This window comes from Ruegeria sp. CDSC021, from assembly GCF_059610845.1.
Genome location: NZ_JBXWOK010000013.1, coordinates 1 through 57,671 on the forward strand (window position 1 = coordinate 1; position 57,671 = coordinate 57,671).

General features: G+C 56.8%; 51 protein-coding genes and 1 tRNA gene (1 of these 52 running past the window's edge). 28 read left to right on the top strand and 24 right to left on the bottom strand.

Features of this window, described 5'->3' with window-relative positions; all coding sequences use genetic code 11:
• Positions 1-214: 214 nt before the first annotated feature.
• Genes AC2FGB_RS16925 through AC2FGB_RS16945 form a run of 5 tightly spaced genes read right to left on the bottom strand, consistent with a single transcriptional unit; the run spans position 215 to position 3,821 of the window.
• A complete protein-coding gene (locus AC2FGB_RS16925) occupies positions 215-589 on the bottom strand; it encodes a nuclear transport factor 2 family protein (RefSeq protein WP_271952617.1) in 375 nt (124 codons plus the stop codon).
• Positions 586-1,482, bottom strand: coding sequence for an alpha/beta hydrolase (locus AC2FGB_RS16930; RefSeq protein WP_496694439.1), 897 nt, complete (start codon positions 1,480-1,482; stop codon positions 586-588). Before AC2FGB_RS16930 ends, AC2FGB_RS16925 begins: the two co-directional genes overlap by 4 nt.
• The gene (locus AC2FGB_RS16935) at positions 1,479-1,961 is read right to left on the bottom strand and encodes a flavin reductase family protein (protein ID WP_281973656.1); all 483 of its coding nucleotides are present in this window, start codon (positions 1,959-1,961) and stop codon (positions 1,479-1,481) included. The genes AC2FGB_RS16930 and AC2FGB_RS16935 overlap by 4 nt, the downstream gene beginning before the upstream one ends.
• A complete protein-coding gene (locus AC2FGB_RS16940) occupies positions 1,961-2,638 on the bottom strand; it encodes a glutathione S-transferase family protein (RefSeq protein WP_281996098.1) in 678 nt (225 codons plus the stop codon). The genes AC2FGB_RS16935 and AC2FGB_RS16940 overlap by 1 nt, the downstream gene beginning before the upstream one ends.
• Positions 2,631-3,821: an LLM class flavin-dependent oxidoreductase gene (locus AC2FGB_RS16945; protein WP_496694440.1), complete on the bottom strand. Its 1,191-nt coding sequence runs from the start codon at positions 3,819-3,821 to the stop codon at positions 2,631-2,633. Before AC2FGB_RS16945 ends, AC2FGB_RS16940 begins: the two co-directional genes overlap by 8 nt.
• A 101-nt stretch (positions 3,822-3,922) precedes the next feature.
• On the opposite strand from AC2FGB_RS16945, the gene AC2FGB_RS16950 reads away from it, so the two are divergent.
• Together AC2FGB_RS16950 and curA are read left to right on the top strand one after the other, a co-directional pair.
• On the top strand, positions 3,923-4,540 hold the full coding sequence (locus AC2FGB_RS16950) for a helix-turn-helix domain-containing protein (protein ID WP_142638879.1): 618 nt from the start codon (positions 3,923-3,925) through the stop codon (positions 4,538-4,540).
• A 658-nt stretch (positions 4,541-5,198) separates the two neighbouring features.
• Entirely contained in the window at positions 5,199-6,230 is a 1,032-nt protein-coding gene (gene curA, locus AC2FGB_RS16955) for an NADPH-dependent curcumin/dihydrocurcumin reductase (protein WP_281973653.1), read from the top strand.
• 259 nt (positions 6,231-6,489) lie between these two features.
• Here curA and AC2FGB_RS16960 read toward each other — a convergent pair whose 3' ends face one another.
• Positions 6,490-6,831, bottom strand: coding sequence for a UvrD-helicase domain-containing protein (locus tag AC2FGB_RS16960; RefSeq protein ID WP_271952627.1), 342 nt, complete (start codon positions 6,829-6,831; stop codon positions 6,490-6,492).
• A gap of 216 nt (positions 6,832-7,047) precedes the next feature.
• Between AC2FGB_RS16960 and AC2FGB_RS16965 the strand changes: the two genes are divergently transcribed.
• From AC2FGB_RS16965 to AC2FGB_RS16980, 4 genes are all read left to right on the top strand, one after another.
• Complete coding sequence (locus tag AC2FGB_RS16965) at positions 7,048-8,679, top strand: arylsulfatase (RefSeq protein ID WP_271952628.1); 1,632 nt, start codon at positions 7,048-7,050, stop codon at positions 8,677-8,679.
• A 97-nt stretch (positions 8,680-8,776) separates the two neighbouring features.
• Positions 8,777-9,754 carry an HAD family hydrolase gene (locus tag AC2FGB_RS16970; RefSeq protein ID WP_271952630.1) on the top strand — a complete coding sequence of 326 codons (978 nt, stop codon included), beginning with the start codon at positions 8,777-8,779 and terminating at the stop codon, positions 9,752-9,754.
• A gap of 56 nt (positions 9,755-9,810) precedes the next feature.
• Positions 9,811-11,754 carry a cytochrome c3 family protein gene (locus AC2FGB_RS16975; RefSeq protein ID WP_496694441.1) on the top strand — a complete coding sequence of 648 codons (1,944 nt, stop codon included), beginning with the start codon at positions 9,811-9,813 and terminating at the stop codon, positions 11,752-11,754.
• A 271-nt stretch (positions 11,755-12,025) separates the two neighbouring features.
• On the top strand, positions 12,026-12,313 hold the full coding sequence (locus AC2FGB_RS16980) for a hypothetical protein (protein WP_185956726.1): 288 nt from the start codon (positions 12,026-12,028) through the stop codon (positions 12,311-12,313).
• Positions 12,314-12,405: 92 nt separating this feature from the next.
• Here the strand turns inward: AC2FGB_RS16980 and AC2FGB_RS16985 are convergent, their stop codons facing one another.
• Together AC2FGB_RS16985 and AC2FGB_RS16990 are read right to left on the bottom strand one after the other, a co-directional pair.
• Complete coding sequence (locus tag AC2FGB_RS16985; protein ID WP_496694442.1) at positions 12,406-12,612, bottom strand: hypothetical protein; 207 nt, start codon at positions 12,610-12,612, stop codon at positions 12,406-12,408.
• A 359-nt stretch (positions 12,613-12,971) separates the two neighbouring features.
• Entirely contained in the window at positions 12,972-15,254 is a 2,283-nt protein-coding gene (locus tag AC2FGB_RS16990) for an adenosylcobalamin-dependent ribonucleoside-diphosphate reductase (protein WP_496694443.1), read from the bottom strand.
• A 128-nt stretch (positions 15,255-15,382) separates the two neighbouring features.
• Between AC2FGB_RS16990 and AC2FGB_RS16995 the strand changes: the two genes are divergently transcribed.
• Positions 15,383-15,814 carry a DUF1489 family protein gene (locus AC2FGB_RS16995; protein WP_281973647.1) on the top strand — a complete coding sequence of 144 codons (432 nt, stop codon included), beginning with the start codon at positions 15,383-15,385 and terminating at the stop codon, positions 15,812-15,814.
• On the opposite strand, the gene hisG is transcribed toward AC2FGB_RS16995, so the two are convergent.
• The 3 genes from hisG to hisS are packed head-to-tail and all read right to left on the bottom strand — an operon-like array spanning position 15,815 to position 19,080.
• On the bottom strand, positions 15,815-16,504 hold the full coding sequence (hisG, locus tag AC2FGB_RS17000; protein WP_271952535.1) for an ATP phosphoribosyltransferase: 690 nt from the start codon (positions 16,502-16,504) through the stop codon (positions 15,815-15,817).
• Positions 16,501-17,589 carry an ATP phosphoribosyltransferase regulatory subunit gene (locus AC2FGB_RS17005; RefSeq protein WP_142638892.1) on the bottom strand — a complete coding sequence of 363 codons (1,089 nt, stop codon included), beginning with the start codon at positions 17,587-17,589 and terminating at the stop codon, positions 16,501-16,503. Before AC2FGB_RS17005 ends, hisG begins: the two co-directional genes overlap by 4 nt.
• Positions 17,590-17,592: 3 nt before the next feature.
• Positions 17,593-19,080: a histidine--tRNA ligase gene (hisS, locus tag AC2FGB_RS17010; protein WP_496694444.1), complete on the bottom strand. Its 1,488-nt coding sequence runs from the start codon at positions 19,078-19,080 to the stop codon at positions 17,593-17,595.
• Positions 19,081-19,208: 128 nt separating this feature from the next.
• Between hisS and AC2FGB_RS17015 the strand changes: the two genes are divergently transcribed.
• Positions 19,209-19,403 (top strand): SlyX family protein, encoded by a 195-nt coding sequence (locus tag AC2FGB_RS17015; protein ID WP_142638896.1) that lies wholly within the window; start codon positions 19,209-19,211, stop codon positions 19,401-19,403.
• 4 nt (positions 19,404-19,407) lie between these two features.
• On the opposite strand, the gene AC2FGB_RS17020 is transcribed toward AC2FGB_RS17015, so the two are convergent.
• The 3 genes from AC2FGB_RS17020 to dnaE form a co-directional block, all read right to left on the bottom strand.
• The gene (locus AC2FGB_RS17020; RefSeq protein WP_496694445.1) at positions 19,408-19,761 is read right to left on the bottom strand and encodes a hypothetical protein; all 354 of its coding nucleotides are present in this window, start codon (positions 19,759-19,761) and stop codon (positions 19,408-19,410) included.
• Positions 19,762-19,781: 20 nt separating this feature from the next.
• Positions 19,782-19,994, bottom strand: coding sequence for a YMGG-like glycine zipper-containing protein (locus AC2FGB_RS17025; protein WP_142638901.1), 213 nt, complete (start codon positions 19,992-19,994; stop codon positions 19,782-19,784).
• 89 nt (positions 19,995-20,083) lie between these two features.
• Complete coding sequence (gene dnaE / locus AC2FGB_RS17030) at positions 20,084-23,584, bottom strand: DNA polymerase III subunit alpha (protein WP_496694446.1); 3,501 nt, start codon at positions 23,582-23,584, stop codon at positions 20,084-20,086.
• 343 nt (positions 23,585-23,927) lie between these two features.
• Between dnaE and xdhA the strand changes: the two genes are divergently transcribed.
• The 8 genes from xdhA (at position 23,928) to AC2FGB_RS17070 (ending at position 34,112) form a co-directional block, all read left to right on the top strand.
• Positions 23,928-25,289, top strand: a complete 1,362-nt coding sequence (gene xdhA, locus AC2FGB_RS17035) for a xanthine dehydrogenase small subunit (RefSeq protein WP_496694447.1) — start codon at positions 23,928-23,930, stop codon at positions 25,287-25,289.
• Complete coding sequence (gene xdhB, locus AC2FGB_RS17040; RefSeq protein WP_496694448.1) at positions 25,286-27,610, top strand: xanthine dehydrogenase molybdopterin binding subunit; 2,325 nt, start codon at positions 25,286-25,288, stop codon at positions 27,608-27,610. Before xdhA ends, xdhB begins: the two co-directional genes overlap by 4 nt.
• Positions 27,610-28,545 carry a xanthine dehydrogenase accessory protein XdhC gene (xdhC, locus tag AC2FGB_RS17045; RefSeq protein WP_271952550.1) on the top strand — a complete coding sequence of 312 codons (936 nt, stop codon included), beginning with the start codon at positions 27,610-27,612 and terminating at the stop codon, positions 28,543-28,545. The genes xdhB and xdhC overlap by 1 nt, the downstream gene beginning before the upstream one ends.
• On the top strand, positions 28,542-30,059 hold the full coding sequence (locus AC2FGB_RS17050; protein ID WP_496694449.1) for an ABC transporter ATP-binding protein: 1,518 nt from the start codon (positions 28,542-28,544) through the stop codon (positions 30,057-30,059). Before xdhC ends, AC2FGB_RS17050 begins: the two co-directional genes overlap by 4 nt.
• 35 nt (positions 30,060-30,094) lie before the next feature.
• Entirely contained in the window at positions 30,095-31,177 is a 1,083-nt protein-coding gene (locus AC2FGB_RS17055) for an ABC transporter permease (protein ID WP_142638948.1), read from the top strand.
• A gap of 2 nt (positions 31,178-31,179) precedes the next feature.
• Positions 31,180-32,100: an ABC transporter permease gene (locus tag AC2FGB_RS17060; protein WP_142638949.1), complete on the top strand. Its 921-nt coding sequence runs from the start codon at positions 31,180-31,182 to the stop codon at positions 32,098-32,100.
• Between the two features lie 34 nt (positions 32,101-32,134).
• Positions 32,135-33,208 (top strand): BMP family ABC transporter substrate-binding protein, encoded by a 1,074-nt coding sequence (locus AC2FGB_RS17065; RefSeq protein ID WP_281973637.1) that lies wholly within the window; start codon positions 32,135-32,137, stop codon positions 33,206-33,208.
• Positions 33,209-33,353: 145 nt separating this feature from the next.
• Positions 33,354-34,112 (top strand): nuclear transport factor 2 family protein, encoded by a 759-nt coding sequence (locus AC2FGB_RS17070; RefSeq protein ID WP_496694450.1) that lies wholly within the window; start codon positions 33,354-33,356, stop codon positions 34,110-34,112.
• Between the two features lie 15 nt (positions 34,113-34,127).
• Here the strand turns inward: AC2FGB_RS17070 and AC2FGB_RS17075 are convergent, their stop codons facing one another.
• Entirely contained in the window at positions 34,128-35,360 is a 1,233-nt protein-coding gene (locus AC2FGB_RS17075; protein ID WP_142638954.1) for an HlyD family secretion protein, read from the bottom strand.
• A gap of 3 nt (positions 35,361-35,363) precedes the next feature.
• Positions 35,364-35,768, bottom strand: a complete 405-nt coding sequence (locus AC2FGB_RS17080) for a hypothetical protein (protein WP_142638956.1) — start codon at positions 35,766-35,768, stop codon at positions 35,364-35,366.
• Between the two features lie 145 nt (positions 35,769-35,913).
• Between AC2FGB_RS17080 and AC2FGB_RS17085 the strand changes: the two genes are divergently transcribed.
• The 3 genes from AC2FGB_RS17085 to AC2FGB_RS17095 all read left to right on the top strand — a co-directional run bounded on the left by AC2FGB_RS17085 (position 35,914) and on the right by AC2FGB_RS17095 (position 38,035).
• The gene (locus tag AC2FGB_RS17085; RefSeq protein WP_496694451.1) at positions 35,914-36,981 is read left to right on the top strand and encodes an NAD(P)/FAD-dependent oxidoreductase; all 1,068 of its coding nucleotides are present in this window, start codon (positions 35,914-35,916) and stop codon (positions 36,979-36,981) included.
• A complete protein-coding gene (locus AC2FGB_RS17090) occupies positions 36,978-37,631 on the top strand; it encodes a DUF938 domain-containing protein (protein WP_496694452.1) in 654 nt (217 codons plus the stop codon). The genes AC2FGB_RS17085 and AC2FGB_RS17090 overlap by 4 nt, the downstream gene beginning before the upstream one ends.
• Positions 37,632-37,699: 68 nt before the next feature.
• On the top strand, positions 37,700-38,035 hold the full coding sequence (locus AC2FGB_RS17095; RefSeq protein ID WP_142638962.1) for a carboxymuconolactone decarboxylase family protein: 336 nt from the start codon (positions 37,700-37,702) through the stop codon (positions 38,033-38,035).
• 65 nt (positions 38,036-38,100) lie between these two features.
• Here the strand turns inward: AC2FGB_RS17095 and AC2FGB_RS17100 are convergent, their stop codons facing one another.
• The 5 genes from AC2FGB_RS17100 to AC2FGB_RS17120 all read right to left on the bottom strand — a co-directional run bounded on the left by AC2FGB_RS17100 (position 38,101) and on the right by AC2FGB_RS17120 (position 46,465).
• Positions 38,101-40,608 (bottom strand): GcvT family protein, encoded by a 2,508-nt coding sequence (locus AC2FGB_RS17100; RefSeq protein ID WP_496694453.1) that lies wholly within the window; start codon positions 40,606-40,608, stop codon positions 38,101-38,103.
• 141 nt (positions 40,609-40,749) lie between these two features.
• Positions 40,750-42,096: a hypothetical protein gene (locus AC2FGB_RS17105; RefSeq protein WP_496694454.1), complete on the bottom strand. Its 1,347-nt coding sequence runs from the start codon at positions 42,094-42,096 to the stop codon at positions 40,750-40,752.
• A gap of 97 nt (positions 42,097-42,193) precedes the next feature.
• Positions 42,194-43,606, bottom strand: a complete 1,413-nt coding sequence (locus AC2FGB_RS17110; protein ID WP_496694455.1) for an FAD-binding oxidoreductase — start codon at positions 43,604-43,606, stop codon at positions 42,194-42,196.
• 27 nt (positions 43,607-43,633) lie between these two features.
• Positions 43,634-45,427, bottom strand: coding sequence for a gamma-glutamyltransferase (ggt, locus tag AC2FGB_RS17115; protein WP_496694456.1), 1,794 nt, complete (start codon positions 45,425-45,427; stop codon positions 43,634-43,636).
• Between the two features lie 51 nt (positions 45,428-45,478).
• On the bottom strand, positions 45,479-46,465 hold the full coding sequence (locus AC2FGB_RS17120) for a 2-hydroxyacid dehydrogenase (protein ID WP_281973630.1): 987 nt from the start codon (positions 46,463-46,465) through the stop codon (positions 45,479-45,481).
• Positions 46,466-46,602: 137 nt separating this feature from the next.
• Between AC2FGB_RS17120 and AC2FGB_RS17125 the strand changes: the two genes are divergently transcribed.
• Entirely contained in the window at positions 46,603-47,124 is a 522-nt protein-coding gene (locus tag AC2FGB_RS17125; protein ID WP_142638974.1) for an SH3 domain-containing protein, read from the top strand.
• A gap of 438 nt (positions 47,125-47,562) precedes the next feature.
• A tRNA-Gln gene (locus AC2FGB_RS17130) sits at positions 47,563-47,637 on the top strand.
• 254 nt (positions 47,638-47,891) lie between these two features.
• Here AC2FGB_RS17130 and AC2FGB_RS17135 read toward each other — a convergent pair.
• Positions 47,892-48,443 (bottom strand): primase-helicase family protein, encoded by a 552-nt coding sequence (locus AC2FGB_RS17135; protein WP_496694457.1) that lies wholly within the window; start codon positions 48,441-48,443, stop codon positions 47,892-47,894.
• A gap of 247 nt (positions 48,444-48,690) precedes the next feature.
• Positions 48,691-49,446: a helix-turn-helix transcriptional regulator gene (locus AC2FGB_RS17140; protein ID WP_246097276.1), complete on the bottom strand. Its 756-nt coding sequence runs from the start codon at positions 49,444-49,446 to the stop codon at positions 48,691-48,693.
• Positions 49,447-49,611: 165 nt separating this feature from the next.
• Here AC2FGB_RS17140 and AC2FGB_RS17145 point away from each other — a divergent pair, with 165 nt between their 5' ends.
• From AC2FGB_RS17145 to AC2FGB_RS17175, 7 genes are all read left to right on the top strand, one after another.
• Positions 49,612-50,712, top strand: a complete 1,101-nt coding sequence (locus tag AC2FGB_RS17145; protein ID WP_246097278.1) for an ABC transporter ATP-binding protein — start codon at positions 49,612-49,614, stop codon at positions 50,710-50,712.
• A gap of 34 nt (positions 50,713-50,746) precedes the next feature.
• Positions 50,747-51,910 carry an ABC transporter substrate-binding protein gene (locus AC2FGB_RS17150; RefSeq protein WP_496694458.1) on the top strand — a complete coding sequence of 388 codons (1,164 nt, stop codon included), beginning with the start codon at positions 50,747-50,749 and terminating at the stop codon, positions 51,908-51,910.
• A 38-nt stretch (positions 51,911-51,948) separates the two neighbouring features.
• Positions 51,949-52,800 carry an ABC transporter permease gene (locus tag AC2FGB_RS17155; RefSeq protein ID WP_142638982.1) on the top strand — a complete coding sequence of 284 codons (852 nt, stop codon included), beginning with the start codon at positions 51,949-51,951 and terminating at the stop codon, positions 52,798-52,800.
• Positions 52,801-52,807: 7 nt separating this feature from the next.
• The gene (locus AC2FGB_RS17160) at positions 52,808-53,629 is read left to right on the top strand and encodes an ABC transporter permease (RefSeq protein WP_142638984.1); all 822 of its coding nucleotides are present in this window, start codon (positions 52,808-52,810) and stop codon (positions 53,627-53,629) included.
• Positions 53,630-53,647: 18 nt separating this feature from the next.
• A complete protein-coding gene (locus tag AC2FGB_RS17165) occupies positions 53,648-54,406 on the top strand; it encodes an SDR family NAD(P)-dependent oxidoreductase (protein ID WP_142638985.1) in 759 nt (252 codons plus the stop codon).
• Between the two features lie 278 nt (positions 54,407-54,684).
• Complete coding sequence (locus AC2FGB_RS17170; protein WP_496694459.1) at positions 54,685-55,443, top strand: alpha/beta fold hydrolase; 759 nt, start codon at positions 54,685-54,687, stop codon at positions 55,441-55,443.
• Between the two features lie 131 nt (positions 55,444-55,574).
• The gene (locus tag AC2FGB_RS17175; RefSeq protein WP_496694460.1) at positions 55,575-56,507 is read left to right on the top strand and encodes a DMT family transporter; all 933 of its coding nucleotides are present in this window, start codon (positions 55,575-55,577) and stop codon (positions 56,505-56,507) included.
• A 404-nt stretch (positions 56,508-56,911) separates the two neighbouring features.
• On the opposite strand, the gene AC2FGB_RS17180 is transcribed toward AC2FGB_RS17175, so the two are convergent.
• A protein-coding gene (locus tag AC2FGB_RS17180) for a hypothetical protein (protein ID WP_496694461.1) crosses the window boundary here: on the bottom strand, positions 56,912-57,671 show its 3' portion. 11 nt of this gene lie beyond the right edge of the window; the window shows 760 of its 771 coding nt (coding positions 12-771); the start codon falls outside the window, past its right edge; the stop codon is at positions 56,912-56,914.

Below are 57,671 nucleotides of genomic sequence, written 5' to 3' on the forward strand. Positions count from 1 at the left end.
GATCAGACATGTTCACCGCTCGTTTTTGAACCGTGAATCACGCCGCAAAACGGAAATCAATGGGTCCTGACCCTAGATGTTTTCGCATCTTTTCATTACGCAATAACGGATTGCGCGAAACGGAACTTGATTGCCGACGCAGCGGTTTGTCAAAGCGAGATAGGTTCCCTCTTACAAAACTGCTGCGTGCTTGGCTGCATCAAAGGCTGTCGGGTCAGCTTGTACGTTGCTTGTAATACGTGTCTTTATGGACAATCAGCCCGTCTCGGTAGGTCAGGATGTCAACGCTTAGAAACTCTTCTTTTGAACCATCCTTGTGCACGGCTGTACGGCGATATTCGCAATAAGCCTTGTTGCCGGAAATAGCGCAGTCGAGCGTTTCCCAATGCACGTTCGCGACCTTTTCGAACAGGGCTGCAAAAGCACCACGAATGGTTTCGGCTCCTTCCAGACGCACGCCATGTTCTTCGGGGCCAACAGCGTGATCAAATGTAGCGTCGGTTGCGAAGTGTCTCATTACGGCATCGATGTCATTGGCGTTAAACGCGTCACCGACAGAGTCGACTAGGTCTCGGGTCAAAGCGGTCATGATTTCGGTCCTTTTCCTTGAAGCATATCGCAAGTGTGTTTGAAGAAGGGGCTCGCCGGGTCGACCAGCACATTCAGTTCGTCAAAGTGATCCACATCGGGCACGAAATAGAGACCCATCTTGCGGTCTGCTGTTTCGTATTTTTCGACATACATTCGTGCCTGCCTGTGGAACTCGTCGGTTTCTGCGCCGCCGACGACGACCAGCTGAGGGGCATTGGTACCCGGTGGGTGCTTGGTCATCGGGCTTTCGGCCTGGGCTTCTGCCGGATCCATTTGGATGCCCGCATTCAAAGCCTCGGTCAGGCGGACCGGCTCAAGATAGCTGAGCGGTGAGACCGGAATGCCAGATTTAATCAGGTCTGCGGGCAAGTCATCGTCAAATGCCGGCCAATCGGTCGCCATCATCATCTGGGTAATATGGCCGCCAGCGGAATGGCCCATAACGCAGAGACGGTCTGGATTGATGCCCAATGCGCCCGCATTGCGCCAGACAAAGGACATGGCCTCACGCGCTTCTTCTGAAATTCTCGTGATGGTCACAGACGGGCAAAGATCGTATCCGATGACAACAACATTGAACCCCGCCTCAACAAACGGCGGCGCAATGAAGCTGTAGATCGATTTGTCGCCACGCTGCCAATAGCCGCCGTGGAAATAGACCAATGTCGGTGCGGCGGTGTCCGCGCAGCGGAAGACATCCAGCTTTTGTTTTTCACCTTCTCCATAGCGGATATCTAGGCTGCAATCGGATGTTGCACGCGCGTGGGCGCTGTCGCGGCTCCACCCGGGAATGACGGTCACTTCATAGTCCGGCCGCCCAGCCCGCAAATTGTACTGCGCGTCGAATTCGTCAGGGCTGAACCGGGTGTGGAAAGTCAGGTGATCACTCATGATACTGCCTCCGATTGGGGCGCGGAAAAGAACGCGCCGCGACAAAAGACCAGCGGAGGAACGGGTGCATGGGCATAGTTCACGACACGTCCCAAGAGGATTTCATGATCACCTGCATCAACCCGGTTGTGCACGGTGCATTCCAGATGCGCAGATGCACCGGGGACCAAAGGCGTCTTGGCCCCAGGAGTCCATTCCGTATCGGCAAACCGGTTTTCCACATTGCTGGCAAAATGCAACGCCAGAGCTTTCTGATCCGCGGACAGGATGTTGACCGCGAAATGATCAGACCTGGACAGCGTCGGGAACACGCGACCCGATTTTGCGACACAGACAGAGATCACAGGCGGTTCGAGTGAGACCGAGGTGAAGGAGTTGGCGGTCAGGCCCCAAGGCATGCCCTCGGGGTCATAAGTGGCCACGATTGTGACCCCTGTCGGAAAAGCGCCAAGCGCACGGCGAAAGTCACGCAAGTCCATCACAGAACTCCTTCACTGACACAGGCCTTTTCAAGGGCGGCCCACTCATCCGGGTTTGTGCCGAAATGACGCATGACGTGACCCCGGTATGCGGGGCGTTCCGCCAATCGTTCGTACCACGCTTCGACATTGGGCAACGGTGGGCGGTCGACCTCGACATTGAAATAGCGATACGCCACGCAACCCAGCGGAATATCCGCCATGGTAAAGCTGTCGCCACAGACATAGGCCTTATCCGCAAGGTGCTGATCCAGAATGGTCAGTGCTTCATGCGCCTCATCGCGAAGTTTGGCGATCTGTTCCGGGTCCCGTTGGTCGGATTGGGTGCGCACAGTTGCAAAAAACAGGTAAATCACCGGCCCGAAGGCACGGCTGGCGGACCACTCCATCCATTGATCCGCGATGGCGCGGGTCTGTAGGTCAGAGGGGCTAAACGTTCCCGCGCCGTACCGGTCGCAGAGATACCGCACAATGGCGAGGCTTTCCCAAAGCGCGAAATCCCCATCGCGGATCGCCGGGATCATTTTGTTGGGATTGATCTGCGCGTACATATCAGTGTCGAGCTTGCCAAAGCTGCCCCCGGCCAGTTGCAGCGTATAGTCCAATCCCAACTCATTGGCTGTCCAAATCACCGGAATAACGTTTGATGAATAGGGCCGCCCCCAAATTTCAAGCATGTTCCAACATCCTTTTCTGCGCGATGGATTGTGTCCCGAATTTTGGAACGACATGCTCAAACAGTCGATGCCAACTGGACAGGATTTTCTCATAGGGAACGCCAGTGTATTGCTGCATCAACATGAGGTGGTCGAGGCCGATGGTTTCCTGCCGCTCGGCAAAACGATCCGCTACATATTCGGCGTCACCAACCACAATGATCCCGCGTTTATTGAGGAAATCGAACCAATCCATCTCTTCGTCCTCAGAAGTCATCTCTTCGCCGACATCAAGATAGCCATGTTTTGTCCACTCGCCCTTGGGGCGCGACCCGCCGAGGAATTCGTAATAGGCATTGATCGGGCCACGAATGGTGTTCACAGCCTCCTCCATGCTTGCACCAACATAGAAGGCCGTGCAGACGCCAACGCCTTCCCCTGGTTTCACATTGCGCCCTTCACGTTTGGAAAGCGCCTCGCGGTAGGGTTCCCAGCAGGCCAGTGTCGCCTTGGGTCCAGCGGCCATCGAGATCACACCCCACCCTTTTTCACCAGCAAGCTTGAATGTAGGAGGCGCATTCGACATGAGCCAGACCGGTGGGTGCGGATCAGAATACGGGCGTGGATGCACGTATATCGCTTTGTACTCGCCATTCTCGTCGTGATAGCGCGGGTCCAGCGGTTCAAAAAAACGGTTGGTTTCTTTCCAGCCTGGAACTGGGAACTCATAGAACTCACCTTGATGGGTGAAGGCGTCGTTGGTCCACGCCTTCAGAATAATATCCAGGCTCTCTTGATAGAGGCGCATCACCTTGCCGTTGTCGCGCCGATCCGCGTCCGAATTGAACTGGATAGTCGAGCGCTCATTGATACCCTTGGCGACACCAAAATCGAACCGGCCCAGCGACATGTTATCCAGCATCGCCGCGTCTTCGGCCACGCGCAATGGGTGCCAGTCCGGCAAGATGATGGGCGCCGTTCCAACCCGCAGTTTTGTGCAGTGAGCAGCCACATGCGTACCCATCTGGATCGGGTTGGGCGGCGCGTTCATATAGCCGTTATGGGCAAAGTGATGTTCTGTGAACCAGGCGGTCGTGAATCCAGCCTGCTCTGCCAGCGAACATTGTTCGAGGATCATCTCCAATGTCCGGGTCCAGGGAATCGTCTCACCAGGACTGAAATTGGCAATCAAATCAAAGCGCATAGCGATCTCCCGGACAGATGTGGTAAGTTGAATTATTACCCAATTTTCAACTAAGTTGAATTTTACTCGAAAAATCAACAAAAATCTCTTATCCCGAATGCATGAATAGCAACGTTACTGATACTGACACTCAACGGCTTGGCAGCGAAATCCGCGAAGTGCGCAAGGCGCGTGGCCTGACGTTACAAGACCTTTCGGAAACGGTATCCTGCTCGACGGCGTATCTGAGCCGGATCGAGCTGGGATCAGCAAAAGCATCGGCGGAGCTTCTGCGAGAGATCAGCGAAGCGCTCTCGGTCGATCCCAACTGGTTCTTTCCCAAGCAATCGGGTGCCGGACCATTGGAGCGCAAACACGTCGTACGCAAAGAAAATCGCAGGGCGCTTTCCAACATGTACACGCGAACAACCCAGGAGTTGGGATTCGAAGACGAACTGCTATCCAGCACACTATCCGGACAATGCTATCTGATCCTGTCCCGGTTCCGCCCAGGGGCCGGTACACCGCCCGAACCCCAGGAAGGCTATTCCTTCGAGGGCGAGCAACATGCGATCGTCTTGAGTGGCGAAGTGGAGCTGCGCCTTGGTGAAGAAATCATAGTTCTTCGCAAAGGCGACAGCTTTTCCTACCCTTCAATGATCGCGCATCGGTTCCGCAACCGGACTGACAAAGAGGCCACAATGGTCTGGGCGATGTCGCCAATACGGATTACTTGGTGATTATTGGCCAGCCATCGCTATTGCGAGAATTGCTTTTGATACAAAGCAACGGATAATGGCATTCGGAAAAGCCCACAGGTCTGACCTAACTGCTTGGGCCAAAACCAGTCATTTGGTCAATAGAGACAACAGTTGGCTTTGTCCTGCGATCTGTAAATTCGACCACTAATCGCCGCTACGGTCTGCATGAATGGTTACCCCTTCCGCTGAACAGCAACACCAGATTCTCCTCTCGCACTGCATTTGAGACACTGCGTCCGCTCGCAGCTAACCATCGCGATCTCGCTCTCTTCGATATGGCCATCGACAGTAAATTGTGCGGCTATGGCTTGGTCACGATTGAAGTCTATGATGTCATGGCTTCTGGTCAGATCCATGAGCAAGCTTCAGACCTGCAAAGCAAGACTCAGAGACCCCTCCACTTCGAGATTCATGAAGGAACCAGAACCTCAGTCGAGAGGTGAATGGAAGACGAACCTAAGGTCGGGTTTGATTACTTTTTAGCAGGGCGTTTCCATGAGCGTTTGGGCATTTCAATGCGCAGATCGTGCGTGATTGGGCCACGTCTATAGGTTTTTCGAACTCGTCGGTGCTGTCGTGTTGCTCTGCAGCGGAATTTGGTCTCTGTTGCAAGAAAGCCGTCTTATGAGAGGTCACAATGCCCCAAGCATCCGCCACCAATCGTCGTATTGTTCTCGCCAATCGCCCAACCGGACAACCGGACGAGAATACATTGCGCCTGGAAACCACGAGCGTTCCTGAACCTGGACCAGACGAAATGCTGGTACGTACGGTGTACCTGTCGTTGGATCCTTACATGCGTGGCCGAATGAATGACGCTAAATCCTATGCCGAACCCGTTCCGATTGGCGGTGTTATGACGGCGCAGGTCGTCGGGCAGGTGGTCAAATCCAACATCGAAGGATACGAAGTCGGAGAGTATGTGCTCAATACAAGCGGGTGGCAGGATTTTGCTGTCTCAGACGGAACGCAGGTCGTTAAGTTGGGTAAATCTCCGGACAACCCGTCTTGGTCGCTCGGAATTCTCGGAATGCCAGGCTACACGGCTTATGCCGGGCTTCTGAAAATCGGGGAGCCAAAAGCCGGTGAAACAGTTGTTGTGGCTGCCGCAGCCGGCCCGGTAGGCGCAACAGTCGGTCAGATCGCAAAGCTAAAAGGATGTCGCGTAGTGGGCATCGCAGGCGGTTCTGAAAAATGTGCTCATGTAGTCGAAAACCTTGGATTTGACGCATGTTTGGACCATCGATCTGATGATCTGGCAGCGCAACTGCGCGAGGCTTGTCCAAGTGGAATTGACGTGTATTTCGAAAACGTTGGCGGCAAAGTTCTCTATGCCGTATTGCCGCTCTTGAACCCGTTTGCACGGGTGCCCGTCTGCGGGATTGTATCCTGGTACAACCTGCCCGGCCTACCGGACGGCCCGGATATGGGCCCTGCGATCATGGGCACGATCCTGCGGATGAAAGTCAGAATGCAGGGTTTCATAATCTTCGACAACTTTGGTGCCGACGTGTATCAGGAGTTTGTCCGCGATATGACGGCTTGGCTCAAAAACGGTTCAATAAGCTACAAGGAACATGTGGTTGAGGGGCTTGAAAATGCTCCGGAAGCATTCAATCAACTGCTGGCCGGCGGTAACTTTGGAAAGATGGTCGTAAAAGTTGGTTAGCCGGACACGCAGCCAGACATTGCATCGTTCTTTGGATGGTTCCATCGTCAAAGTAACGGCCCAAAGCTGCAGTTGAGCCAAAGGTTCGATCTTCTCGGCTGATCCCGAAATCTGCCATTCGGGCTACTGGAAGGATGCGCCACTTTCAGAAGTTTAGTCGCCCGTCACGGCATTCGGATGACGCTCGACAGGGATTTTGCGTGCGGGCACATTGCTTTGGGAGGCGTGTATGTCGCCAGCGGCGACGCAAATGCAGCCGTCAGATACTCGAGTTTTTCAACACAATCGGCTCATAGCGGCCATCGAAGCAAACGCAGCATTCGATGATATTGTAATACGTCAACGTCAGGTTGGCGCTGACGTCAGACATCTCCCATCCCTCTTCAGGCGGAATTTGTCCGGCACCTTGCATGTAAATTTTCTGCTCCGGATCGCCGAAGAAGCCGAGACAGAAGCCTAGTGAAACCGCCTGCGCCACTTCGCGGAGCGCATCCACAAAGGCCGGGTCTGTGTCCTGACCTTCATCGACAAAGATGACCGGAAAGCCTGCAGTGCGCGTGGGCCTCCGGCTCGTGCGCCAAGGACTCCGCTTGCAGGCCATGGCAGTTCCTGATGACGTGCCGGTCCGCAACGGCCTAGACACAATGGCCGACAACCGAAAGATTGCCCAAAAAAAGAAAGTGTTGCGCCATACATTCAACTTATGGATAGTTGATCCCACTCGAAATGTTCTACGGGCGGACAAAACCTCTCGCTTGGTGCTTGTCTGCGACCAACTCAAGTTTCACTGTTAGCGAATGTGAGGGAGTGACCGATTATGCCAGTTTCGTATTTGAACAGGGCCGTCGCGGCCGGGTTCCTGATTTTAAGCATTGGGATTGCGCCGGCGCTTGCCCAGGAAGGCAGCGCGGGCGGCAAGCCGAACGTTCTCGTCATTTGGGGCGACGACATCGGCCAATCCAATATCTCCGCATACACAATGGGGTTGATGGGTTATCAAACGCCGAATATCGACCGGGTTGCCAGAGAAGGTATGATCTTCACCGACTACTACGGTGAACAATCCTGCACGGCTGGCCGGTCATCCTTTATCATGGGCCAGTCGGTCTTCCGCACCGGCCTTTCCAAGGTCGGCCTGCCCGGTGCCAAGGAAGGTATGCAGATCGAAGATCCCACCATTGCCGGCCTCCTCAAAGCCGAAGGCTATGCCACCGGTCAATTCGGAAAGAACCATCTGGGAGACCGGGATGAACACCTTCCGACGAACCACGGTTTCGATGTGTTTTTCGGAAATCTCTACCATCTGAACGCCGAAGAAGAGCCGGAAAACGAGGACTACCCGAAGGATATGGTGTTGGCAGACGGCACGACGTTCCTTGAACGGTTCGGTCCGCGTGGTGTTTTGAACGTGACCGCGACCTACGGCGAAAATGAAATCACCCAGAATATCGAGGATACCGGGGCACTGACCCGGAAGCGGATGGAGATTGTGGACGACGAGACATCAGATGCTGCAATTGCCTGGATGGAGGAACAGACCAACGCCGGCACCCCGTGGTTCCTGTGGTGGAGCGGCACACGGATGCATTTCCGTACCCACGTTAGCGAAGAGAACCGCGCGCTCGCGGATGAGTTATACAATGGGGAAAAAGCTGATGAATACACTGCCGGCATGATCGAACACGACATGGATATCGGCAAGTTCCTCGAAAAGCTTGACGAGCTCGGCATCGCCGATAACACCATCGTGTTCTATTCCACTGATAACGGCGTCCATATGAACACATGGCCGGATGCCGGAATGACCCCGTTCTGGGGCGAGAAGAACACCCAGTGGGAAGGCGCCTGGCGGGTGCCTGCTATGGTCCGCTGGCCCAGTAATATCGCGCCCGGAACGATCTCGAACGAGATCGTGCATCACATGGATTGGCTGCCAACATTCCTGGCCGCTGCAGGCAATGAAACCATCAAGGAAGATTTGCTCGAAGGCATCACCGTTCCGGAAATGGCAGGCCGCGAGTATCGTGTCCATCTCGACGGCTACAACCTATTGCCAATGCTCAAGGGTGACACGGACAAGAGCCCGCGTAATGAGATCTTCTACTTCACTGACGACGGCGACCTCGCGGCGATCCGGCTCAACAACTGGAAGATCACCTTCCTCGAGCAGAAGGCCTGGGGAACTCTCCGGGCCTGGATGGAGCCGCTGACGCCGCTGCGCGTGCCGCTGATCTTCAACCTGCGCCGCGACCCTTATGAACGCGGTTACCGGACGTCGAACACCTATTACGACTGGCTGCTCGACCATGCCTTCATGCTGGTGCCGGCCCAGGCTTATGTTGGGCAGTTCCTGGCAACCTTCGAAGAATACCCACCGCGGCAGGAGGCGGCTTCGTTCAGCCTCGACAAGGTAATGGAGAAGCTGTCGCAGCCGGGCGGCTCGCAGTAGACTCATCCCACTTCGTCCCGACGGAGTATTCCGTCGGGGCGCCTAATTTTCCGGTTGCCTCGGCATCCCTTTCCCTGCACTTGCGGAGGTTGTCCCTATGCGTGCTCTGCTAATTTCAATTCCTTTGACAATTCTGTTTGCATCAGCTCCGCTCGCTGACCCTTTGCCGTCTTGGACGGATACGGCCACCAAGGATCGGATCATTGCGTTTGTCGAAGGCATAACGGACCCGGATTCACCTGATTATGTCACCCCGGCCGCGCGTATTGCGACCTTCGACAATGACGGCACGCTCTGGGCAGAACAGCCGGTCTACTTTCAACTGCTATTTGCCATCGACCGATTGAAAGAAATGGCCGCTGCTGATCCCGGGGTGCTCACGTCTGACGTGCTGCGGGCCGCAGTCGAAGGCGACATGGAGACAGTGGCCGCCTCGGGCACTGAGGGACTTTTGGAAATCGTCTCCACCACCCACTCCGGCCTGACGGTGGACGAGTTCCAGGCCGCCGTGCGCAGCTGGCTGGACACGGCCAGGCATTCCGGCACAGGCCTGGCCTATGACCAAATGGTCTATCAACCCATGCTGGAGCTCTTGACCTATCTGCGCGATGAAGGCTTCCGTACTTACATCGCCTCAGGCGGCGGCCTGCATTTCATCCGGGTGTTCTCTGAAAGCGCCTATAACATTCCGCCCGAGCAGGTCATCGGGTCCATCGGAAATGGCAGTTATTCCGCCGGGGACGGACCGCCGCGGGTGATGAAGGACCCCGGTTTATTCTTCATTGACGACAAGGCAGGTAAGCCCATTGCTATCGAGGCCCGCATCGGGCGACGGCCGGTGATCGCAGTGGGAAATTCCGATGGAGATTTCCAGATGCTTGAGTGGACTACTGCGGGCGAAGGTGCGCGGCTGGGCATCCTGCTGCACCATACTGACAGCGAACGCGAATACGCTTACGGCCGTGAAAGCCATATCGGGCAGCTTGCACGCGGACTTGATGAAGCAGCTAGCCGCGGTTGGCTGGTAATCGACATGGCCCGTGATTGGGAGCGGATCTGGCCGAGCCGCGAATGAAGCCCTGCACCATCCCTGTGCATGAACGACCCAGAAAACCGGATGGCCCTCTGAAAATGCAGATTGTAGTCTTGATCCTTCTCTTGCTGCTGGGTCTGCCAGCGATGGCCCAGAGCCTTGATGGCTACTTGGGGTCGGATCGTTGCACCGGTTGCCATAAGGACAGTGCCGCAGGCTGGGCAGGATCGCATCACGCTCAGGCCTGGACAACGCCGTCGCGGGAGACGGTCGCAGGTGACTTCGGCGGAACGGCCTTTCACCATGACGGTATGACTGCCCGGTTTCAGACAGGAGCGGAGGGCGAATACTACGTCGAGGTGATCGAAAAGGATGGATCGCAGGCGGAATACCAAGTGCATTCGGTTGCGGGGATCGAACCGCTGCAGCAATATCTTCTCGAGACCGAACCGGGGCAACTGCAGAGTTTTGACGTGGCCTGGGACACCGAAGAGGAGAAGTGGTTCCACCTTTATCCGGACCAGACCCTGCCTCCGTTGGATGGTCTGCATTGGACAGGTCCCTACAAGACCTGGAATGCGCGCTGTGCAGAGTGCCACGCCACCGGGTTCCGCAAAAACTACGACGCAAGCCGTTTAAGCTATGCATCAACCCAGGTCGAAATAGGCGTTGGCTGCGAGGCCTGCCACGGACCGGGAAAGGACCACGTTGATTGGGCTGATACATGGGAAACGACAAGGACACCGCCGCCCGCAAACCATGGATTTCCTGTGGATTTCGCCGATCCTCGGCAGGCAGTTGAACAATGTGCGACGTGCCATTCCAGACGCGAGGCCAACTTGGACGGCAACCCGGTGCCAGGCACGCGTTTTCATGATGCCTACACGCTCGCGCTTTTGCGCCCAGGACTTTACCACGCGGACGGGCAGATCCAGGACGAGGTCTATGTCTACGGCTCCTTTCTGCAATCTAAGATGCATGCTCGGGGCGTGACTTGCCTGAATTGCCACGGCGCGCACAGTCTGGAGCTGAAGGCAGAAGGCAACGGCCTTTGCACCCAATGCCACAGCGCGGCGGGCAATCCGGATTTCCCAACACTCACAGCAGCGGACTACGACAGCCCTGCACATCACTTCCACCCGGAAAACAGCGCCGGAGCGAAGTGCCAGTCCTGCCACATGCCAGAACGCGTCTACATGGGCAACGACTGGCGCGCCGATCACTCCTTCCGCATTCCCCGGCCGGATCTTTCGCCGGTGACGGGAGCACCGGATGCCTGCACCGCCTGCCACGGCGGCCAGGACGCAGCCTGGGCAGCTGCACAGATTTCCGCTTGGTATCCGGACGACAGAAATCGTGGCCGACATTACGGGGAGATGCTGGCGCGGGGACGTGCCGATGCGGCAGCGGCCGCCGGCGACTTGACAGCGCTTGCGCAGAATACCAGCCAGCCGGGCATCGTGCGGGCCACTGCGCTCTGGCTTCTGGAGCAGTCCAACGACCCGCTGTTCGCCGCTAGGCTGACGGACCTGCTGCGGGACCCGGATCCGCTTGTCCGCGCTGCCGCGGCCTCTCTGCAGCGCCTTGCACCGCTTCAGGAAAGGGGCAAGCGCCTGGCCGCTGTATTTGCCGACCCTGCCCGCAATGTGCGCATGGCCGCTGCCCGCGCGATGCTGGGTGATACGGAGAACCGCCTCCAGAACGGAACCGCCAGAGAGCTGCAAGCCGCCATGGCTGAATGGCAGGATGCCATGGCAAACCGGCTCGATTTTCCTGAAACCCACCTCCAACTGGGCGGTGTGGCACTGGCCATGCGCAACATGGGCATGGCCACATCCGCGTTCCGCGAGGTGGTGCGGCTGGATCCGCAACGGCTGGATGCATGGATGATGCTGGCCAGGATCACAGCGGCAACCCAAGGACGCGTTGCTGCCGCCGCGGTTGTGGCAGAAGCTCTGTCAGCCAATCCGGAACATCCCGCACTTCTGGCCGCACAGGCAGAGCTGGAAGGAAAACCTGTGCCGCAAGGAGATAGCGAGTGACTGCTCTTGCCAGAATCCGGAACCTCAGAGCGGACCGCTGAGCTGCTCAGCTTCTGCTATCCCTGAAGCCACCCTGCACACAATGAAACATTAGCTCAAAAGGCACTGCCTATGAAAACGATCTTGACCGCAATCGTGCCGGCAGTTGCCGGCATCCGGGCCCGCGTCTGCTCAGAATACTGACTGGAACTACGAGGCAACGATCTACCTGTTCGCGCCCGAGACCAAAACCGCAATCGATACACCCTCAGGGCAGATCAAGGGCGCACTCATGTTTGGCGACGCTCTTGAGAATCTGGACTTTGCCTTTATGGGAGCCTTTGCCGCCAGTAACGGGAAATGGAGCTTTCTCACCGACTATATGTACACGGACCTGTCCTTCGGCAACGAGATTGTATCTTTGATACTAGAGATGCGCCGCAACGCGTGCCAGCCCTCATTGGTGTCGGCAGACATCCACGGCATTTCTTCATGTAAAGAAGATACTGTCTCGTCCACCCAGTGCTCGTCTCTCGGCTCCACCAAGCGAACCTCATTCATTAGTGGGCGCAGTCGTTAGATTTCTTTCTCCGAAAGATGCCTAAGACCTGAGGCTTCAGCCCTGTGTTTTGGGATGCGCTGAACTAGATTTTTGATGCGCCGCTTGTCATCTCAAGTTAGCGCGACACCATCCGATAGTTCGCGAGCAACTTTATCGAAATCATCTCCGCCGAGATCGACCGAATGTTCATCGTCTCCGATGAATTCTCTGGCTAGCCGCGTTTTGCGCAATTTCTTCAAATATTCAGTGAACCGATGCATAAGAGCATCTTTTTTAAAATTGGGATCAGTGGCGAGTAGGAGTTTGATGGTCTTCATAGCAGTTCCCTCATCTATCCAGTGAGAAAAACCGACCGACAACGTGCGAAGAAGAGTAGAATTGAGAAGCAGCCAACGGTCGGCCCTAACAGGGGCAGATCAGAGAAATCGTATGAGAAAGATATGCTGTGATGTCGTCATAGAATGAAACAGCCCTATTGCCGGACGCACGTCAATACCTTCGTACTATTGATACTGGCTGAGAAAGCATCTGTTAAGAAAATCAAACGCTTTCCCGCCCCTATGATAACAAGGGGATTTTGATACTTGGCCGACAAAGACCTTGTCTTTGGGCGAAAAAATCGCTGATTTGGGTCTCAATTGCTTGGTGTACCAACAACAGAATCCACTACTTCAGCTCACCCGCATTTAGAGTGACCGCAGCTACGGCAGGTCATGCATCCTTCGATCATCACCATGTCGAACTGACCGCAGGACGGGCAGGCTTTGCCGCGGGGGCCGTCGAGGTTGACCACTTGCGCCTGAGGGTCGGATTTCAGCCCCATCCCTTCGCCCTCAAGGAAGCCGATATTGATCAAGTGCTGCTCGATCACTCCGCCAATCGCGGCCAGGATCGAGGGGATGTATTTGCCTTTCACCCAGGCCCCGCCGCGCGGGTCGAACACCGCCTTGAGTTCCTCGACCACAAAGGACACATCACCGCCCCGACGGAACACGGCCGAGATCATGCGGGTCAGCGCAAGCGTCCATGCGTAATGCTCCATGTTCTTGGAGTTGATGAAGACCTCGAACGGACGACGGCGGCCGCCAATGACGATGTCATTTATGGTCAGGTAAATCGCATGCTCGCTGTCGGGCCATTTCAACTTATATGTTGACCCCTCTAGCGATTGTGGGCGGTCCAGCGGTTCGGACATATAGATGACATCACCGCCATCAACCTCGTGCGGCGCATCCGCACTTTCTCCAGGAGCTTTGTCGGCACTCTCTGATACGGTCAGAACCGACCCAGTCACATCGTTGGGGCGATAGGTCGTGCACCCTTTGCAGCCCTGATCCCAGGCCTGCATGTAGACATCTTTGAAAGCGTCAAAGCTGATATCCTCGGGGCAGTTGATCGTCTTGGAAATCGAGCTGTCGATCCATTTCTGTGCCGCCGCCTGCATCTTGACATGATCAGACGGAGGCAGCGTCTGCGCGTTGACGAAATAGTCGGGCAGGTCCTTATCACCAAACTTGTCGCGCCACATCTGAACGGCGTAATCCACGACTTCTTCTTCGGTGCGTGAGCCATCTTTTTGCAGGACCTTGCGCGTATACGCATAGGCAAAGACCGGTTCGATCCCCGAAGAGACGTTGCCCGCGTACAGGGATATCGTCCCCGTCGGGGCAATCGACGTCAGCAGCGCGTTGCGGATGCCGTGTTCGCGGATCGCATTGCGTACGTCGTCATCCATCTGCAGCATTGTGCCGCTGGCCAGGTACTTCTCGGCTTCGAACAAGGGAAACGCCCCCTTTTCCTTTGCCAAATCGACCGACGCCAGATACGCGGCGCGGGCGATTGCGTGCAACCAGCGCTCGGTCTGACGCGCCGCCTCGTCAGAGCCATAGCGTAGACCCAGCATCAACAGTGCATCGGCCAGCCCGGTGACACCCAAACCAATGCGGCGTTTGTCTTGCGCCTCAGCCTCTTGTTCGGCCAGCGGAAATTTCGAGGCGTCGACCACATTGTCCATCATGCGAACGGCGGTGGCGACCAGCTCTTTCAGCGCGGCCTCATCCAGATGAGCGGCATCCTCGAACGGTCCGGTCACCAAACGCGCCAAGTTGATCGAGCCCAGCAGGCAGGCGCCATAAGGCGGCAGGGGCTGTTCGCCGCAGGGGTTCGTCGCCGCGATGGTCTCGACATAGCTGAGGTTGTTGGCGGCATTGATCCGATCGATGAAGATCACACCTGGCTCGGCATAGTCGTAAGTGGCCTGCATGATCTTGTTCCATAGATCGCGGGCCTGGATGGTGTGATAGACCTTGCCATCAAACACCAGTTCCCACGGGCCATCGGCCTTGACTGCCTCCATAAACGGATCTGTCACCAGAACCGACATGTTGAACATGCGCAGACGGGCCGGGTCGGATTTGGCGGTGATGAACTGTTCGATATCGGGATGATCGCAGCGCATGGTCGCCATCATCGCCCCGCGGCGCGACCCCGCAGACATGATCGTGCGGCACATCGCGTCCCACACATCCATAAAGCTCAGCGGCCCCGAGGCGTCCGCCGCCACCCCGTGTACATCCGCCCCACGCGGACGAATGGTTGAGAAATCATAGCCGATCCCCCCACCCTGCTGCATGGTCAGGGCGGCCTCTTTCAACATATCGAAAATACCGCCCATGCTGTCTGGTATGGTTCCCATGACAAAACAGTTGAACAGGGTCACCCGGCGTGCAGTGCCCGCACCGGCGGTGATGCGTCCGGCGGGCAGATATTTGAAATCCTCCAACGCCTCAAAGAACTTGTCTTCCCAATGAGCAGGGTCCTGTTCCACGCGGGCCAGATCGCGAGCGATACGGCGCCAGCTGTCTTCAACCGTTTGGTCGATGGGTGTTCCATCCGCCTGTTTAAAGCGGTATTTCATGTCCCAGATCTGCTCGGCGATGGGGGCGGCAAAGCGGCTCATTGGTGATTCCCTGTCTTGAAAGAGGTATCCAGATTAGCCCAATTCGCACCTTCACCACAACACCTTGATGAAGCGGTGCAGAAGGCTACAATATAAAGGTAGCCTTGGGACGACTCTGTGGGAAAGCTGTGGATAAGTACGTAAACCTCATAAAACTGTCCGTCGGATCAGAAAGCGTCGACACGCTGATCGCATGGCAGGAGAGTCGCATGCCTCTTTACGAGGACGGATTGCCGCGCCACGTGACACGCATGTGGCCCAAACGCGAGGCAGAGATTCTGAATGGCGGATCAATCTATTGGGTGATCAAAGGCGTTGTGCAATGCCGTCAGCGCATCCTACGAATGGACGAAGTGATCGGGGATGACGGCATTCGCCGCTGCGCCATTATTCTGGATCCTGAGGTTCATCGCACCCAGAACGCCCTGAAGCGCCCCTTTCAGGGGTGGCGTTATCTCAAGCCTGAGGACACCCCCGCCGATCTGCCAAAAACCCGCGCGCAGGACGATGCCCTGCCCGATGATCTAAACCGCGCGCTGGCGGATATCGGCGTGCTGTAATCAGGCCAGACGGTCGAGCACCTCAGTCAGAACATCCTTGTCTTCGTCCGTATACTTGGCCACCCGGCTGCGCCATAGGGTTGCTTGCGATTGCAGGATCAGCCCGTCTGTCAGGATTTTCAGATGGTTGGCGCGCAGGGTTTCCCCCGTTGACGTGATATCGGCAATCGCTTCGGCGGTTTCATTCATTACCGTGCCTTCGGTCGCCCCCTGGCTGTCGACCAGCGTATAATCGGCCACGCCCGCATCTGTCAGAAATTCACGCACCAACCGGTGGTATTTGGTGGCAATCCGCAGGCGGTGGCCGTGGGTCTTGCGAAAAGCCGCTGCCGCCGCGTCAAGGTCATCAAGCGTGTCCACGTCGACCCAGCAGGCTGGCGTAGCGATGATCAGATCGGCCTTGCCAAACCCAAGCGGAGATACTTCTTCGACCTGCTGTTCCCAGCGCGGCAGCTTTTCATGCACCAGATCAATTCCGGTGACGCCAAGATGAATGCGACCAGCAGCCAATTCACGCGGAATTTCCCCCGCCGATAACAGGATCAGCGAGACACCCTCGATCCCTTCCACCTTACCGGCATATTCGCGGTCCGACCCACTGCGAGACAGGGTGATGCCGCGCTTTTCGAACCACGAAAAGGTCTTTTCCATCAACCGGCCCTTTGAAGGCACGCCCAGTTTCAGGCTCATTGCGCGTCCTCCTCAATCTCCAGCATCAGGTCCGGGCGCAGCACGCCGCCAACTGCGGGGATTTCTGCCCCTTTGCCCAAGTGGCGGGTCAGTGCATCATAGCGCCCCCCAGTGGCAATGGGCGGCAAATCCGGCCGGCCCTCGGCGTAGAAACCAAAGACAAACCCATCATAATACTCCATCGAGGTCCGGCCATAAGACGCTTCGAAATCCAACCTGTCCACATCCACGCCGCGCGCTTGCAAGGCCGCGATCCGCGCCTCAAGCCGGTCCAGTGCCGGGGTGATCTGCGGCAAGTCCACCGCCACGTCGCGCAGCTGTTCAAGCGCAAAGGGCATGGTTTCGCGGACGTTCAGCAGGGTTTCCAACCCGGCCAGTTCGTTGTCGGAAATCGGTGGGGTATCACGATCCTCACGCAGGGCTTCGATCCGCGCCTGAATTTCAGAGGCGCGGCGCTTGCCGATCATAGGCGCGTCGGTTGCCAAAGGGTCAGCAGCCTCGAGTAAGGTCTTGCGTCCTTCAGGCCCCGGCTTGCGCCCAGCGAAACGGTCCAGCAAGACGCGAAAACGGCGGGGCCGCCACAGATGGCGCATCAGGGCCGCCTTGCGCCGGTCGGAAGTCCTCAGCCCCTGGACAGCAGCGGTCAGAATACCGATATCCCCGGTTGCCGCCCGCAGGGGCAACCCACGCAGTTGCAGCGCAAACAGCGAAAACACTTCGGCATCGGCACTGGCCGGATCGGTGCGATCAAACACCTCATACCCGACCTGGATATATTCATTCGCGCGATCCGGATCGTGTTCCTGCCTTCGAAACACCTCACCCGAGTAGGTATAGCGCGCCGGTTCGGCACCGTCGGACATGTGCATCTGCACCACCGGCAGCGTGAAATCCGGGCGCAGCATTTGTTCACCATGCAGCGCATCCGAGGTCACGTAAGCACGGGCGCGAATGTCTTCCCCATAGAGGTCCAGCAACGTTTCAGCCGGTTGCAACAGAGGCGGATCAACAACCCGGGCACCTGCGGTCTCGAAACGCACCCGCATCATCGCGGCGCGCGTCTGTATCTGAGTACGGTTGGCCATGGCTCAGTCCTGATTGTCCAGAATTTCGCGCACCTTGGCGACCAGATCACCGCGCGGAACCTCAAACTGACTTGGGCGTTCTTTCCATTCCTCAAGCGTGGCGCTTTCTGCAATCTTGGCGCCAAGGATCAGGTCCTTGATCTGCACGATCCCGTTCGCCTTTTCATCACCACCTTCGATGACCGCAATGGGTGAGTTCCGCTTGTCCGCATATTTCAGCTGATTGCCAAAGTTCTTGGGGTTCCCCAGATAGACCTCGGCCCGGATACCTGCATTGCGCAGCTCGGCCACCATGGCCTGATAATCCGCCATGCGGTCGCGATCCATGACGGTGACAACCACCGGCCCCTTGGCCTGTGCGCTGATCCGCCCCTTTTCGCGCAGGGCGGCCAGCAGACGGTCAACCCCGATCGAGACGCCGGTCGCGGGCACTTCCTGTCCAGTGAAACGCTTGACCAGATCGTCATAGCGCCCGCCGCCTGCGACAGAGCCGAACTGCCGCTTGCGGCCTTTCTCGTCAAAGATATCAAAGGTCAACTCGGCCTCATAGACCGGACCGGTGTAGTAGCCCAACCCACGCACGACCGATGGGTCAATCTCGATCCGATCCGCGCCATAGCCGCCGGCTTCCAGCAAGGTCCCGATCTGTTCCAGTTCGCCAATGCCATCCGCACCGATTTGGCTGTCACCCACGGCGGCACGCAGATTGGCCAGCGTTCCTGCGGTATCTGCAGCTTTAGAGGTCAGGAAGGCGATGACCGGTTCTGCCTGATCATCGCTTAGACCCACGCCGTCGATGAAGGCACCTGACGCGTCCAGACGACCCTTGGTCAGCAATTCGCGCACGCCTGCTTCGCCCACCTTATCGAACTTGTCGATGGTGCGCAGCACGCTGTCACGGGCGGCAGCGTCTTCGCCCAGACCCATCGCCTCGAGCACGCCGTTCAGAACCTTGCGATTATTCACCCGCACCAGATAGTCACCGCGCGGGATGCCCACGGTTTCCAGCGTATCCGACAACATGGCGCAAATCTCGGCATCCGCCGCCATTGATGCGGTACCCACAGTATCCGCATCACATTGATAAAACTGGCGATACCGCCCTGGACCTGGCTTTTCGTTGCGCCAGACCGGACCCATCGCATAGCGGCGATAAGGTGTCGGCAGATCGTTGCGGTGTTGCGCATAGACGCGGGCCAATGGCGCGGTCAGGTCATAGCGCAGGGCCATCCAATCGCCCTTGTCGTTCTCATCGAATTCCTGCCAGGCAAAGACGCCTTCGTTCGGACGATCCACGTCAGGCAGGAACTTGCCCAGCGCTTCGACCGTTTCGACCGCGCTGCTCTCCAAAGCATCAAAGCCATAGCGATGATAGACACCCGCGATAGTCCGCAGCATCTCGGTGCGCTGCGTGACTTCCTCGCCAAAATAGTCGCGAAACCCCTTCGGCGTTACGGCCTTGGGGCGGGGCTGTTTCTTGGGCTTGGCCATTTGGGGCGTCCTTGGGCGTTAAGTGTTCCGCGCGCGGTCTATCCCATGGCCCGTTTCGGGGCAAGGCGCGCTTTCGCTGGCCTTGCACAGCCGGTGCCGTTATGACCGGCGCGAGACAGGAGTTTCCAATGCAACATCTGGAAGAGCAGATCGCCCATCTGACCCGCACGGTCGAAGATCTGAACACAATCGTCACGCGCCAGCAGGATGAGATCGACAACTTGACCCGCCGGGTTGAGGTGCTGATGCGCCGCGAAGGTGAACGGGCACAAGAAGGATCAGGCGGCATCATCCTCGGAGACGAACGCCCGCCGCATTATTGAGCGATTACAAGCCGAGCGTCGTTTTCACCGCATTGTCGACAACCCCGCCCAACAGGGCATGCTGGTCCTCGGCGCAGCCCTCTCTCAATGCGGCTATGAAGGTCTCGCTCAGTTTCGCTTTGTCCTCGTCCGTGCTTGCGTGATCATTGATATCAATCTGGCGGTTATAGATCGACAGTGCTGTCATCTTCTCGACAACAGCAAAGATATAGGTCTCATCACCGTCCGACTCTTCAACCACCGTTGCACAGGTATGATACATGACGGGCAATGCGTCCTGAACCATTTGTTCAGCAGCTTCGTCTGCGATGGCCATGCCCGGAACGATCATCCACAGGCTTGCGAGAGCGGTTTCCATTTGGGTCAAACGCATCGCAGTCATTTCCAGTTATGTCCAATAAAGGCCCCGGCCACGCCGCCGATTGCCGCGCCCTTGCCATCACCAATCAAAGCACCGACGCCCGCCCCGATCAACGCGCCTTCGATGGTGTTCTTTTTCTTCTTGTCGTCCGCCACCGCCGACCCGGCGGTGACCAAGGCCATCGACGCGGCCAATATCAATGTTCGAAAACCGAAATGTGGGATCGTCATATGGTTGCCCTCCTGCGGCATCACCAGAAAATCTCATTCTGTCTTCAGACTATCCGGCGGGCGAATGTCAGGCAACTTTTCAGGGGCGGTCAGATTTCCTCGACCGACATCACGCCGTCCAGCGACTTGATCGCCCCTTTGATCTGCGGGTTGATCGGGAATTCCTGGCCAAGGTCCATCTCGACATCTCCCGGCAGGCCAGGATCAAGCAGGCACAGATGGATAGGCCCTTTCGCAGCCCCCTTGGCTGCGCCAGCGGCATCTTCCAGAACTTTGGCAACTGTGGGCAGAACCTGCGACTGATCAACAAAAATGCGCAGCCCGGTCGCCCCTGCCTCGGCCACGACCGCATCTACCCGCCCGACGGACCGGCCTAGCAGTTTGAGTTGATCGGCCTCCATCGTTGCTTCGGCGGTCAGCACCACCTGTGCACCGGTTTCCAGAAACTCACGGGATTTCTCCAGCGTTTCGGAAAACAGTGTGACCTCATAGGCACCTGTAGGGTCAGAAAGTTGGGCAAAGGCAAACCGGTTTCCGCGCGCAGATTTCCGTTCCTGCCGCCCAGCCACTACACCGGCCATCTTGGCGATCAGCGGACCCGAGCGTGCCTTTTCCATCACCTCATCCAGTGTCAGTACCTGCTTGCGTTTTAGGGCAGGCATATAATCATCCAGCGGGTGGCCGGACAGGTAAAATCCGATGGCCTTGAACTCTTCGCTCAAACGCTCGGCAGGCAACCAGTCCGGCGTCGGCGAAAGGCGTGGCTCGGGCAGGTCGTCGCCCGCCTCGCCGAACAGCGATACCTGGTTCGAGTTCTTCTGATCGTGGATCGCAGCTGAATATTGCACCAGCGGATCAAGGCTTTCGAAGACGCGGCGGCGGTTCTTGTCGAGTTCATCAAACGCGCCAGCACGCGCCAGCATTTCCAAGGGCCGCTTGCCGACCTTCTTCAGATCAACGCGGCGGGCAAAGTCGAAGAGGTTGACGAACGGTTTGCCTGCACGTCCTTCTACTACCAAATTCATCGCCTCAACGCCGACGTTTTTCAACGCGCCCAGCGCGTAAACCAGATGCTGATCCACCACGTCAAACGTGGATTGCGAGCGGTTCACACAGGGCGGTATGTAAGGCAGTTCCAACCCTTTGCGGACTTCCTCGAAGTAAACCGCCAGCTTGTCAGTCAGATGGATATCGCAGTTCATGACCCCGGCCATGAACTCGACCGGGTGGTTCGCCTTCAACCAGCCGGTCTGATAGCTGACCACGGCATAGGCGGCAGCGTGGGATTTGTTGAAGCCATAGTTGGCGAATTTATCCAACAGGTTCCAGACCTCGGTCGCCTTAGCCTCGTCCACGTCATTCTCAGCAGCGCCTTTGAGGAACTTAGGCCGCTCTGCGTCCATCGCCTCCTGAATTTTCTTACCCATCGCGCGGCGCAGCAAATCCGCTCCGCCAAGGCTATAGCCCGCCATTTCCTGAGCGATCTGCATAACCTGTTCCTGGTAGACGATAATGCCTTGGGTTTCGTCAAGGATATGGTCGATGGAAGGGTGCAGCGTGTCCCGTTCGCTCAGCTTGTTCTTGACCTCGCAGAACTTGGGGATGTTCTCCATCGGGCCCGGACGGTATAGCGCGACGAGGGCGATGATATCCTCGATACAATCCGGTTTCATCCGCTTGAGCGCATCCATCATGCCCGAGGATTCCACCTGGAACACCGCTACGGTCTTGGCCGCTGAGTAGAGTTTGTAAGTCGCTTCATCATCCAGCGGGATGGCGTTAATCTGGTTCGCCGCCCCCTCGGCGGCTTCGTACAGCTCGGTTCCGTCAGCAGCGATGTGCAGGTCGCGCCCGGATTTGAAGATCAGATCCATCGCATTCTGGATCACGGTCAGTGTCTTCAGACCCAGAAAGTCGAACTTGACCAGCCCGGCCTGTTCTACCCATTTCATGTTGAACTGGGTCGCAGGCATGTCGGAACGCGGATCCTGATACAGCGGCACCAGCGCATCCAGCGGACGGTCGCCAATCACCACACCAGCCGCGTGGGTCGACGCGTTTCGCAACAGCCCCTCGACCTGCTGGCCATAAGTCAGCAGACGGTCCACAACCTCTTCATTACGCGCCTCTTCACGCAGACGCGGTTCGTCTTTAAGCGCCTTTTCAATCGAGACGGGTTTCACCCCTTCGACCGGGATCATCTTGGACAGGCGATCCACCTGCCCGTATGGCATCTGCAAAACCCGCCCGATGTCACGCACGGCGGCCTTCGACAGCAGCGCGCCAAAAGTTATGATCTGCCCAACCTTGTCGCGCCCATATTTCTGCTGCACGTAGCGGATCACCTCTTCGCGGCGGTCCATGCAGAAGTCGATATCGAAGTCAGGCATCGATACCCGTTCAGGGTTCAGGAAACGTTCGAACAGCAGCGAATAACGCAACGGATCAAGGTCGGTGATCGTCAGCGCATAGGCCACCAGCGACCCCGCGCCCGAGCCCCGCCCCGGCCCAACCGGGATGTCCTGATCCTTTGACCATTGGATGAAATCGGCAACGATCAGGAAATAACCGGGAAACCCCATGCCCTCGATGATGTCCAGTTCGAAATCCAGCCGCTTCTGATACTCTTCAGGGGTTACCGCATGCGGGATCACGGCCAGACGTTTCTGCAGACCTTCATTGGCGATGCGGCGCAGCTCGGCCACCTCGTCATCGGCGAATTTCGGCAGGATCGGATCGCGGCGATAGGCCATGAACGCACAGCGCCTGGCGATCTCGACTGTGTTTTCGATTGCTTCGGGCAGATCGGCGAACAGGGTCGCCATTTCCTGCTGCGACTTGAAATAATGCTGTGCGGTCAGACGGCGGCGGCCATCCTGCTGATCGACATAAGCGCCCTCGGCAATACAGATCAACGCATCATGCGCTTCGTACATGTCCGTGGTCGGGAAGTAGACATCGTTGGTAGCCACCAGCGGAAGGTTCTTGGCATAGGCCATTTCAACATGGCCGCGCTCGGTCAGACGTTCGGCCTCGGGCTGACCACCCTCGCCTGGATGGCGCTGTAATTCGACATACAGACGATCCGGGAACATGGTTGCAAGGCGATCCACCAAGACCTCGGCCGCTGGGCGCTGCCCTTGCTGCAACAAGCGACCCACCGGTCCGTCGGGGCCGCCAGACAGGCAGATCAGACCATCCGAGCGCTCTGTCAGTTCATCCAATGTCACCTGCGGCAACTGCCCGCCCTTGTCCACATACAGGCAAGAGCTGAGCTTCATTAGGTTTTCATACCCGACCTCTGACTGCGCCAGCAGCACCAGCGGCGCGGGGGCTTTCGCTTTCTCGCCCGGTTGCGCCTGCAGGTAGGTCAGGTCGACCTGGCACCCCATGATCGGCTGAACACCCGCCCCGCTGGCGGTGACCGAAAACTCCAGCGCAGAGAACATGCTGTTGGTGTCCGTGACGGCGACGGCGGGCATCTCAAGCTTTTCACACAGACCAGGCAGCTTTTTCAGCCGCACGGCGCCTTCCAGCAGGGAATATTCGGTGTGAACGCGGAGGTGGATGAATCGTGGAGTGCTGCTCATGCCGCCCACGCTATCGCAGCCAGTGATGGTACAAAAGCCTGAACCTTAGGTTCGGATTGCCAAAAAAACAGGCGCTGATTGTTCGGGAAATCCATAAGGTGCTTCGGACTCTGAGGGTGAAACATGCTACAAAACCTTTTATTTTCAATGTGATGAACATCGAAACCACATGAAACACAAGGATCGGACCAATGAAATGATACATCAGAAGCGCGGTTTTTCTTGCCAGATTGGCTGCGCTGTTTCTAACATCTAGTGGCAAGCTATCCGCCCGCACTCTTTCTACGTCGCATCGAAGGAGAGCATTCAGAGGCGCAATTCGGTAACGCGACGGGTTTCACGAATGGATATCACGTTTCTTCTGAACGGAGAGACAGTGGAGTTGGCGAATGTCGATCCGACAGTCACCTTGTTGGATTGGCTGCGCGAGGATCGCTCTCTGACCGGCACCAAAGAAGGCTGCAACGAAGGTGATTGCGGTGCCTGCACTGTCATGGTGACGGATCAGGGAGGAGCCAAAGCTCTGAACTCCTGCATTCTGTTCCTGCCTCAGCTCCACGGCAAAGCGGTGCGCACCGTCGAAGGCGCCAGCAGCCCGGACGGGAAGGCCCACCCGGTACAGCAGGCAATGGTTGATCTGCACGGGTCGCAATGTGGCTTTTGCACCCCCGGCTTTGTAATGTCGATGGTGGCCGGGCATGCGAATGGTGCAACCGATCACGACACACAGCTGGCCGGGAACCTGTGCCGATGCACGGGCTATGCGCCGATTATCCGTGCCGCCAAAGCCGTCGAAAAGCACCCTGTTCCCGTCTGGGTCAAGGACAAGCCTGACGCAGCACCCGCCGCGTCTCCTATGCTGCCGCGGTCCTCGGACGAGCTTGCCGCCATTTATGCCGAACACCCAGAGGCCACCCTGGTCGCTGGCGCGACCGATGTAGGCCTTTGGGTCACCAAACAGTTGCGCAACCTGAAAACAGTAATCTTCATGAACGGTTGCGATGATCTGAAACAGATCACGGTTACTGACAATGAAATTCGCCTTGGTGCCATGGTCGATATGAACCGCATGGGCGAAGCGCTGGGGGATCTGCACCCCTCTTATGCTGAAATGATCCGCCGCTATGCCAGCGTACAGGTGCGGCACGCCGCAACCGTAGGCGGTAATATCGCCAATGGGTCACCAATCGGTGACAACCCGCCTGCACTGATTGCCCTGGGCGCCAGCCTGCACCTGCGCAAAGGCGACACAAGGCGAACGCTGCCCTTGGAAAAGTTCTTCATCGACTATGGAAAACAGGATCGCGTACCCGGAGAATTCGTCGAAGCCGTAAGCTTCCCGCGCCAGGCGGATCGGTTGAAATGCTACAAGCTCAGCAAACGGTTTGATCAGGATATTTCGGCCGTTTGTGGGTGTTTCAACATTACCGTTGCAGAAGGTACCGTCACTCAGGCGCGCATCGCATTTGGCGGCATGGCGGGCGTTCCGAAACGCGCCACTCAAGTCGAAGCTTCGTTGACCGGCAAGCCATGGACGGCTGCTACCGTTCAATCCGCTCTGACGATGTTTGCCGAGGATTACGCGCCAATGTCAGATATGCGCGCCTCGGCTCATTACCGCCTTGAGACGGCGAAAGCGATGCTGGAGCGTTATTTCCTTGAAGATCAGGGCCAGGCAACCAATGTGCTGGAGGTGTCGGCATGAGCGTGACAAAACCACTGCCTCATGACGCCGCGCCGCTGCATGTCTCCGGTTCGGCCCGCTATGTGGACGATATCCCAACACCAAAAGGCACGTTGCATCTGGCCTTTGGTCTCAGCCCCATCGCCAAGGGCACAATCGCCGCGATTGACCTGTCTGCAGTCAAGGCCGCCGACGGTGTCGTCATGGTGATGACCGCCGAAGACCTGCCCTTTGCGAATGATGTCTCACCGTCCATTCACGATGAACCTTTGTTGTCGGACGGCTCTGTCCACTATATCGGGCAGCCCGTATTTCTGGTTGTCGCCACCAGCCATCTGGCCGCGCGCAAAGCTGCACGACTGGGCAAGATCGACTATGCTGAAGAAACGCCAATTCTGACGATTGAAGAGGCGCTGGCCGCCGACAGTCGGTTCGAGGACGGCCCGCGCATCTACACCAAAGGTGATGCAGACGCCGCCATCGCAGGCGCGGCGCATGTGATCGAAGGCAGTTTTGAGCTTGGCGGGCAAGAGCATTTCTATCTGGAAGGTCAAGCCGCACTGGCGGTGCCGAATGAGGGTGCTGATATGCTGGTCCATAGCTCGACCCAGCACCCGACTGAGATTCAGCACAAAGTGGCAGAGGCTCTGGGTGTTCCCATGCATGCTGTGCGCGTTGAAACCCGGCGCATGGGCGGCGGGTTCGGGGGCAAGGAAAGCCAGGGCAACGCTCTGGCTGTTTCCTGCGCAGTGGCTGCGCGGGCAACCGGCACAGCCTGCAAGATGCGCTATGACCGCGATGACGACATGATCATCACCGGTAAGCGGCATGCCTTTCGCATTGGCTATAGGGCCGGGTTCGATCAGGACGGGCATATTCAGGGGGTATCCTTTCTGCACCACGCCATATGCGGATGGGCACAAGACCTGTCGCTGCCCGTCGCGGACCGGGCGATGCTGCATTCCGACAATGCGTATCTGCTGCCCAATGCGCGGATCGAAAGTCACCGGCTGAAAACCAACACCCAATCTGCCACCGCCTATCGGGGGTTTGGAGGCCCTCAGGGTATGGTTGGAATCGAACGCGTCATGGACCACGCCGCGCATGAGTTGGGTCTGGACCCGGTCGAGCTGCGCCGCAGGAACTATTACGCTGCCCCGGCGGGTACCGATGACCATGCCCCTGATCGCAGTGGCGGCGATACGCCAAACACCACCCCTTATGGCATGGAAGTCGAAGATTTCGAACTTCACGGCATGACCGAAGCCTTGTTGAATTCCAGCGACTATGCCGCGCGCAAGGCAGCAATTCAGAAATGGAATGCCGAGAACAGCGTGATCAAAAAGGGCATCGCCTTCTCTCCGGTCAAGTTCGGCATTTCCTTCACCCTGACCCATCTGAATCAGGCCGGCGCGCTGGTGCATGTGTATCAGGACGGGTCCGTGCACCTGAACCATGGCGGTACCGAGATGGGCCAGGGCCTGTTTCAAAAAGTGGCCCAGGTTGCCGCCTCACGCTTTGGTATTCCGCTAGAGATGGTGAAGATCACCGCCACAGACACGGCCAAAGTGCCGAACACCTCGGCAACGGCGGCATCCTCGGGAAGCGATCTCAACGGTATGGCGGTGAAAGCCGCCTGTGACACGATCCGCGACCGGATGGCAGAGTATCTGGCCGAGCGACATCAGGCCGACCCGTCGGCTGTCACCTTCGGGGATGGTCATGTATCGGTTGGTGAGGAACGCTATACCTTTGCCGAAGCGGCTGCGCTGACCTATCAGGGCCGCATCAGCCTTTCGGCCACCGGCTTCTATAAGACACCCAAGATCGAATGGGACCGGATCAAAGGCCAAGGTCGTCCGTTTTTCTACTTCGCCTATGGCGCCTCGATCACCGAAGTTGCCGTGGACACACTAACCGGTGAGAACCGCATCTTGCGCACGGATATCCTGCATGACGCGGGCGCGTCGCTGAACCCTGCGCTGGATATCGGTCAGGTCGAAGGTGGCTATGTGCAGGGCGCGGGTTGGTTGACGACCGAAGAACTCGTCTGGGATGGCACAGGCAATCTGCGCACCCATGCGCCATCGACCTACAAGATCCCGGCTTGTTCCGACCGCCCCGACATCTTCAACGTTGCGCTTTGGGAGGCTGAAAACCGTGAGGACACGATCTATCGCTCGAAAGCAGTAGGCGAACCTCCATTCATGCTTGGGATATCCGCCTGGCTGGCACTGTCGAATGCGGTGGCGGCCTGCGGAAACGGCTACCCCGCATTGGATGCCCCCGCCACGGCAGAAGAAGTCTGGCATGGTGTCCAAAGGATGAAGGGGGACGACTGATGGGATTTGACCTTGAGACTTTGAGGGAGGCGGTCAAAACCCATGGGCGCGTGATCCGGGTAGTCATCGCCGGGATCAAGGGCTCGTCCCCACGCGAGGTTGGTGCCGCAATGCTGGTCTGGCAGGACGGGCAATCCGGCACGATCGGTGGCGGCACACTTGAGTTTCAGGCAGCCGAAGCGGCGCGGATACAAACCGCCCAATCGCGCCTGACCCATCACGCGCTTGGCCCCGACATGGGCCAGTGCTGCGGTGGCGCTGTTTCCTTGCTAAGCGAGGTCTATGACCGCAACAACATCAACGATCTGGACGACAGCATCATCGCGCGCCCAACATCGAACCAGGACATGCCACTGTCGGTCAAACGCCTGTTGACCGAAGCCCGCGGACAGGGGATTGCACCAGAGGCACAGCTGATCGAAGGCTGGATGGTCGAGCCGGTCCACAAACCAGCGCGTGCACTGTGGGTCTGGGGCGCGGGTCACGTCGGTCGCGCCCTGGTGGATGTCCTGTCACCGCTGCCCGATCTCGCAATCACTTGGGTCGATACAGGATCCAAGCGGTTTCCAGAAACCGTACCGAACGGAGTCACCGCCGTCCCTGCCGCGAAACCAGCGGAACTGGTTCGGCATGCGCCGCGTGATGCTGAACATCTGGTGCTGACTTATTCACACAATCTGGACTTGGAATTGTGCAACCGTCTGCTTTCGCACGATTTCCGCTTTGCGGGGCTGATCGGCTCGGCTACGAAATGGGCGCGGTTCCGGTCTCGGCTGGCAGCGCTGGGGCACTCGCCCGAGCGGATCAGCCGGATCACCTGCCCGATTGGCGACCCGGGCCTGGGCAAGCACCCGCAGATGATTGCCGTGGGCGTCGCATCACAACTGCTGCGCCCGATCGGGCAAAACAATTTGAAGAAGGATCTGAGCGCGTGACCACTCCACTGCTAAGTTTGCAAGGACTGACCAAAGCCTATCCCGGCGTCGTGGCCAATGATCAGGTGTCCTTTGACATCGGTGAGGGCGAAGTTCATGCCCTGTTGGGCGAAAACGGCGCGGGAAAATCCACGCTGGTCAAAATGATCTATGGCTTGGTGAAGCCCGACAGCGGCACCATGCTGTTGCGTGGCCAACCCTTTGCTCCGCCCGAGCCGCGCGCCGCGCGTGCTGACGGAATCGCGATGGTATTTCAGCATTTTTCGCTGTTCGACGCGCTGAACGTGGCCGAGAACATCGCATTGGGGATGGAGAACCCGCCGCCAATGGGCGACCTGGCCTCGCGCATTCGGGAAGTTTCGGAAACCTACGGCCTACCGCTGGACCCCTTTCGTACAGTCGGCGACCTGTCTGCGGGGGAACGCCAACGGGTTGAGATCATTCGCTGCCTTCTGCAGGATCCAAAGCTTTTGATCATGGACGAACCAACCAGTGTTCTGACTCCGCAAGAAGTCGATATCCTTTTCGAAACGCTGAATAAATTGCGGTCTGAAGGCACATCGATCCTGTATATCTCGCACAAGCTTGAAGAAATCCGCACCCTATGCGACCACGCTACGATCTTGCGTTTGGGCAAGAATGTGGGCGAATGCGTTCCGTCTGAAACCTCGGCCCGGGAGATGGCCGAGTTGATGGTCGGTTCAACCCTGCAAACACCTGAGCGCGGAGGCCGCGAGTTCGGCGAGGTCGCGCTGGATGTCAGCGGGCTTTCCGTGCCCTCACCGTCTGAATTCGGCACCGCGCTGAAGAATGTCCACATGACAGTTCGCAAAGGCGAAGTGCTGGGAATTGGCGGTGTTGCCGGCAACGGACAGGACGAACTGCTGGGTGTCCTGTCTGGCGAAATCCAGACAGCTGCCGATGCGATCAAGTTCAATGGCCAGCCGATTGGCAAACTGGGCCCAACCGCACGGCGCAAGCTGGGCGTACTGACCGCCCCCGAAGAGCGGTTGGGACATGCAGCCGCCCCAGACATGAGCCTGACCGAAAACGCCCTGCTGACCGGATCGGTCCGCGAAGGGTTGGAAAGCAACGGGTTCTTGAAATGGGCAGATACCAAAAGCTTTGCTGAAAAGATCATCAGCGCCTTTGATGTGCGCACGCCAGGGCCCGAGAATGCGGCCCGGTCATTGTCAGGCGGCAACCTACAGAAATTCGTGATCGGACGCGAAGTGTTGCAGAACCCCGATGTACTGGTTGTGAACCAACCCACATGGGGGGTGGACGCCGCTGCCGCTGCGTCGATCCGACAGGCCATTCTGGACCTTGCCGCCAAGGGCACGGCGGTGGTCTGCATCAGCCAGGATCTGGACGAATTGATGGAAATCTCGGACAGCTTTGCCGCCCTGAACGAAGGCAGGCTCAGCGCGCCACGCACAACCACGGGTCTGACCGTGGATGAGATCGGCCTGATGATGGGCGGTGCACATGGCATGGAGGTAGCCCATGTCTGATGCAAAACAAAATATGACGACGGGGGTGTGAGCAGATGATTGTATTGGAGAAACGGCCACAGCCGTCCAAGGCGTGGTCTTATGCGACCCCGCTTGTGGCGGTACTGGCGACGATGCTGTTTGGCGGCATATTGTTTGCCGTCCTGGGTAAAAACCCGGTTCAGGCCATCGGCACCATTTTCTGGGAGCCTCTGTTCGGTGAATTCGCCTTTTATTACCGCCCGCAGCTGCTGGTGAAGGGCGCGCCGTTGGTGCTGATTGCGATTGGCCTGTCGTTAGGCTTCCGCGCCGGTATCTGGAACATCGGCGCCGAGGGTCAGTATATCATGGGCGCCATCTTTGGTGCGGGGGCCGGGCTGGCCTTTTACCCGCTGGATGCCTGGTATGTCTTTCCGATCATGGTGATGGCAGGTGCGCTTGGCGGTTGGCTCTGGGCCTCTATTCCGGCCTTTCTGAAGGTGCGCTTTGGCACCAATGAAATTCTGGTCTCGCTGATGCTGGTCTATGTGGCTGAACAGATGATGGCCTCGGTCTCGCTGGGACTACTGAAAAACCCCGAAGGGTTCGGTTTTCCGGGTTCACGCAATCTGCAATCCTATGAGAGTGCGCATAATGCCGAGCTGATCGCAGGATCGGGGATGCATTGGGGCGTTGTGACCGCACTGATAGCCGTGATCTTTTCCTATATCCTGCTGAACCGGCACATGCTGGGCTTTCACATCCGCCTGACGGGTGAGGCCCCGCGCGCAGCCAAATTCGCCGGGGTAAACCCAGCACGACTGATCCTGTTCTGTCTTGGCCTGTCAGGCGCACTGGCCGGGCTGGCGGGGATGTTCGAAGTCTCGGGCCCCTCGGGTGTTGTCAGCATCGACTTTAACGTCGGCTATGGCTTTACCGCGATCATCGTGGCCTTTCTGGGTCGACTGCATCCGGTGGGCATCCTGCTAGCCGGTGGTCTAATGGCGTTGACCTATATCGGTGGTGAAATTGCGCAGTCCCAAATGGGTCTTCCTGCCGCGGCTATTCAAGTATTCCAGGGGATGCTGCTGTTCTTCCTGCTGGCCTTCGACCTTTTGACCAACTACCGCATCCGTGCGGCCCGTAGCGAGGTGGCGTAATCATGGACCTAGGTGAGATTAATCCCGTACTTCTGGTCGCGTCACTGATGGTGGCTGCAACTCCCCTGCTTCTGGCCGCGATCGGTGAATTGGTCGTCGAAAAAGCAGGAGTTCTGAACCTTGGCGTAGAGGGCATGATGATCGTTGGCGCGATCAGCGGTTTTGCGATCTCGGTCGAGACTGGGTCGCCCTGGCTGGGCTTTGTCGCCGCGGCCATAGGCGGTGCAGTACTGTCCCTGCTGTTTGTGCTGCTGACGCAGGTGGCGCTGGCCAATCAGGTTGCCAGCGGCCTGGCGCTGACTCTGTTTGGTTTAGGGTTCAGCGCCCTGCTCGGTCAAAGCTATGTGGGGGTCAAACCCCCCAGCATGGGCGATATCCATATCCCGGTGATCAGCGATATTCCGGTGATTGGCCCGATCCTGTTTCAGCATGACCCGATCCTTTATGTCGGCATCGCTTTGACAGCGGCCGTCTGGGCTACGCTTAAATACACTCGCGTCGGACTGATCCTGCGCGCGGTAGGTGAAAACCACGATGCGGCACATGCGCTTGGCTATAAGGTGATCAAGATCCGCATCATGGCGATCCTGTTCGGCGGTGCCTGTGCCGGGCTGGGTGGGGCCTATATCAGCTTGATCCGGGTGCCACAGTGGACCGAGGGCATGACAGCCGGTGTCGGCTGGATCGCCCTGGCCTTGGTCGTCTTCGCCAGTTGGAAGCCATGGCGCGCCCTGCTGGGTGCCTATTTGTTCGGCGGTATCACCGTGTTGCAGCTGAATTTGCAGGCAGCGGGCGTTGCCATCCCGGTCGAGTATCTGGCAATGTCGCCCTACATCATCACGATCCTTGTGCTTGTGATCCTTTCCGCCGACAAAAGCAGCGCACCTGCCTCACTCGGCCGGATATTCCATGCCTCGCATTAGACGGGGACAACTGAACCAACTTGGGGAGTAACACATGAAAATTACTACATTTCTGGCAAGCGCCGCCATGGCGCTGGGTTTGGCAACTACTGCCATAGCTGAAGACAAAACCAAGGTCGGCTTTGTATTTGTCGGCCCGGTGGGCGACGGCGGCTGGACCTATGAACATAACAAGGGCCGTCTGGCGGTTGAGGAAGAGTTCGGCGACAAAGTCGAAACCGTGTTTGTTGAATCCGTGCCCGAAGGCCCGGATGCAGAGCGGGTGATGACCCAGATGGCGCTGGAAGGTGCAGACCTGATCTTTACCACCTCGTTCGGATACATGGATCCGACCATCAACGTGGCCAAGAAATTCCCGAACGTGAAGTTCGAACACGCGACCGGCTATAAAACAGCCGACAACGTTTCGGTTTATTCGGCACGTTTCTATGAAGGTCGTGCGGTACAGGGCCATATCGCGGGCAAGATGACCAAGTCGAACATTGTTGGCTATATCGGGTCCTATCCGATCCCCGAAGTGGTCCGCGGAATCAACTCGGCCTATATCCACGCCAAGAAGGTCAACCCGGATGTCGAGTTCAAGATCATCTGGGCCTACACTTGGTTCGATCCGGCGAAAGAAGCAGATGCCGCCACTGTTCTGATCGAACAGGGCGCGGACGTGATCCTGCAGCACACCGACTCGACCGCACCGCAAGCAGCTGCGCAAGAGGCGGGCAACGTCATCACTTTCGGCCAGGCCTCGGACATGAGCGAATACGCTCCGTACCCGCGCGTCTCGTCGATCATCGATGACTGGGCGCCCTACTATATTGCACGGACCCAGGCCGTCATGGATGGCACATGGGAAAGCGCCAATACATGGGATGGCATCCGCGAAGGCATGGTAGCAATCGGCGAAATCTCGGACGCGGTTCCCGCTGACGTCAAAGAAGAGGCACTGGCGCTGAAAGCGGCCATGGCCGCGGGTGAATACCACCCCTTCACCGGACCGCTGAAAAAGCAGGACGGTAGTGACTGGCTGGCCGAAGGCGAGACCGCAGACGACGGTACACTGGCCGGCATGAACTTCTATGTAGAAGGCTTGGAAGGTGAGATTCCGCAGTAAGGCGGCACAGGATAACGCAGAAAGGCCCGCCATGTGCGGGCCTTTTTTGATTTTGCCACCTGTTTTATGCCACTCTTGATCTTCGATAGCCCGAAACCAGCGCCAAGCACATTGATCCGCGGCTCTACCGATCAACGAGGACCAGATGAATTCAAAACGCGAATTGCTGCAGAAACTGTTGAAAGGTATCGAAACCGGGGATGCCGAGGCCGCAGCCGTCGTCAACGAAGAAAAATACATCCAGCACAATCCCCAGACCCATGAAGGCAGCGAGGGGCTGGCCACGTTGTTTGCCCGCCTGTCGAAAACAAATCCCAAGGTTAAATTTGTTCGCGTTTTTGAAGATGGCGAATTCGCTTTTGCCCATAACGAATATGATTTTGCCGAAGTTAAGGCCGCGTTCGAGGTCTTTCGGTTTGAAGACAGCAAAGCTGTTGAGCACTGGGATAACATTCAGCCCCTGCGCGGCCCAAACGCTTCGGGACGCGGCATGCTTGATGGGCCAACTGAAATCACGGATATTGACAGAACCGAACAGAACCGGGAATTGGTCGGCAACTTCTCGCAAACAGTCCTGATAGACCGGCAAACCGAGCGGATGAAGGCGTTTGTTGATGCGAACCTGATACAACACGATCCCGATGGTGTTGACGGCATCGACGCCTATCGCATGGTGCTTGAAGCTAGATCAGACGCGGAGTTGATCGTTCAGTATCACCGCGTCCATCGTGTGCTGGCAGAAGGGAATTTCGTCCTGTGCATGAGCGAAGGTGCCAGTCACGGAAAACATACCAGCTTTTATGATCTGTTTCGGGTCGCAGACGGAGTGATCGTCGAGCATTGGGGCACTATGGAAACCATAGCGCCCCGTAGCGAGTGGAAGAATGACAACGGCAAATTCTGATCTACGTAAGAGCCGTTAATGCCCAGTCAGAACCAGCGTGTTTACCGGCATCAGGATCAAACGCAGGCGCAGACCCGCCGCATGAACCACTCCGATCGTGTCAACCACATGCAGGAAAGCAGAGTGCCAAAAACCCAAATCTTCATGCTCCAGCCGCTCGTGGTTATCGGTGTAGACATTCGCCAGACAGTTGCTGCCGGGCGGGATATCATCCGCCATGCCCTTATAAAGCGGTTCAAAATAGACCAGGATCGAGCCCGGCACCTTGTTGGACTGCACGTCTCTAAGCTCGTCTGACGGGCGAATTTGTCCCGATGGGATCACATCCTGAACTTCGACCACCACAACCGGAATAACCGTGAACGGCTTGGTCATGCAGCCCAGCTCTCCGACCATGCCGGGTTTGATAACCTGCGCCGACATCTGATTGAACGCAGCCTGAAAGCGGTCATGCCCGGAATTTGACGGCACAAGAATACCTGCTGGACGCAGCAAAGGACTGACGTAATCGCCAACCTGAAGGCCGAACTGTTCAATCCTCCCCGTCACACCCGCGTTGATCACAGTCTTATCCAGCTCGGTCAAAGCAGCATCCAGGTTCGCATTGGCGCTGGCCAGTTGGGCCGGGATCAGCTCTTCGATTTGCTGTACGACGGCAGCGCGTTGCGATTCAGCCGCAACCAGCTTGGCCTCTCGTTCAGCGACAAGGTTTTCCAGCCGGTCAATCTCGGCCAGGCGGACGGCGCTTGACCCTTCGTCCCGCAGGGTCGTATTGCGTTGCAAGTCCTCCAGCGCCTGATCCAGCGCCGCTTTTGCGCCCGCGATCCCGGCGGCGGCCTCGGCCAGATCGGTCTCCGCGACTTTCAGTGACGCCTGAACTTGCGCGATCTGCGCATGCGCTGCCTCAACCATTGCAGTCTGAGTAAAGTCCTCGATCCGGAAGATTGGCTGCCCAGCAACGACCTGTTGGTTGTTGGAGACATAGACCTCGGACACTCGCCCACCCAGTTGCGGCAAGATCGTTACCGTGCGGAAATACGACGCCGCAGTTTTGCTGGCCGGGTGAAAATAGAACAGAGTGGTGATCACGGTCAGCGCCATAATGGCACAGGTTGTCAGACCCCAGCGCAACTCGTACCACATGGTGAATAATGTGATCTCGTGCCCGATACGTTTTCCCTGCACAAAGCGGCGGAACAGATAATCAGGCAGCACTGTAACCAGCGCGCACATCAGTGTTTCAAGCATGTCCTATTGCTCCTGCTGCGCGACGGGTTCGGGGGATGGAACGGGATCGGGATCAGCAGGCGGTTGCGGCGCCAAAGATCGGATCGCATCGGCAATGGCACGCAAGGGCGCACCTATGTCGGGAAACTGGAATCCGGCGACCAGAATGGCTGCAATCCAGAACAATCCGTTATGAGTGAACAAAGCCAGCAGCGCAAGAATTCCCACAAGCTGAAACTGCGGGTGGTTGGATTCATGCGCGAGCTTTTCGGGGATCGAATGCAGGGTGAAATAGCCAACGCCGATCAGGATGATTACCACAACCGTGAAAATGAACATGACCGTCAAAAGAAAATCGCTGCCATCCGCCTGGGTCACGTAAGACGGAATGTGCCCCGTGGCCAATGGGTGTAAATCTGCTGTGCTCACCCTGCCCTCCTCTAATTGCTTTCCACTTCTTTGGATGGGTTGATGCGCAAATTCAACCCTGCTTAAAGTCTCAATTAGAATTCTACGGTCGTGCACGACGCATTCGACGTCAGAAAATCACGACTGCGGCCAGCAAAGGGGCGACATGATAGATTTCCTGATTATCGGCGGCGGTATTGCCGGGCTTAGCGTGGGCGCGCGGTTGTCAGAGCGCGGCCAGGTCACCGTGCTCGAAGGCGAAGAGGCGCTGGGCTATCACGCATCAGGCCGGTCCGCGGCTATGTTTGCACCCGCCTATGGTCCGCCTGCTGTTATTGCCCTCAACCTTGCCAGCGCAGCGCATTTTGAGACGAATGACTATCTGTCGCCACGCGGCTGGGTTCTGATCGGCGGGAAAGACCAACACGATGTGTTTCACCGGGATGCCGATCAACTTGGCGGCCGACAGATTTCCTTTGACGCGGCACAATCCCTTATCCCGATCCTGAACCCCGAAACCGTCGGGTTCGCGGCGCACAGCGACAGTGAACAAGATATAGATACCGACCGCATGATGCAGGATTTCGCCCGGACGATCCGTGGGAATGGTGGATCCGTTCTGACCCGGCAAAGCGTCACGGCAATTCGCAAACATAGGCACTGGATCGTCGAGGCCACCGAGAGCTTTGAGGCACGACACATCGTCAATGCAGCCGGCGCCTGGGTTGACGAAATCGCGGCGATGGCCGGTATCGCGCCGATTGGTATCCAGCCGCGCCGCCGCTCAATGGCCCGTATCCCGGCCCCCGGCGGGCATGACTTGCGCGCCTGGCCCATGATGTTGGGTGCGGGCGAAAGCTGGTATGCTAAACCCGACGCGGGCAAATTGCTGGTCTCACCTGCCGATGCCGATCCGACCGCCGCCCATGATGCGTTTGCCGATGACATGGTTCTGGCCGAGGGCTTGGCCCGGTACGAGGCAATGGTCACCGAGCCTGTGACACGGGTCGAAACCAACTGGGCGGGCTTGCGCAGTTTCGCACCGGATGGCAGCCTGGTTTTGGGGCCCGATCCGACCGATCCTACGTTTATCTGGTCTGCCGGTCAGGGTGGTTACGGGTTTCAGACGGCCCCTGCTGCATCCCAACTGGTAGCGGATCTGACAGTCGGCAACCAATCAAGTCTGGACACGGCGACCATCGCCTCTCTGAGACCAGACAGGTTGCACAGATGAACAAGCGCCCGTTACCCTCCAACGCCAGCGTCGCGACTGTAGGAGAGAACGGTCAGTTGGTCGCTCCGGCAGCCAGCCGTAACGTCGGGGCTTTGTGTGATCTTCTGGACCAGTTCGCCCCTTTGACCGGACAAGCGCTGGAACTGGCAAGTGGCACCGGTCAGCACATCGCAGCCTTTGCCGAGTGCCGCCCCGGCATGCATTGGCAACCCAGTGAGGTTGAATCCGAACGGCGGGCCAGCATCAATGCCTACACCGCGGGCCTGCCGAATGTGTCTAAAGCAGAAGTTCTGGATGCAACCATCGAGGGTTGGCATCAGCCGTTTGGCGGCAGGGATCTGATCGTTCTGATCAATCTCTTGCACCTGATCAGCTGGGCCGAAGTGGAAACGCTTGTCGGTGAGGCAGCGCAAGCACTGAACGCGAATGGCCGGTTGATCCTTTATGGTCCTTTCATGCGCAACAATCGCCTGACCAGCGTGGGGGATCAACGATTTCATACGGCTCTGGTCCAGCAGGATGCTGAAATCGGATATAAAAACGACGGAGACGTTTCTGAGCTTTTGGCCAATCACGACCTGAAAATCCTGGAAGTCGCGGAGATGCCTGCAAATAACCTGGCCTTCATCGTGGAAAAATCTAACACCTGATCCAGATCAAAGCCCGACCGAAGCCAACTAAACATATTCCAAACACACGATGTTAAATGGAATGTAGCATGCCCTGGCAGGAAAAGATCAACGACACGCGAAAAGGTCTTCGCAATTTGAACGGCGCAATCCCTGATACCGCCCGCGCCTTCGGTGCGCTTGGCGCGGCGGTCAAGCAAGGCGGAACGCTAGACTACAAGACCAAAGAATTCATCGCTCTTGGCATATCCATAGCGGACCGATGCGAACCCTGTATCATGCTGCACACCGAAGCTTTGATCAAAGCCGGCGCGTCACGTGACGAGGTATCGGACGTTCTGTCCATGGCGGTTCAGATGGGGGGCGGGCCGTCGATGATGTACGCCTCTAAGGCGCTGGACTGTTTCGACGAGCTGAGTGCATGAAAAAAGCCCGCGTGCTGCGGGCATTTGAAGGCGGCACCAAAAAGGTGCCGCCGTTCTTATCCAGATCAGCCGTCCTTGCGGATGACCTCGTTTTTCGGATCATAGGGGCTGTCGCAGGTGACGACCGCATCCCACAATTTGTCCTGAAGCTTGACCTTCAGCTTGGTGCCTTCCACCGCCAGATCGGGCTTCACATAGCCCATGCCGATGGATTTCTCGTAGGCTACTGAATAGCCACCCGAAGTCAGACGACCGACGCGTTCACCTTCCGGCGTATACAACACTTCACGGCCCCACGGATCGGCATCCTCCGGTCCGTCGATCAGCAGGGTGCAGCATTTCACGCGCACGCCAGTCTCTTCCAGCTTGGCCTTGCCATAGAAATCCTTGGACAGGTCAACAAAGCGCGGCAGGTCGGCTTCCAGCGGGGTCGCGTCGCGGCCCAGCTCAGTGCCGAAGGCGCGATAGGATTTCTCCTGACGCAGCCAGTTCTGGGCGCGTGCGCCGACCAGCTTCATACCATGCTTCTCACCGGCTTTTTCCAGCAAGTCGAACAGGTAGTTCTGCATTTCGATCGGGTGGTGAAGTTCCCAACCCAGCTCACCAGTATAGGCCACGCGGATCGCGTTGACCGGGCACATGCCCAGTTCGATCTGACGGGCCGACAGCCATGGGAAGCGCTTGTTGGACAGTGCGGTTTCCGGATCGGCGTCTTTGATGACTTCTTTCAGAACGTCCCGCGATTTGGGTCCGGCGATGGCAAAAACGCCCCACTGAGTGGTCACATCCTGGATCTCGATGTAACCGAACTCCTCCATCTTGTCCTCGGCCGCCTTGCGCAGGTAATCGGCGTCGTACTCAGTCCAGGCACCGGCAGAGACGATGTAGTAGTTGTTCTCGCCGTTACGGACGATGGTGTATTCAGTGCGGGTGGTACCGTGCGAGGTCAGCGCGTAGGTCAGGTTGATACGACCGACCTTGGGCAGCTTGTTGCAGGTAAACCAATCCAGGAACTGGGTCGCACCGGGGCCTTTGACGACATGCTTTGTGAAGGCCGATGCGTCGATCAGACCAACGCCTTCGCGGATCGCCTTGGCTTCGTCAACGGCATGCTGCCACCAGCCACCGCGGCGGAACGAGCGGGCATCATGGTCGAAGTTTTCGGGTGCATCCAGCGGACCGAAGTAGTTCGGGCGCTCCCAGCCGTTAACCCAGCCAAACTGTGCGCCACGCGCTTTCTGACGATCATAAGCCGGAACAGTCCGCAGCGGGCGGCAGGCAGCGCGTTCTTCATCGGGGTGGTGCAGGATGTAGACGTGCTCATAGCACTCTTCATTCTTGCGGGCCGCAAACTCGGTGGTCATCCAGTTCGACGAGTAACGTTTGGGGTCCAGCGAAGCCATGTCGATCTCGGCTTCTCCATCGACCATCATCTGGGCCAGATAATAACCGGTGCCACCCGCAGCGGTGATACCAAAGCTGAAGCCCTCGGCCAGCCACATATTGCGCAGACCCGGAGCCGGACCAACCAGCGGATTGCCGTCGGGCGTGTAGCAGATCGGGCCGTTGAAATCGTCTTTCAGGCCGGATTCAGCACAGGACGGCACGCGCTCGGCCATTGCCATATACTGATCTGCAATCCGGTCGAGATCGAGCGGGAACAGATCAGCACGGAAGCTGTCCGGCACGCCATGTTCAAACTGCGCCGGCGCACCATGTTCATAGATCCCCAAAATCCAGCCGCCGCGTTCCTCGCGTGCGTAGGATTCGTTGTCGGCATCACGCACAACAGGGTGTTCCGGGTTGCCCGCTTCACGCCATTTGACCAGCTCAGGGTCTTTGTCCATGACGATGAAGGTGTGTTCGACCGGGATCGCGGGCATCTTGATGCCCAGCATTTTCGCGGTCCGCTGTGCGTGGTTGCCCGATGCGGTCACGACATGCTCGGCGGTGATAACCACCTGCTCATCCGACGGAATGAGGTTACCGCCCTTCTCGACCATCTTGGTGCAGGTGACTTCCCAATGAGTGCCATTCCAATGGAAGGCATCGGCCTGCAGCTTGCGAACGATCTCAACACCGCGTTGACGCGCACCCTTGGCCATCGCCTGTGTCACGTCTGCTGGGTTAATATAGCCGTCCTCGGTGTGATAGATCGCGCCCTTCAGGTCCGAGGTCTCGATCAGCGGCCAGCGTTCCTTAATCTGGTCCGGAGTCAACCATTCATAGGCAACGTCACAGGTTTCGGCGGTCGACGCGTACAGCATGTATTCGTCCATGCGCTCCTGGGTCTGCGCCATGCGCAGGTTACCAACCACGGCGAAACCCGCGTTCAGGCCGGTCTCATCCTCAAGCTGCTTGTAGAAATCGACCGAGTATTTGTGGATATGCGTGGTCGCATAGGACATGTTGAACAGCGGCAGCAAACCCGCCGCATGCCAGGTCGAACCTGACGTCAGTTCGTCCCGCTCGATTAGCATGACATCGTCCCAGCCTGCCTTGGCCAGATGATAGGCAATCGAAGTGCCGACGGCGCCGCCGCCAACGACCAGTGCTTTGACTTGGGTTTTCATAGCCGGGTGTCTCCCCTTGGAATCTGTTGCCACCATATGGCGCAATCAGCGCCCACCGCGCGACATTCATCCGACCAGTGATATAAAAAAAACGACCCTCAGACATCTGGGGGTCGTTTTTCCTACAAGTTTTGAACTTTCTCAGCCGCCAGACAGCGAGCAGGTCTTGCGCGCATCTTTGAAGGCGCATTTGCCCGAAGACCCTGCTCCACCCTTGTTCACACGAATCTCGGATGCTTCGTTCACACGTTTCCCAGAAGCATCGGCAGTTTCTGAACCTTTAAAAAACGACTTCAGGCCGCCGAACAAACCGCTCGAGCTTTTCGGTTCGACCTCTTTTTCTTCCGACCCACCCGTTAGCTTCCCGAAAAGTCGCCCAAAAACACTGCCGCCAGATCCATCCGCATCTGCGTTTTCAATTTCCAGGCCAGCCAACCCTTTGCGATACCCGATCTGGATCAAATCATCCGGGGATTGGATATTGTTTGCCGTCAGATCGAAAGCATCAGATGGCAACCCGTGTTGTGCCGCCATTGTATTGGCAAGCAAGGCCAACCCGTTGATGTTTTCGATCCGCAACTGAGCAATCTCGCTGCGCAGCCGGGTGAACTCGGCCCGGACTTCGGCCATTTGCAAGGCGCGCTTTATGCCGCCATCCGGGTCGGTAACCGCCTCGTTTCCTACACCAGGCACCGGCCGGCTAAGCAACGCGTTCATCCCATCATAGTCAAGCTGGCTGAGGAATATGCGCACATCCTGCTCCGGGGCATCTGTGTACATCTCAACACGTATTTCCTCACCCAGACCCAGGGTGCCCGTATAGATCTGGAACCCAACCGGCTGTGTCAGATCCGTCACTTTGGCAGTGATCATAGACCAGACTTTACGGACATCGAGATGGATCGGGCTGTACTCTGCTTCGACGAACTGAAAATAGGCAACGCCCCCGATCACACCGAACGGAGCATAATTGCTGGCGCCGAAATCCATCGAGTCGATCGATCTTGCGATATTGCCCGCAAGTGAATCCGCGGAAGCCTCCTGCCGCAGTTTGATCTCAATCCAGTAAGTGTGACCAGCCTTTTCATAAACCCAGCCTGCCTTATCCAGTTTTTTGGCCTGTATTTCAGCTTTTTGAACGGCCACCTTACTGGCAAGCGGGCGCGCGGCCTCACTGACTGATTTCAAGCCCCCCCCTTCACGCGCATCGAGCGTGAAGTCACTGTCCATTATTGCCCGACGCGAAAGCTCTGAATCCGGGACCGGCATATAGGGCTTGCCCCCTGCGCGCCAACGCTTCTGGCGGTCGCGTTCTGCCGCTTCGGCATCCAGTTCTTCATGATAAAGGGCGAACCGCGTTTTGAGCGTTTCCACATAGCCGTTTGCCGACAGCGTACCTTCGTGTTTCTTATCCTGCTGGTAGTAATCCAGCCCGGCAACAACCAATCCAACAATCAGCGCAAACCCGATCAGCCGCAACGCGTCCATCAAATTACCTCAATATTCATTCACTGCTTATTTCGCGCAGAATCTTTGAAAATTGAGGCATCCTTGTGGCCTAGATACGGAATAATCCGCGCGGTTTTTACCCGTCCCGAGCCGGAAATATTTTTCCAGGGTTCATGATATTGTCGGGATCAAGCGCCTTTTTCACCGCCTCCATAAAGGTCAGCGCTGCCCCTAGCTCCTTGGCCAGGTATGACCGCTTTCCTTGCCCGATCCCATGTTCCCCGGTACAGGTTCCCTCCATCTCGATCGCAAGGTTATTCAACCACCCAACAAACCCGTCCGCTTTGGCCACTTCGTCGGCGTTTTCCATGTCGATCAACAGCAAGGTGTGAAAATTACCGTCCCCTACATGCCCGACAATCGGCGCCAAAAGCCCAAGTTCCTTGGCCTTGTTTCGGGTCGCAGTCACGCATTCTGCCAGTCGCGAGATCGGTACGCAAACATCGGTTGATATGCCCCGCGCACCCGGGCGCAACTGCAAGCTGGCCCAATACATATCATGGCGTGCCTGCCAGAGTTTGTTGCGTTCTTCGGTTGTCGAAGTGGCCGCGAAATCTGTGCCGCCGAACTCTTCGGCGATCTGACCAAATGTCTCAGCCTGCTCGACCGCACCACCAGTCGATCCATGAAACTCCAATAGCAAAAGCGGGGTTTCCGGTAAGGCCAGTCCCGAATAGGCGTTTGCGGCCTTCACCGACACCTCGTCCAACAACTCGATCCGGGCCACGGGAACGCCGTACTGGATCGTCATCATTACAGCCTGACATGCCGCGTCGACAGAAGGAAACACACAACGCGCCGAGGTGATCGCTTCGGGGATGCCTTGCAGACGCAGAGTGAGTTCTGTGATGATGCCCAGCGTGCCCTCTGCGCCCACCATCAGGCGGGTCAAGTCATACCCGGCCGACGACTTTCTGGCCCGCTGCCCGGTTCGGATGATTTGCCCGTCCGGCATCACGGCCTCAAGGCTAAGGATATTGTCCTTCATCGTGCCATAGCGCACCGCATTGGTTCCCGAAGCACGGGTCGCCGCCATACCGCCCAGCGAGGCGTTCGCACCGGGATCAATCGGAAAGAACAGACCCTGATCACGCAGATGAGTATTCAGCTCCTCTCGCGTTACACCTGGTTGCACGACACAATCCAAATCATCGGAATGAACGGCCAGTACCTTGTTCATCTGAGACAGATCGACCGAAATGCCACCGGCTGGCGCGTTCACATGCCCTTCCAGCGAGGTTCCGGTGCCAAAGGCAATCACAGGGACCTTATGCGTGGCGCAGGCCTTGACGATTTCCGAGACTTCCTGGGTCGAATGCGGAAACACCACTGCATCAGGGGGCTGGTTTTCGATCCATGTGGTCGTATGCCCGTGCTGCTCGCGGATCGCCTGACCCGTTTGCAAACGGTCGCCGAATTGCTGTTTCAGAATGCCGACGACCGTTTCAATCCCCGCCTCGTTTCGCCGAAGCGACTTTGCTTGCACCATGCTTTCCCTTTCTGACTGGCCGCTAGACTATTCGCCCAGCGCAATGCCCTCACGTCGCGGATCGGCACCGCCTGTCAGCATGCCCCCGATCTCGATGGCATGAAGACCTGAAGTCAGATCACGTGCGTTGACCTCATAGCCAAGTTCGGTCAGCGCATCCGAAAGCCCTTCGGCCCCGGTGCCCTGTTCCACGTCGAACGTGCCGAAACGATTGACCAGATGCGGCAGTGCCAAGGCCTGTTGCACATCCATATCCCAATCTGCCCAGGCGATGATCGACTTGGCAACATAGCCGATAATCCGGCTTCCACCCGGCGATCCGATGGCCAGAACCGGTGCACCGTCCTGCATCACAATGGTCGGGCTCATGGATGAGCGCGGGCGTTTGCCCGGTTCCAGACGGTTGGCAATCGGAACGCCATCGCTGTGGGTTTTGAACGAGAAATCGGTCAGCTCATTGTTCAACAGGAACCCGTTGGTCATCAGCCGCGATCCAAAGCCGTTTTCGATCGTCGTGGTCATGGACAGCACATTGCCATACTGGTCCACGATCGAAATATGCGAGGTCGACGGAAGTTCCAGCGAGATATCATCCGCCCAGTTCGAGGCATGGTCAAATTCGGGATTCCCCGGAACGGCGTCGATCAATGCGGCCTCACCGCTCAGCAACGCGCCCCGTTCGGACAAATAGGCAGGATCGACCAGCCCCTGTGTCGGCATCGGGACAAAATCATGGTCAGCCATATAGCGCCCACGGTCGGCAAAAGCCAAACGCGAAGCATCCCCGATCAGCCGCCAGGATCTGATATCTTCGGGGCCTGACGCTGCCAGATCATAGCCGTTCAACATGCCCAGAATCTGCCCGACCGTCAGCGCCCCTGAGGATGGCGGGCCCATTCCGCAGACTTCATAAACGCGGTAGGTGGCGCAGACGGGGTCACGTTCGATGACCTGATAAAGCGCCAGATCTGTACCAGACAGCACGCCCGGATTCCCAGGCGCGTTGCGAACCGCGCTGACGATCCCGGCGGCAATCTCTCCTCCGTAGAATCCAGCTGATCCTTCCGCAGCCATGATGCGCAGCGTTTCCGCATAGGCCGGGTTCGTCAACCGCTGCCCCTGTGCAAGCGGCTGTCCATCCGGCAGGAAATACGCGGCTGTCTCGGGAAATCGCGACAGGCGTTCCGCGTCATTCTCAACAAGGCTGGCCAATCGAGGGGAAACCAAAAAACCCTCATCAGCCAAATTAATGCCGTCAGAAAACAGGCCGGGCCACGGGCTGCGGCCCCAGCGGCGATGCGCCTCTTCCAACAAAGCCGGGGTGCCGGGTGTGCCGACGGAAAGTCCTCCGACAACCGCATCAAAGAATTTCAGCGGTTCGCCATTCTCGTCCTGAAACAGACGATGGGTGGCCTCAAGCGGGGCGGATTCACGTCCGTCCAGTGTTGTCAGCTTGCCAGAGGCCGCATCATACCAGACCAGAAATGCACCACCACCAAGGCCTGAGGATTGCGGCTCGACCAAACCAAGTACAACCTGCACGGCAACCATCGCATCAGCCGCCGAACCGCCTGCCCGCAGCACCTTGGCCCCGGCCTCAACCGCCAGAGGGTTGGCCGCGGCCACCATCCAGTTCTGTGACGTCACGGGTTCACCGGCCAATTTCGCTTCGAGTGAGGCTATGACTTCTGCGGTCAGGCCTTGAACCTGCCCGTCAGTACCACCCTCCGGTGCAACTGCATCCGCAGCTTCCTGAGAGGCCAACGGCCCGGCAAAGGTCATGGTTGCCAAAAGCAATCCCGAAATCAGACTTCGTTTCATAGTATCCTCCTGAAAAATTGACTTTGTATCGTCAGGCCACCAAGCCGCGTACTATAACATGGACGGAACAACCTGGTCCGGTGGTCGGTGGCCGTCTTCGAATGTCTTGATATTTATGATAACTTTTTCGCCCATTTCGATCCGCCCCTCAAGCGTGGCAGATCCCATATGCGGCAACAGAACCACGTTCGGCAACTGCCGTAGGCGAGGGTTCACCTTCGTTCCGTGTTCATAAACGTCAAGACCTGCACCTGCGATATCGCCTGACCGGATTTGGCGGGTTAGCGCGTTTTCATCGACTACTTCGCCACGTGACGTATTGACTAGCACTGCACTCGGCTTCATCAGCTTTAGCCGCCGGGCATTCATCAGGTGGAAAGTCGAAGGCGTAGACGGGCAGTTGACCGAGATCACATCCATCCGTGCGACCATCTGATCAAGGCTTTCCCAATAGGTCGCCTCAAGCTCTTGCTCTGTCTCCGGTCTCAACCTACGACGGTTGTGGTAATGTATCTGCATTCCGAAGGCACTGGCACGACGGGCAACCGCCTGACCAATCCGGCCCATCCCCAAAATGCCAAGACGCCGCCCACCGATCCGCCCACCCAGCAACGCGTTGGGTGACCATCCTTGCCAGTCCCCTTTTTGCATGACGGACAGCCCCTCGGGGATGCGGCGGGTCACGGCCAATATCAGCGCCATAGTCATATCCGCAGTATCGTCGGTCAGCACACCGGGCGTATTCGACACAAGGATGCCGCGCTGACGGGCGGTTGCGACATCGATATTGTCAACCCCTGCCCCATAGTTGGCGATCAGTCGCAGCCTTTCACCCGCCCGCCCCAGCAATCCGCCATCAATCGAGTCTGTAACCGTTGGTACAAGTACATCCGCTTCTTGTACGGCCGCTACAAGCTCTTCTCGGGTCATGGGTGCGTCGTCCGCACGCAACCGGACATCGAACAGCTCGCTCAATCGGGTTTCAACAGCCTCGGGCAACCGTCGCGTAACGACAACACTCAGACGTTCTCTAGGCACCTGTGTACTCCCACTGCTTTGCAAACTTTCGCGCGTCATGGCATCGTGGCGCAGGATAAGGCGGGGCACAAGAACCCCTGGGCATTGATCCAACCTTTTTTCGAAGCAAAATTAACAGGCATAAGAGCAGACTGTCAGTGAGTGTTCTCCTACCAGTAAATCGCCGGATTCTGGCGCTTTTTTCAGTAATTTTGCTTGTGCTTGGTCCCTTTGTGGCCAGCGCACAGGATAAGCGCGGCCAGGTCACGAATCTGCCTTTGCCACGGTATGTTTCCATGAAAGCGGCCGAGGGAAACGTGCGCAGAGGACCATCCCTGTCGCATCGAATCGACTGGGTGTTCAAACGGCGCGGGATGCCTTTGCAGGTGACGGCGGAATATGGCAACTGGAGAAAGGTTCAGGACCGCGATGGCGCAGGGGGTTGGGTCCATTACGCCTTGTTGTCTGGCGTGCGCACAGTACTGATCGAATCCGACTTGCTGCCGGTCTATTCCAACCCGGACCCAAACTCGCAGGTCAGTGCGCGGTTTGAAACCGGCGTTGTCGCGCGGCTTGGAACCTGCACGATCGAGTGGTGTCGCATCTCTGCAGGTGGATATCGTGGCTGGGCCCTGAAATCCAACCTTTGGGGCGTCGATCCCTCAGAGATTCGCGAGTAGCGCTGATCTCAGAGCAACCGGCAATGAAGTTCCCGATCCGCCACTCTCGAACTTGCTTATTCTTGTTATCTGCTTCGGCATTGGGCGGCCCTACGTAAGCAGGAGGCGCAACAAAGGGGTGCAGCGCCAGAAAGACCACATTCGCGACTGCCACTCGCCCTCGTTAAACCAATCGAAAACCTGCTTCCTGTCCGCCTGCCAGACGAATCCTCGCCCGGCCCAGCCGTTCAACATCTGTCCGCAGAGTCATGCTTCTTTGGCGGAAGAGCCAATTCACAGCCGTTGCCGTCAAACCATGTTCAACACCTTCGGGCAGGAAGAGGTGCTGCTAACATGACCCGTGAAAGATGCTCTGAATCTTTTTTATAACTGGCCTAATTTTTTTGCCTGAAAGCTCTTGAACCCTACCAACAACAATCGTAGATAGCGCCTCACCGTTGGGGTGTAGCCAAGTGGTAAGGCAGCAGTTTTTGGTACTGTGTATCGTAGGTTCGAATCCTACCACCCCAGCCAGTTCATCAGATCATAGAACGACAACAGGCTCTTGGGGCTAAACCCTCCGAGAAATGCCCCCGTTTATGCCCCAGCCACCCGAACCACCCGTTAACAATCATAGCGGGTTCTGCGGGGGTGCCCCTCCCACGTTGCGGGAGGAACGGGTTAGCTGTTCCGAAGTCGAGGTTTCTGCATAGCCACAGGTCTATAGCATATCCCAATCGACCCCGTTCGCCTGCCGGTCACGCTCATCCTCAAGGTTATCACGGCGGTCATAACCAACCGAACCTCTCACCCGTCCACCAGCGACCTGAATCCGGCTTCAGTTGAAGTTCCTCTGATACCACAAGCTTACTGTCCAGAATCGGCTTGTTGAACTTCCCGGTCAGCTTGGCAACGCTGTTTTGCGTGATCGAGTTTTCTTCCCCGAACAGCTTGGTGATCAGGGTGCAGAGGGTGCATTTACCTGTCCCTTTATATCGGGAGTAAAAGAACAAAGCCCAAGCTAGTTTCTCAGCCTCATTCTGAAGACCCCACGGCACCCAATCCTTGACGACGCGGCGGTCAGCCTCGTGGCCGAAGATACGCTCAAGAAACCGATCGAACATAGTCGTGTCAGCGTCGGCCACTGCAAGGTCGCGATAGGCCGGTTCATTCCAAGCGTTGAGAGCAACTGTATCGCCCTCAGGTATGATCGGCTCTTTGATGTCGGGGCGGCACTTCGTAGTTCCGTTCCATATCCGAACATTCTGGCTAGGATCATCGTGGATTTCTTCGAAAGCCCGCTGAAACACCGCTCGCACATGGCCTGGAGTAAACTCCATCGTGGGGTAGTTGCTCCGCATCCTACCCAAGCAGATACGTTTGGCCTCCGCCTGCGACAGAGGATGTGAGGGACGTTCAGGTAGATAGAACTGATTTTTATAGCGGACAACCCACTTGCTGATCTGCCGAGCAAGTAATGCCACGTCCTTTTCGATATCAGTTGCCGCCTCAGGTAGAGTTGGGGCGTTCCGGATCACACGGTAGCAAGGTCGACAATACGGACAAAGTGGGTGTTCAAGGAACCTTTTAAAGTGCCTTTTCAATGAACTTTGAAAAAAGCTCACCCTGCGAATTGATCCTAAGTTTCGCGTAAATGTTGCGTCTGTGGATGCGGACTGTGCCTGGAGAGATGCCGAGAATTGTGCCGACAGCTTCTGCCGAATGGCCCTTCAATGTGAACTCAACAACTTCTCGTTCTCGTGGTGTCAGAACGCCATCGCCAAATGCCTGGAATGCTAGATCGACGCGACGACTAACGCCATTCGCTGCGGCGCCGCGGGCCATCGATGGAAAGTCACTCCAATGTTTGCAACAGGCTGCCCGAACGAGCGGCCATAGAGCGTGCAAATGGCGAATTTCCTTGGCGGAAAAAGGCTTCTCTGCTCGCATGAGCGAGACCACAACCATCCCAGCGCCTGGGATATCGATAAAGTAGCCAATCTCCTCTGCTAACCCAGTCCTTTTGTAATAGCTGCGATAGTATTCGCCCTGATAGAACCTGTCCGGTGCGATATCGCGCATGCGGTACAGACCCGGTGTTATCGGTTTTGTCGCGGCCAAAAAAAATGGATCAAGTACGTAGGGCCCGGCTTGGTAGTCCTCAACAAAAATACGCCGTTTGCTTTTGGGGAAATCGTCGTGAAGGTCTATTGGTGCTTCGGTTCCGACATGGCCAAACACTACAGTAAAATCGAATGGCGCGACCTGCCGTAAGCCATCTGCTAAAACACAGGGAAACTCTGGGGTTCCGATCTTCTCCACGACCCTGCCGGCCTCCTCCATCCAATCGTACACACGCAGCTCCAGATTTTCGAAAAGCACCCCTATACCCCAATTGTGGTATATACAGTTATTCCGAGTTATTGTTACTTTTTCCTTGTTTGAGTGGTATGCCAGTAAATGCCAAAAAATCAAGCAAAAGGAAAACGGCAGTATATGAGCTTTGACATGAGCGTCACCATGCAGACGATTGCGGAACTCCGAGGAGTGACCAAGACCTTCGGGAATGTGGTCGCTGCCAAAGACCTGAATCTTTCCATTGGGAAAGGAGAGTTCCTGTCATTCTTAGGCCCATCTGGTTGCGGCAAAACCACTGCACTTAGAATGCTGGCAGGTTTCGAGAAGCCAACCGAAGGTCAGGTGTTGCTCGATGGAGAAGTCGTCAACGACTTGGATGCGCACCATCGCCCAGTCAACATGGTGTTTCAGCACTACGCTCTTTTTCCTCACCTGAGTGTGTTCGACAACATCGCGTACGGCCTGCGCCAACAACGACCACGCGTAGACAAACAAACAATCGCGACAAAGGTTGAGCAAGCGCTGGAAACTGTTCGTCTTGGTGGATTTGGCCCACGTCGCATCTGGGAGATGTCTGGTGGTCAGCAGCAACGCGTCGCTTTGGCGCGTGCGATCGTAAACGAGCCCAAGCTTTTGCTGCTCGATGAACCAATGGCTGCTCTGGATCGAAAGCTTCGAAAAGAAATGCAGTTTGAACTGCAGAACCTGCAACGACAACTAGGAATAACTTTTGTCCTCGTCACGCACGACCAAGAAGAAGCGCTTTCAATGTCCGACCGAATTTGTGTGATGGAAGGCGGCAGTATTGTGCAGGTAGGCAGCCCACGTGAACTCTATGACATGCCCCGCAGCCGCTATGTGGCAGGATTTGTAGGCACCTCGAATTTCTTTGATGCAACCGTAACTGACGCAGCAGCCGAGCAAATCACTGTGCGTTTAGCGAGTGGCCAAAAGGTGCACGGAACTCCGGAGATCCCAATCGATGTAGGGCAGGTAGTGTGCGTCAGTATCCGTCCTGAACAGATCACGCTGACCCGCGCGCTACCCGCAGCTGAAATCGCTCTGCCAGTTACCATTCAAAATCGGATCTTCCTTGGGGAGCACACAGAATACCTTGCGCGCAACGAAGCACTGGGTGATTTCCACGTACTTGTGCCAAGGCAAGCGGAATTGAACGAGGGGACGTTCAATGCGGGAGAGCAGGCCTTTGTTTCATGGGGCGAAGGCGCACTGCTGATCCTGGAAAATTAACAAATCCCGCAATCCAACAACAGAGAGGTTCACAATGACCAAGGATAATGGGACTATTTCCAAGCAAAAGTTCATGGAAGAGCTTCGCCGGTACCAAAAGGGTTCCGTCACACGGCGACATTTTTTGGGCGTGACAGGTCTTGGGATGGCAACGGCCGTTCTGGGCACGGCTATGCCTGGGTTGCGTCCACGCCCGGCATTTGCTGCCGGAGACATTGGCGACCGAGTGATCCTCGCCACGTGGCCGAACTACCATGACGAGATGAACTTCGAAGCCTTCACGGAAGCCACTGGCGCTCATGTTCAGGTCAATGTTTTTGGCTCGAACGAAGAGATGTTGGCAAAACTGCAGGCAGGTGGGTCTGGTTGGGACGTTTTCGTACCGACGAACTACACGATCACTACGTATGTGGGCGAAGATCTGATCATCCCGCTCGATACGTCCAAACTGCCAAACTACGACGCAGGTTCATTCGAACAACGCTTTTCGGATGCCGGCTCTGTCGATGGCCAACTTTACGCGGTGCCGAAAAACTGGGGCACGACCGGCTTTGCAGTGAATACTAGCAAGCTTGACGGCGCTCCGACTCCAACCACATGGAAAGAGTTCTGGGACCTTACTATGGAAGGTTACTCAGGTCGGACAATGGTGCATGATTACCAACTCACCACCATCGGTAATGCCCTGAAATACTTCGGCTACTCCTTCAACTCGGTCGATGAGAAGGAACTGGCCGATGCCGAGAAATTGTTGCTGGATGCTAAACCGCATCTGTTTGCAATCTCGTCGGACTATCAGCCACCGATGCGTAACGGTGACGCCTGGATGACGATGTGCTGGACAGGTGACGGCAAGCAGATGAATGTCGACATGCCTGAAATCGCCTACGTTCTGGGAGCTGAGGGCGGTGAACTCTGGTCCGACTACTACGCTATTCCTAAGGGCGCACCCCATATGGATGCCGCTTATGCCTTGATCGACTTCCTGCTGAACCCGGAAGTTAATGCGAAAGAAGTCCTCGCTCATGGCTATCCATCGGCTGATGCTCGCACCAATGAGTTGCTGCCGAAGGAATTGCTGGAAGATCCGATCCTTTATCCGGCAGCTGACCTTCTGAGTGCGCTCGAGTTCGGCGCGGCGGCTACGCTAACCGATCCAAACCGTGCCGAGTTGCTCGCCCGCTTCAAGTCGGCCTAAGCGGCAAGGCCGCCAATATCGGAAAAGACGAGGACAATATGACCGAACGAGGCAGAAAAGCACTGTTGCTGGCACCGGCAGGAATATGGCTATTGGTAATGCTTGCCCTTCCTCTGCTGGTCGTCTTCGTCTTTTCCTTTGGCGAACGGGGTGCCGCCGGAGGCTATGTTCCAGCGTTCACGCTGGAACAATATGCCAACCTTCCTGCGCGATGGACGGCGTTTAAGAACACTTTGATCCTTGCACCTCTGGGGACTATCGCTGCGTTGGTAATTGCCTACCCGCTCGCCTACTTTCTTGCGGTGCGTTGTTCACCAAAGTGGAGAACTTCGCTGTTGATCCTGGTGATCGTGCCGTTCTGGACATCGATCCTGATCCGGTCATACGCATGGATTTTCATCCTTGGGGGGCGTGGCTTGCCCGCTTTACTGGAGTCGATCGGCATCGATGATGTCCGCCTGATAAATACGCCGTTCGCCGTGCTTGTGGGGATTGTCTATGGGTATCTACCTTTGATGGTTTTCCCAATTTTTGTAAGCTTGGACAAACTGGATAAACGCCTTCTGGAAGCCTCGGCTGATCTCGGCTCTACCCCATGGCGTACGTTCCGTCAGGTGACACTTCCTTTGTCGGTACCTGGTATCGCAACTGGCTGCATGCTGGTCTTCATCTTGCTGATGGGCGAGTTTCTGATCCCAGCGATCTTAGGTGGCGGAAAGGTCTTTTTCGTCGGAAATGCGCTGGTGGACCTGTTCCTGCAGTCTCGAAACTGGGCGTACGGATCGGCGGTCGCAATGACTCTGGTTGTCGTAATGCTTGTCACTGTCTCAATTTACATGAAATTCATCTCGCGTCTGGGTGGCCAGCGCGAAGATGTCTCGCTGATGTGAGGATCCGATGCGCTTATACGCGATTTGCGTCTACCTTTTTCTCTATATTCCCATCGGCATCATCGCGCTTTTCAGCTTCAATGCCGGACGACACGCAAGCCAGTTCATGGGTTTCTCGACCCAATGGTATGGCAAAGCGCTCAACAACCCATTTGTTATGGACGCGCTCGAGACCAGTCTGCTTGCAGCATTCATAACTGCTTGCCTCGCATCCACTCTCGGAACCATGGCTGCCATCGCTTTACAAGGGGTTAAGGGATGGCTCCGAACTTTGTTCGACGCGATGATTTATGTTGCGATAATGATACCCGGTATCGTCATCGGTATCGCGACGCTCATTGCCTTGGTTACCGTATTCGGCTGGCTTAACCCAGTTCTTGCCAGCCTATGGCCCGATGGAGCAAATCCCCCGCAACTTTCCATGGGGATGCCCACGCTTGTCGCTGCGCACACCATGTTCACAATGGCGCTGGTCATAATCATCGTACGTGCAAGGCTATCGGGTATGGACCGCGCGCTCATGGAAGCTTCGGCGGACCTCTTTGCGACGCCCTGGGGCACCTTTCGGCAGGTGACACTGCCGTTGATAGCCCCGGCAATTTTGGCGGGCTTCCTGCTCAGCTTCACTTTCTCATTTGATGATTTCATCATCGCGTTCTTCGTAGCTGGCTCAGAAACAACCCTGCCAATCTACATATTCTCATCCATCCGGCGCGGCGTAACGCCCGAGATCAATGCCATAGGCACTATGGTTATGGGCGCGTCGCTCTTGCTTCTCGTTACAGCGCAACTTCTTTTGCGCCGAGGCGCCTCAAAATCGAATAGTTAAATAAAGGAGCCAAGTGACATGCGGCTTGCAGGTAAAGTCGCGCTCGTGACGGGCGCGGGATCAGGAATTGGTCGGGCGGGTTCAATGGCAATGGCGCAAGAGGGTGCGCATGTCATGGTAACGGATCGCGATGCAACACTTGCTGACGCCACTGTGGCCGAGATCATTGCACAGGGAAATCAAGCATCTGCCTTACAGCTTGATGTAACCGATGACGATGCCCTTACCAAAACCATAGACGAAGCAGTTAAAAACTTCGGTCGGCTCGACGTGTTGCACTCTCATGCTGGGTTACAGATCGAAGGAACGCTGGAAGAAGTGGAACCGGTTGGAATGGATGCTTCTTGGGCATTGAACGTCCGCGCCCACTTCATTGCCGCGCGTGCAGCCGTCCCCCATATGAAATCACAAGGTGGAGGCAGCGTGATCGTCACTGCTTCCAATTCTGGCGTTCAATACGACCGGGGTATGATCGCCTATGCGACCACAAAGCACGCAGCTGTTGCGATGGTCCGGCAGATGGCAGCCGATTACGCTGTCCATGCAATCCGTTTCAATGCCCTTTGTCCAGGATTTGTGGACACCCCCTTCAATGCAGGCTTCGAGAAGCAGATGGGTGGCCGTGCCAAACTGGAAAGCTACATCGAGCAGGCGATCCCTATGAGCCGGTGGGCGACAGTTGAAGAGATTGGCCATGGGATCGTCTATCTAGCTTCAGATGAATCCGCTTTTATGACTGGGCAAGCCTTGGTTATCGATGGCGGTGAATGCATTTAGTGATGGGTTGGACCACTCAAGAGAATGTCTATCGCCGCACTTCATTTTTTGCGAGCACATTTCAGCCCGCTTTGGGCTCAGCTCGGCCCGATGCTCGCGCGGCAATACCGTTGTGATCGGCTGATCGAGACCGGCCATAGGAGGATCGGGTCAAGTCTTTGATCTTGTGTCATGTCGTTCAATGCACGGACGTTGGGAAATCAGGAGCCATAGTTCGCGCTTCAGGCGGCGAAACCAGGGAGTGAGCCCAAATTGTCGAATACTGCGGAGCCGTGTTAATGTCTGCAAACGATGCTCTGGAAGCCAAAATGACCAAACACCCCAGTCAAGTGAACGATGAAAGACCCGCCATTCTCTGTGTTGCAGGCTTTGGTGACAATGCGAGCATGTTTGAAGGTTTGGCTGACACCCACCTCGCCAACAGCTATCGTTTGCTACCCATCAATCTTCCGGGATTTGGCGCTCAGCCTCTGGCAAAGGCAACAACTCTTGAAGCACTTGCACAAACCGTCGCCGACAAAGCGATCAAGCACGGAGCTGAGATCATTGTCGCTCATTCGGTTGCTTCAATCATAGCCTCCCTGGCCGCCAAAAGGGCCGACTGTCCTTTGACAACCATTATTTCTCTAGAGGGTAATATCACCGCCGAGGATGCCTATTTTTCTGGAACTGCCGCGGACTACAGTGATCCGGTTGCGTTTCGTGCAGCGTTTCTTGAGCGGCTTGATGAAATGGCGAAAACGGCACCGATCATCCGACGGTATCATAATGAAGTATCGAAGGCCTATACTCTGGCGCTGTGGCAACTCGGCACCGACGCACGGCATTTTTCAACAGGCTGCGTGCCCGGCGAGCTTTTGCAAAGCGCGGCAAATGTGATTTATCTCTACAATCCTGACAACTGTCCGGACAGCACCGTCCGGTGGCTGGAAGAAAACAAGATGGATCGGATTATTCTCGAAAACGCCACTCACTGGGCGAGCGTAGATCAGCCCGAAAGGCTTGCAGAAATGATTGCTGAGGCACTCCACCGATAGGTGAACGCAGCCGTTCACAATTGGATAGATGAAAGTTGGCTTTGTATTGGATTTCCGCAAGAAACGGGTCGCGGTGTCGCGGTCACGTAAGCTAATCCGTTAGGTAATAGTTAGTGACGGAAGCAGAAGACATGACAAACCAACCCATGCCAGCAATGGATTTTACAGCCAGCGTCATGCTGCTTTTGCTCGCCGCGGTTTGGGGCGGGTCGTTCTTTTTTGGTGAGGTAGCCCTGTCAGAGGTGCCACCACTTACAATTACATTGCACAGGGTTTTTTGGGCGGTTCCTATTCTTGCGCTAATCGTCTTTTTCAAAGGACTGAGTGTTCCACGCACCCCTCGGGCATGGGGCGCTTACCTCGTAATGGGGGCGCTCAATAATGCCATTCCGTTCTCGCTGATCTTCTGGGGGCAAACGCAAATCGACAGCGGGCTGGCTTCAATCCTAAATGCTACGACAGCAATGTTTGCAGCGGTCGTGGCGGGTTTGCTTCTTAAGGACGAGCCCTTGACTCCGAAGAAGATAGCAGGTGCTGCACTGGGTATTTTGGGGGTGGCCTTCATTATGGGGCCAAGCGCATTGACCGAGTTCAATCCGAGCAATCTGGCACAGCTGGCTATTCTTGGGGCGACGCTCTCTTATGCATTTGCCGGTGTATGGGGCAGGACTGCTCTTTCGGGCCAACCACCGCTGGTGAATGCGCTTGGTATGCTGATCGGCAGCACAGTGCTTATGATCCCGATTGTTCTCGTGATGGATGGCCCCCCAAACTTGGCTCTGTCTTCTGGCGTATGGTCTGCGCTTCTTGGGATGGCCGCACTATCAACAGCACTGGCCTATGTTCTCTATTTCGCAATCCTTGCGCGCGCAGGTGCTGCCAACCTTCTTTTGGTAACCTTACTGATTCCACCGTTCGCTATCGGCCTTGGCGTTTCATTCCTGGGTGAAAAGATGGAGCCAGAGGCTTGGGTCGGGTTCGCCATCATTGCCCTTGGCTTTGCTGTAACCGACGGCCGGCTTTTCTCCCGCTTTGTCAGGCGCAAGCCCCAACAAGCAAAATGAGGCGCTTTCTAGAATACTATTGACCACCACATTACGGAGTGACGATCCTCGCCGTCACCAACTGACCCGGCCAAGCGTCGGCTCTATTTTTGAGTAGCGGACACCCCCAACCCGCCAGCACCAGCGACCCCCGTCAGCCCCCGGAACGAGACTCGCCAGCGGTCGTCTCAGCACCAGTGGGCGGGTCTCTAGTGGTCTCGCAGCGGCCTCTCTAGCGGTCAGAAACCCATTTATAATAATCGACTTCGACAATACTGCCTCACGGGCCCGCAAACCCGGGCGGAAGTTGCGAAACATCAGCCGCGACAGCTGGTGAGGTCCAAACAAGGCCCGAAGCAAGTACAATCGCGGAAACCAAACCTTTCGACTGGCGCACTATTTGGGAAGCTGGTTGGAGGGTGGCATCAATTGCACTGATCATACCTGTAGTCCCCGTACTCCAGCCAGTTTACCGAGCCTTCGCTAAAAATCAGAAATTCGGACCTGTCTTCCCCAAGCAAGGCGACGACAAATCCGGCCGGTGGCTCGGAGTTTCCGAAGTAACTGTAGGCCGTCATGGCTCTGATTAACTCGCCGTTGACCGTTACTCGTGCGTCCCACTCCCCCTCCGGGTTTTCCAAAATCATGGGTTCGATCACGCGTTCTATCGCTCCGCCTCCACAATAGACGATGCCTTCGGGTGCTTCGTAGGAGGCTCCCTGGCTGGCATCCGAAGCACATTCAGAACGAAGGGACCGAATTGCCGCGCTGGAACCTTTTAAGTCGAAGATTCCATAGCTGACATCTTGATCAATCATCGACAAATTAACCGATGCATTGGCCGCAAGCTGGTCCAATACAAAACCATAGTCCTGCTGACTATTGAAACTGATCTCGACGGGATAATTGTCAACGATCTGCAACACAGCGTTTTCAGCGCCAACCTGAAATGCCCCAACCTCGGTGGTGCCGTTCTTCAAAAAACGAATGGAAAGCCCTTGCTTCTCCGCAATGTCCTTGCTGTCCTCATATCCAGCTGGAGCAAAGCGAATACGGTTACACTGAAGCTCCAGCGTCATGTTTCCGGTCTGAATAAATGCATTGGGATTAGGCCCGGAACTGAACGACCACTCCGCCGATGCTGTGGTCGCCATTGCCATCATTAGCGTTCCAATGGAAATCGGT

Bases quoted from the DNA above. Each gene is read 5' to 3' on its own strand.
- AC2FGB_RS17075 (WP_142638954.1), bottom strand. From the start codon at position 35,360: ATGCTTGAAACACTGATGTGCGCGCTGGTTACAGTGCTGCCTGATTAT.
- AC2FGB_RS16930 (WP_496694439.1), bottom strand. From the start codon at position 1,482: ATGAGTGATCACCTGACTTTCCACACCCGGTTCAGCCCTGACGAATTC.
- xdhC (WP_271952550.1), top strand. From the start codon at position 27,610: ATGGGATTTGACCTTGAGACTTTGAGGGAGGCGGTCAAAACCCATGGG.
- AC2FGB_RS17160 (WP_142638984.1), top strand. From the start codon at position 52,808: ATGCGCTTATACGCGATTTGCGTCTACCTTTTTCTCTATATTCCCATC.
- AC2FGB_RS17070 (WP_496694450.1), top strand. From the start codon at position 33,354: ATGAATTCAAAACGCGAATTGCTGCAGAAACTGTTGAAAGGTATCGAA.
- AC2FGB_RS16940 (WP_281996098.1), bottom strand. From the start codon at position 2,638: ATGCTTGAAATTTGGGGGCGGCCCTATTCATCAAACGTTATTCCGGTG.
- AC2FGB_RS16975 (WP_496694441.1), top strand. From the start codon at position 9,811: ATGCAGATTGTAGTCTTGATCCTTCTCTTGCTGCTGGGTCTGCCAGCG.
- AC2FGB_RS17110 (WP_496694455.1), bottom strand. From the start codon at position 43,606: ATGGTGCAAGCAAAGTCGCTTCGGCGAAACGAGGCGGGGATTGAAACG.
- AC2FGB_RS17155 (WP_142638982.1), top strand. From the start codon at position 51,949: ATGACCGAACGAGGCAGAAAAGCACTGTTGCTGGCACCGGCAGGAATA.
- AC2FGB_RS16965 (WP_271952628.1), top strand. From the start codon at position 7,048: ATGCCAGTTTCGTATTTGAACAGGGCCGTCGCGGCCGGGTTCCTGATT.
- AC2FGB_RS17170 (WP_496694459.1), top strand. From the start codon at position 54,685: ATGTCTGCAAACGATGCTCTGGAAGCCAAAATGACCAAACACCCCAGT.
- AC2FGB_RS17085 (WP_496694451.1), top strand. From the start codon at position 35,914: ATGATAGATTTCCTGATTATCGGCGGCGGTATTGCCGGGCTTAGCGTG.
- AC2FGB_RS17005 (WP_142638892.1), bottom strand. From the start codon at position 17,589: ATGGCCAACCGTACTCAGATACAGACGCGCGCCGCGATGATGCGGGTG.
- curA (WP_281973653.1), top strand. From the start codon at position 5,199: ATGCCCCAAGCATCCGCCACCAATCGTCGTATTGTTCTCGCCAATCGC.
- AC2FGB_RS17015 (WP_142638896.1), top strand. From the start codon at position 19,209: ATGCAACATCTGGAAGAGCAGATCGCCCATCTGACCCGCACGGTCGAA.
- hisG (WP_271952535.1), bottom strand. From the start codon at position 16,504: ATGAGCCTGAAACTGGGCGTGCCTTCAAAGGGCCGGTTGATGGAAAAG.
- dnaE (WP_496694446.1), bottom strand. From the start codon at position 23,584: ATGAGCAGCACTCCACGATTCATCCACCTCCGCGTTCACACCGAATAT.
- AC2FGB_RS17140 (WP_246097276.1), bottom strand. From the start codon at position 49,446: ATGGAGGAGGCCGGCAGGGTCGTGGAGAAGATCGGAACCCCAGAGTTT.
- AC2FGB_RS17090 (WP_496694452.1), top strand. From the start codon at position 36,978: ATGAACAAGCGCCCGTTACCCTCCAACGCCAGCGTCGCGACTGTAGGA.
- AC2FGB_RS16925 (WP_271952617.1), bottom strand. From the start codon at position 589: ATGACCGCTTTGACCCGAGACCTAGTCGACTCTGTCGGTGACGCGTTT.
- AC2FGB_RS17025 (WP_142638901.1), bottom strand. From the start codon at position 19,994: ATGACGATCCCACATTTCGGTTTTCGAACATTGATATTGGCCGCGTCG.
- AC2FGB_RS16970 (WP_271952630.1), top strand. From the start codon at position 8,777: ATGCGTGCTCTGCTAATTTCAATTCCTTTGACAATTCTGTTTGCATCA.
- AC2FGB_RS17165 (WP_142638985.1), top strand. From the start codon at position 53,648: ATGCGGCTTGCAGGTAAAGTCGCGCTCGTGACGGGCGCGGGATCAGGA.
- xdhA (WP_496694447.1), top strand. From the start codon at position 23,928: ATGGATATCACGTTTCTTCTGAACGGAGAGACAGTGGAGTTGGCGAAT.
- AC2FGB_RS16935 (WP_281973656.1), bottom strand. From the start codon at position 1,961: ATGGACTTGCGTGACTTTCGCCGTGCGCTTGGCGCTTTTCCGACAGGG.
- AC2FGB_RS17020 (WP_496694445.1), bottom strand. From the start codon at position 19,761: ATGGAAACCGCTCTCGCAAGCCTGTGGATGATCGTTCCGGGCATGGCC.
- AC2FGB_RS17060 (WP_142638949.1), top strand. From the start codon at position 31,180: ATGGACCTAGGTGAGATTAATCCCGTACTTCTGGTCGCGTCACTGATG.
- AC2FGB_RS17100 (WP_496694453.1), bottom strand. From the start codon at position 40,608: ATGAAAACCCAAGTCAAAGCACTGGTCGTTGGCGGCGGCGCCGTCGGC.
- AC2FGB_RS17095 (WP_142638962.1), top strand. From the start codon at position 37,700: ATGCCCTGGCAGGAAAAGATCAACGACACGCGAAAAGGTCTTCGCAAT.
- hisS (WP_496694444.1), bottom strand. From the start codon at position 19,080: ATGGCCAAGCCCAAGAAACAGCCCCGCCCCAAGGCCGTAACGCCGAAG.
- AC2FGB_RS16960 (WP_271952627.1), bottom strand. From the start codon at position 6,831: ATGGCCTGCAAGCGGAGTCCTTGGCGCACGAGCCGGAGGCCCACGCGC.
- AC2FGB_RS17065 (WP_281973637.1), top strand. From the start codon at position 32,135: ATGAAAATTACTACATTTCTGGCAAGCGCCGCCATGGCGCTGGGTTTG.
- AC2FGB_RS16950 (WP_142638879.1), top strand. From the start codon at position 3,923: ATGAATAGCAACGTTACTGATACTGACACTCAACGGCTTGGCAGCGAA.
- xdhB (WP_496694448.1), top strand. From the start codon at position 25,286: ATGAGCGTGACAAAACCACTGCCTCATGACGCCGCGCCGCTGCATGTC.
- AC2FGB_RS17055 (WP_142638948.1), top strand. From the start codon at position 30,095: ATGATTGTATTGGAGAAACGGCCACAGCCGTCCAAGGCGTGGTCTTAT.
- AC2FGB_RS17145 (WP_246097278.1), top strand. From the start codon at position 49,612: ATGAGCGTCACCATGCAGACGATTGCGGAACTCCGAGGAGTGACCAAG.
- AC2FGB_RS17135 (WP_496694457.1), bottom strand. From the start codon at position 48,443: ATGGAGTTTACTCCAGGCCATGTGCGAGCGGTGTTTCAGCGGGCTTTC.
- ggt (WP_496694456.1), bottom strand. From the start codon at position 45,427: ATGAAACGAAGTCTGATTTCGGGATTGCTTTTGGCAACCATGACCTTT.
- AC2FGB_RS16985 (WP_496694442.1), bottom strand. From the start codon at position 12,612: ATGAAGACCATCAAACTCCTACTCGCCACTGATCCCAATTTTAAAAAA.
- AC2FGB_RS16990 (WP_496694443.1), bottom strand. From the start codon at position 15,254: ATGAGCCGCTTTGCCGCCCCCATCGCCGAGCAGATCTGGGACATGAAA.
- AC2FGB_RS17175 (WP_496694460.1), top strand. From the start codon at position 55,575: ATGACAAACCAACCCATGCCAGCAATGGATTTTACAGCCAGCGTCATG.
- AC2FGB_RS17150 (WP_496694458.1), top strand. From the start codon at position 50,747: ATGACCAAGGATAATGGGACTATTTCCAAGCAAAAGTTCATGGAAGAG.
- AC2FGB_RS17105 (WP_496694454.1), bottom strand. From the start codon at position 42,096: ATGGACGCGTTGCGGCTGATCGGGTTTGCGCTGATTGTTGGATTGGTT.
- AC2FGB_RS16980 (WP_185956726.1), top strand. From the start codon at position 12,026: ATGTTTGGCGACGCTCTTGAGAATCTGGACTTTGCCTTTATGGGAGCC.
- AC2FGB_RS16945 (WP_496694440.1), bottom strand. From the start codon at position 3,821: ATGCGCTTTGATTTGATTGCCAATTTCAGTCCTGGTGAGACGATTCCC.